The following is a 43,863-nucleotide window of genomic DNA, read 5'->3' on the forward strand; positions in this document are numbered from 1 at the left end:
CCGACCGCTATGAAGCCATTGTGACGACATTTCAAAAAGAGGTTGTTGCTGACGACCAGGTTGTTGTCGCCCTGACTCATGTGGCGACAGGATCTAATACGTGGAACGGTTTTGACGTCAGTGGCAGGGATGTCACCTGGACCAGCCTGACCTATTTCAGGTTCAATACGTCCGGCAAAATTGTTGAGGAAATAGTGGAGCGCAATGAATTAAATATGGCGCGTCGGTTAGAACTCGTTGATTTTTAATCGGTAAGCTATAAGAGAAATACAGGGGCTGTTTTATGTGAAATGGTAAAGCAGCTCTTTTTTTGCTACTGCAGATATGTACATTTTTCTTATTGAATACACACATGCACAAGCATCCGTCCTGGATAACAAAACGATTAATCTGGCCCAAGTCCTGCAGTGCATGTGATTTGCTCCCATAACTCAAGATACCTCGATATAAGGATGCATTCCGAACTTCCGGTTTTCGCTCTCAGCAGACTTTATAACCAGAAGCGGATACATTTACCTGAAGATAGAAACTAACCACTGCGTTCGTCGTTCTGAACTGCCAGGGCTATCGGTGGATATTAAGCGACAAAAAAAGAAAACCCCGACTGCCGGAGGTAATCAGGGTTATTAATGTCATCAGTGCAGAACCCGCTACCAGTAAAATGTGAATGTATTGGTTGAATTTCATATTTTCCGTATGGAAAGTTAGCGTATTTTCTTTTTCTTACTCAGTCGTCGTTAACGACGAAACTGGCTCAGACATCACGCACGCCTTAAATGCAAAAGCCCCTGTTGCGTGAGCAACAGGGGCATTGTTTATTTTGTGTCGATGACGGTATCAGTATCCGGTTTTAACTTTGTACATCAGCAACGTTTTGCTGCCCCGGACAATCTTCACATACAGGGCGTTATCCTTCGCACCACGCACAAAGCTGGCCTTCACATCACCCTGACAGTCACCGCCATCGTAGGGCACATTAATGCCGGTCTCGTGTACCAGGTCGATAACACCAAAATTATTATCAGCACAGGCAGTGCCCGGCCAGTCCTGAATCAGTGCAAATTTATGGTCGTCACTGACGGCGGTCAGCGAGCAGACGGAGCTGTTGATATCGTTTCCCTGACACCAGTACGACTCGCCCGGATTATCTTTATCCATCAGGTGTTCGGGTAACTGTGTTGCGCCAGCAGTGAAAGCGGTAAGAGACAGCACAATGGAGGATACTGCAGTCATCATTCTGAACATGGTTTACTCCCTGAATCATCAGTGGCGTATGGCTGCGCAGATTTGTTCTGCACCAGTCATGGCTTAATTAAAAACGCTTATAGCGGAACAGCTCTTTGCCCTGGTACAGCACCACCAGGTCGTCGTAATCCGGTTTTTTGTGGTTGGGCATAAAGGTGGCAATAGTTCCGGGACGACACAGGTCTTTTACAGAGACGCCGAATTTCTGGTCCGGGGTGATTGTGAAACCTTTTGACGCTTCATCGCGCCGGATGCTTATCCAGCCCCACAACCCACCCTCGCAGTCTTTAAGCGGCGCGGAACGCACGGTTACCATTCCACCGTTGCGGTCAGCAAACATAGCTTCACATTTCCCGGTGACCTGCCGGTGAGCATCACACCAGAAAATATTGCCACTGTTGTTATTCACCGCAGCGGGCAACACCCGGTTATAGGGCGCAGCCTGCACTGTGGCGCAGGTCAACAAACTGCCTGCTATCAGCAGCGTTCTGAACAGTTTTTTCATAATGATTTCCTTAAAAGAGAAGCCACCGGTTGAAGGCTGGTGGGAATACATCAGGCCACCAGCGTCAGGAACAGCATCACCAGCCAGACCCAGAAGTAAGTGGGTTTCTGTCCCAGTGATTTCGCCCGTCGCCAGAGATAGAACGGCACCAGCCACGCCAGCTTGCCGAAGGCTGCGGTATCCACCCCGGCCTTACGCAGGCGTCTTTCATCCAGGTAACCCAGGGCGATATTGAGCAGCAGTGTGATAAACCAGTACTGCCCACCCGATACGGCGTCATAGGCTTCCTCAAATGCCATCCCATTCAGTCCCGCCGTCCACAGCTCAAGCGCATAGCCTATGAACGGGGCAAAGGCCAGTGTCCAGACGACACCGCCCGGAATACGGTGCCCCGGAAGAGCAGGCGGTGTGATGCACTGTGCCAGCGCAGTCACCAGCGGGGTGGCGGATAAGGGTTGCCAGTCGGCCATACCTGGTTGCCACACCAGTGTGAAGGCGGTAAGTTCGCCGCGTTTAATGCGTGCCGCCATTTCTTCTTCGCTGATACCGTCGTGACGGATACCATTTTTCTCGTAATGCCAGTTCATGATTCTCCTTATCTCTGAAAGACCGGTGCAGGCCGGATGTTGATTAAGCAGCACTGTCCGCTGAGCCCCTGCCAGGAGAGGTCAGGAACAGGGCTTCGCGAATGACACTGAAGTGAGGAAGTGCGCGAATAAAAGCAGCCTGACTGGTTAGCTGGCTGATGGTTTTTCTGGGTGTAAAAGTCATATCCAGCACCGTGACGGCGTGAATGTCCGTCAGCGGATGGACCGTGACATGCCCTCGTAACTCACCGGCGAGATACCAGCAGCCAGCCAGGGAAATCAGACGGTATGGAGCCAGGCTCTCACTGCGTTGCCCCTCGCCCAGCAGCGTCACCCGCTGTCGGGAAGTAATGGCACTGACGAGCCGGTAAAACACCAGTGAGCCGGAGGGACTCACCCCGTGTGGCAGTTGCCACACCAGACAGGGTGCATCATCCGACGCCAGCAGGGCACTGACCAGTCTGCGGTCAAAGCCCGGGAAGGCATCAGCGAGCCCGGTGCGGTGAGCAAAGGTCAGCACATCCAGTTCACCCTGCGCACCGTTACCTCCGGTACGCAGGCGACAGAGGCCCTGACGGTACTCCAGGTCCAGATACATCAGCCGCTCACGAAAATCCCGCCGCAGGGTGCGAACCGACACCCCGAACTCGGTGGCAAGCTTCGTCACGCTCAGAGTTTCGCCCGCCACCAGACGACCGATGATGAGTGACAGTCTGACCGCCAGCCGGTCATGGCGACGCTCTGCCTGTGTCATGGAATATTCTCCGTGAAGATTAACTGACTGAAATTAATGTGATTACTTTACAGAGGGGGCCGGACAGGGAATGGACACTGTGGGAACTATTTTTTGCATTTGCCCATGCGAGGACGGGCGCGGTCCACAGCAGTATCAGACTGTTTTATAAACAGCCCCTGATAGAATTAATGGACAGGTGGCGTCCATTGTTAACATGGCGATAACAATGCCGGGGTTGCGGAGAGTACAATTCGCTCTGTTAAAGCTGCTCAAGCAGGGTTTCTGCCATCACCCACAGGGCACGATTAAGCTTCACATCGCCATCGATACCACGTACCGCGCGGGTATGAGTCCGTCCACCTTTTGCACTGCGACCACTTAACCCGCCCTTAATCAGGTTTTCCTGGATACGCTGATAGGTGGTCCACAGGTCATCACTGTAATCCTCGTAACGACGGGGAGTCAGAACCTGCGCCTCGGTTACTGGCTGGTGGTCCTCGCCAAAGCGGTAAGTGATTGCGGCTTTCGCCAATGCCTGACGGGCCGAAGGTGGCAGCATCAGCGACTGCATGGCATCGCGCTTTTCCTCCACCCGGTCAAAAATCCCCAGCACTTCATAGGCTCCTTCAATCACCTGACTCACCACGTCTCCCTTGTGTGGAACGCGCACCTCGCCAAAGGTCTCACCACAAATCAGCCCATTCTGGCAAACCTGGCGAAATAACCCCGGCAGCATCTGGTACGAACTGGAGCCATCGTGAGAATTCAGCAGAATGATTTCTGGCACCTGCTTGCCGGTAATTTGCCCCTCACGGCGCAGACGCAACATATGTTTGGTGTGCTCCCGACGTTCCGGGTCACGAACCCGGGTCTGACAGGCAAAGAACGGCTGAAAGCCTTCGCGCTGCAGACTGTCGAGCAGTGTAATGGTCGGGATATACGTATATCGTTCACTGCGGGATTCGTGTTTGTCTTCACTGAAGACACTGGGTACCGTGCGGAACAACTCCTCCCGGGTTAACGGACGGTCACGACGGATAACATTTGCTGCGCCAAAGCGCGAAGCCAGACGGGTCATAAGAAGACTCCTCAAGATGGAAGAATTAAGACAAAAAAGCCCTGCCACGCAATCGCGGCAGGGCTCAGGTACAAAGCGTTAAGGGGGGATATTCAGAAGAAGAAATTCCAGACGGCACGGGCGACCGATACAACGGTGTCGCGTACAGCCTGAATGATGGTCCGGACCGGGGCTGGTATCAGCGGCATAGAACTAACCGTATCCAGTAACGTACCTACCGTCTCACCAAAATCGTCGCGGGCCTTTTTATTAACGGCATCGGTACGAAACGGCGCACTGAGTTGTACCGCCACGGGGCTACTGGCCTCACGGGGAAGGCTGCGAATCATCCGCTCTGCCATCACTCGCAGTCCCCACTGCAGACGTACTGACACTGCACAGACCGGATTTACAGGCTGAAAGAGTTCATGCAACTGGCAGATTTTACGGCTGATGTTTTGTTTCTGCTCTGTGGACAGTTTTTCGCCACCGTTGCCAGGTTCGACCTTATCTGCCTGGCTGATAACAAACAGCACCTTATGCCGGTATGCCCCGCCAATCACCTGATGATAAAAATGCTCATCCACGGACAGCGCACGGTCATCGGCCTTAATCAGCCACAGCACCAGATCGAGGTGCGTCAGTTGCTGGCGATACATCGCAGCATATTCTGCATCACGACTTTCGCTTTCACCGACACCGGGCAGATCTACTATGGTCATAAATCGTTCGCCAACTTGCAGGCGAAAGCGCAAAGGTTCGCGTGTGCAGGCGCTCACATCGCTGACCGGAGAGATTTTTCCGGCAAACAGCGCATTACAGAGTGATGATTTTCCCGACCCGGTTTTCCCCATAATGCCGATAACGGGCTCGTATTGTGTTAACTGACGAATCTGTTGCATAACTCGCGCGCAGGCCCATTCCGGTAAACCGGTAAGTGAACGATGCAGCGAATGCAAACCATCCTGATTTCTCATGACATCTCCGAGATAAAGAAAACAAAAACAGCGAACTCTTGCTGATTCGCTGTAAATGCGGTGCGTTCAGGAAGATGATATCTATCTGAAATTACTTAGAATACATGCAGATTGGTCAATATTATTCAGTGATTGAGCCGTTTTGAGATTCAATTGAGTTAGCTCAGACCTGATCTCGGCACTTTTATGGTGCAGAGCTTGACCTGAACTGACGGGCTGCTCTGTGTTAAGGGGGAGATTCCTTACGTCTTGTCTTGCCCTCTTGGCAGTCTATTAATACTTTAAATACACTTAGTTTTCGTATCTAAATGCCGACATCGCGTGTAATTCGGGTTAATTTTTTGTCGCTAGCACAGCTATCAGTTTTACCTATAACTTGTTGTAAACTTGAAAGAAAAAATGTAGTTTATGTACATTAAATCTACAAAGACAGGTAAGTTTGTGATCAAGTTCGGGCTGCCTCGTTGAATAAGCGTTAAAGCATACTCACGTATGTGTTTGATTCTGTATCCCAAACCTCAATAAATGAAGAGACCTTTATGGAAGAATTTGATAATAGGTTGGAAAACATAAAGCAGCTTTTAAGTTCTCCAAGTAGACAAAGCTGGCTTTTTGGCGCAGGGATAAGTTTCGGTTCAAAAATACCTTTAATGTATCCATTGACCAGTCGCGTTGAGCGAATTATCGAAGAAAATTCCGGGGGCAAAGAAAAAGAAATCTTAGCTGTTTTAAAAGCAGATCTCTCTGATGACTGCCATGTTGAGCACTACTTGAGTCATTTGGGTGATCTTTTAGCTATTGCTGATCGTTCAAGGAACCAGTCGGCATATATTGGCGCTAATAGTTATACCAGTGAAGAGCTAAGGCGACTGTATCTAGAAATTATCAAGGCTATCGGCGGGATTGTCAGATACGGATACGTTGCTGCTAATGCTAATCGCGCGATAGAGGAGGAGATAGGTAGCGCAGCAAACCCAATTGTTGAAATAGAACCTCATTATAAGTTTATAGAGGCATTATTGATCAGCAAATCAAATCTAGAACAACGTTCAAAAACTACATTTTTTACTACTAATTATGATACTTTGCTTGAAGACGCCTTAGCTCTACACAAGAAAATAGTATGTGATGGCTTTTCAGGTGGAGCTGTAGGTTTTTGGAATGCCGAAAGCGCGTTCTCGAATGCAGCGATAGATTCAAATACATACCATCTATATAAATTACATGGCTCGATAGATTGGCACAGGGATGATGACTTAGGTCTAGTGCGCGCAAGATATGGAACTAAATACTTGTCAAACCCCGCAAATATAATGATTTACCCTCAGGCAACAAAATATGTTGAAACACAGAAAGATCCATTCGCCAATTTATTCCTAGGTTTAAGAAAAACCTTAATGAGTGTGCAGCAAAATACATTAATTACTTGCGGTTATAGTTTTGGCGATGACCATATTAATTCTGAAATAGAAAGTGCATTGCGAAGTGAGTCCAACCAAACAACGGTTATTGCATTTATTCAAGAATCACCAAAAGATGGGGTTGTTATTAATAAGACTTTAGACGCTTGGCTGAGATGTCCGAAAATTAGTTCTAGAGTGTACGTCGCAGGTGAATTGGGTATTTACCATAATTCAACAACTCCCTTAGCTGAATCTGATGCTAGCAAATATTCATGGTGGCGCTTTGATGGCTTAACGCAGTTCATCAGTACAGGGGAAGTTTCATGAGTAATATATTTCAATCACGAAAAGAACTAAAGGTAGGTAAAGTTATTGAGGTGGCTGGAAATAATTTACGCATAGAGATCGATGATAGCGTTAATGAACTCATTCGTGCCGTTGATGGCCAAGTTTATCCTGTAGGACAAATGGGCAGTATCATTAAAGTACATTTTGGGAGAAAGCTGTTATTTGCTTTTGTTCGGTCTCTTAAAATGAGATCTGAGTTGATTACTGAAGACCGTAACCAAATTATTAATGCAGCAGATGATGCTCGTATATTAGAGGCAGATCTCTTTGGTCAGGGTGTCTGGTCTCACAAGAATTCTCGACTTGAATTTTCTCGTGGCGTTGAAACCTACCCTTTGCCATTACAAAGCGCCTATATTTGCCTAAACGATGAGCTAGAGGCTGTTTATAAAGCAGCAGAATCAAATGCTCAAGATGAAACCATTACACCCATGGTTCCAATTGGGAATTATATCGGTGGCAACAATGCAGTATGCAGAGCGAATATTGATAAACTGTTTGGGCATCACTTTGCGATATTAGGTTCTACAGGTTCAGGGAAATCAGGAACAGTGGCATCAATTTTACATTCTGTTCTAGACCATCAGCCTAGTGACACGACGTTAAAACCAAGAATTGTCATGATTGATCCCCACGGTGAATATGCTAGTGCTTTTGGCAATAGGGCAAAAGTATTCCGCGCATACAATGATGCATCTGCAGTAGAGGATGAGGCAGAACTGTTGAAGTTGCCTTATTGGCTTATGTCCAGTGATGAGTTGAGATCCTTAATCATTGGTAAAACAGAACATGAAGCCACCTCTCAAAATAATATTGTTTATGAAGCAATCACCTATTCTAGATTGCTAGAGGCGGGTTACGTGCAGGATGTAGGTGCTGAACCAAACGGCGGAATAGAAGCTGCATTTGTTGATGGTGTAATTGAAGATCAGGTTTTGAATTTTGATAGAGATAAACCCGTCCCGTTCAAATTAGAGCAGTTTGTCAAGCACATAGACAAGGTTCAAGGGCGCAAAGAAGGGAAACAGGAAAAATTAGCTGCATCATCGGGTCGCGATAAAGTCGAAAACATACTTAAAAAACTCAAAGTCCTTCGCTCAAACCCCCAGCTTAGTTTTATGCTAAGAGAATATAGTGAAGCTGATTCTCCTAAGCTAAATGATATATTGAAGCAGTTTGTCGGTGAAGCAAATGGAAAAGATATTCGTATAATAGACATATCAGGCCTGCCAAATGAGGTGGCTGGACCATTAACTGCTTTAATATCCCGCCTTCTTTTTCAATACAAACTCTGGCAGACAAGGGAAGAAAGAGAGAAAGATCCTATATTATTTATCTGCGAAGAAGCGCACCGCTACGTGCCAAACCATGGTGAAGCACAATACAAAGAGGCTCAAGATGCTATACGACGGATTGCAAAAGAAGGGCGTAAATACGGACTAGGGCTGGGGCTTATTTCACAAAGACCATCTGATGTTGAAAGTACGGTTCTCTCCCAGTGTAACTCTTGGATAGTACTTAGATTATCGAATTCTAGTGATCAAGAACATGTCTCAAAGTTCTTGCCGGACAGTTTAAGCGGCTTAACTAAAATGTTATCAGCCCTTACAAGACGAGAGGCAATTTTTGTTGGGGAGGCCGCAGCACTTCCAAGCAGGATTAGAATTCGAGAGTTATCACCTGATAAATTACCAAATTCTAACGATATTAAATTCGCAAGCGGGTGGGCGAATGAGGCGACCCAAGAAGCTGGCTTGATGGAAGTCGTAAATCGATGGTGTGGAAATTCGGGTGAGTAATTCAATATTATCGGCTAGCAAAGCTCTAATAAGGTAATGTTATCGGACTCACTATAGGCGTTAGTGTCCGCTTCACGCCCTGAGACATTCGACAAGCTTGTTATGGCTTCAGTAAGGGCGACTGCCGCGCTTCGAGAGCCAGCAAATACTTTGCTTCATCGTACTGGGTTCTGGTCTTCCAGCAGCGGTAAATGATCCTGATCCATTTGAATGCCAGAGCCCGGATTGCAGATTGGTGAGATTTTCCTTTTTCTCTCAGTCCCTGATAATAAAGTCTGGCCCAGTATGATGAGTTAACCGTTTTGGCAGCCCATTCAACAAAGGTCTGTCTGACGAACTTGGCACACTGCCATCGCCAGTGAACCCAGGATTTCTGGCCACTTCGTTCTGTCACCGGTGCAATACCTGCGTAGTTTTGAATTTCTTCAGCGCTGTTAAACCGGTCACGGTTATCACCAAGTGCAGCAAGCATCCGTGGACCCATACACGGCCCCATGCCCGGAAGTGATTTGAATAGCCCCGCATCTGGCAATGTGTCAAACAGCGTTTCGATTCGTTCGTCATAGGTTTTGATGATTTCACTCACGACTTTAATTTGTGTCGCCAGTGCTGTTGCCATCAACTCATTAGCCTCTATAACACTCGGGTCTATAGTCAATGGGATCGCGTTATCAATACTCGCAACACGTTGCTCAGTAAGGGCCATTGCGCGGCCACCTTTGGCATTCAGAAAGTTGCGGATCGTGTCGCGCCTGGCTCGTTTCAGTTGTTGCAGACTGGGCCACCGGATAATCAGCTCACACAATAGTAAGCTACCCCGATGTGAGAACCACTCCAGGGGCTGAGGATAATACTGTTTAAGCGTGTTGATTATCCGGTTCACAAAACGGCGTTTATCTTCAACCAGTTGACGGCGTTGCTCAACCAGTTGCTGAAGTAAGCGAATATCCGCATTGTCGGGTTCAATGGCTTTTATCTTCTGGGGGTAACGCAGCATTAACTCTAATGCCAGCTCGGCATCCTGCGGGTCATCTTTAGCGCCGCTGGGCGAGAAGGCTTGCCGGTAACGAGCCAGGGACAAAGCGTGGACGGGGAAAACGGTGATAAACGGATATTTCTGAAGAGCATACACCACGGGACCTTTCTTCAGCTCAACGGCGATAGCGATCCTGCCTTTTACCTTCTGGTGTAGCTCGGTAAGCCAGACATCAAGCGCTTCTGCTGTATGTTCAATCACATGGAATACGCGTTCACCGTTTTTAAACTGAACACAGACATCGTGTTTTTTATCTGCCCAGTCCAGACCAACGTGCGCAGCAAATTGATTAGTCGCAGTCATCACCAACTCCTTTTTATCGGGGATTGGTATGCATTCCACGCTCTTCGAAAGAAATATAGTCAGCAGTTTATCTGCATGCCCTGAGTATTCGTTAGCGAACGTGGAGCACCTACTGGCTCGAAAGAAAAGCGGCGATCATCGCATGATTCTCGCTCAATATTCGTAACCAGTAAGCGCATACCCTGAATCACTTCAAAGTGTAATTCTCAGGGTGCGAATGACTATATCTCGCTCATAGCGGTCATTTAGTTCGCTCAGTGCCAGAAGCGGAAATTACTAACATCGGGATGTGTTAATCAACGGTTAGGAGGTCACTACTTGTATAAGTTATTATCTAAAAAATTATCGATTTCAGAAGAACTTGTTGAAATTTAGTCGCATCGCCGTTAAGTTGGCATTCAAATAAAACAAGGAGGAAGACACAGTTGCGTTCGACTTACCTTATTTCATTTCCTACAATACTGAAATCCCGGCTACAATTTTCCTGCAGGACAGAGAATAATGATATCAGAGATAGTTAAAGAATTAAGATTCAATAAGTTGTATATTATTAACATGCTGGGTGCTGATGACTTTAATACAGCCAACAAACTTTATGAAGATATCATGTATTACCAGAAAGCCGGAGTTATCGAATACCAGGAAATCAAAACTAGAACAGAATTGGATGATTTTCTGAAAGATCAAATCAGTCAAACAAGTAATGGACTTAGACCCATCTACCATTTTGAAAGTCATGGTAATGAAACCTTATCTAAGATTGGTGATAATGATCATATCACTTGGGAGGAATTGTCGTTACAGCTTAGCTTAATAAACCGAGATATGGATTATTCACCGGTTGTATTCATGGCGTGTTGCCATGGATTCCATGCTATTTCGGCTATAAACATACATGATGCCACGCCGTTCTATTATCTTTTTGGTCCGTACAGAAAAATCAGTGCAGGTGACCTACTATCATCAGCTATTATTTTCTACAAGAAATTATTTACAGAACCAAACATAGAAGATGCTATCGACGGTCTCCCTTCAGATATACGTGTTTACTGCGCTGAAACTTTTTTTACTCGGTTGCGCATTAGACATCTTGCCAACCAGCACATCGGGAGTAATTTACAAAAACATGCTGCGCGTCTTGCTGCACAACACTGTACAGAGAATATTTTTAATACTAGCAGGATGTCTTACAACGACGCTCTAATTTTCTTTATCATACAGTTAAACGACATGAAGTTATTGGAAGAGTATTACATTAAAAGCGCCCGAATTTTCCTTGGAGCTGAACCTGCTGTATCGTTTAGTGAAATATATAAAATTGCGGAACAACAATACTGTTCAGACCAAAATAGCTAATGCACAGGTACTATTGCGCTGAGAGCTGTCGTATACGGCGTGGTTACTCTCCTTCCGTCACTCAAGGCTCTTTTCTGATGGCATGAAATGGAGAAGGGTTTTAACAGGTTAACTGCTCCCGTTGATTCACACAGAACGCTGTTAGCAATGTCCGCAGATCGCTCACAGCAGACCTCTCGACTCTCCAGTAGACCTCTCCGTGCTGTGAGTTCAACGGGTCGATGCAACGCTGTCCCTAATTAACAGGGGACATTGCCAACTTAAATGCTGCAATCATCAATAAGGAACTTAGCTCTCAGACAATGGCATACCCGTAGCTACTAGCCCAAAAATGTATGTCCTGCTCTCTGAGAGCTGCTACGACCTGCTACATGTAGCATGTTGTAGCAGGGTATCGAGGTACATTATCGAATTTTTTACCGAGAAATGTATTAATTATGTTAATTGCCTGGGTGAGGACAAATACCTCACCCAGAGTGCTATTAGCAGGCTAATCCGCCTAAGCGTGGACACTGGCTTGTGCCAAAGTTGCGGTAACCGCTGTGGACATCCTTAGTCCTGGTTTTCGCCAGATACGCCAGTCGAATCAGGAAATCCCAGTAGATTTGGGTGCGATCCAGTGCATCAAATCTGCTAAATCTGTAAACAGCATTAGGTGGTAATTCAGCTAATGTCGCGTAATCTTCGTGAGCAAGCCCTATAGCACTACACCAGGCTTTTTGTATTCGGGTTGCCATATTTTTAGCATTGAGTTCTTGGTAATTGCCCAGGTACCCATACACATCTTCGTTAAATAACAACATCAGGTGATAATGGGGATGCTCCCCTGTATTGCGTTCTCTGCACCACACATAAGATGGTAATGTTGGAGTACCTGCTCTCCGGGAGCGTTTGTGATCCGCCCGTAACTGACTTTTCAGTGACTCGAAGAAGCGAGTGATTGCCTGCTCATAATCTCGCTGTAAGCACAGAAGTAGATCAGGATGGGACTGAGCAAATCTCAAATCGGTACGAATAGCCAGTACTTGGGAATGCTGCTCCAGCGTGCCGTAAACGATCTTACATTTCAATGCCTTAATCTCAGGTGAGGATGTATCATCTTTTATCCTCCTTCTCTTTCCTGAGATTTTGTTCGTCCCTCAATGATATTTGCCGTTAAGATAGCATTAGCTATTATTTCCCGTTTACGCTTACTCCCTTTCGCATTTGCTCTGAGGCTGGAAATATTAATCAATATCTCTCCAGGGAGTTTCAGATAGGATATGATGTAATCCAGATTGAGTATGCAGTTATATAGCGTAAATTCAGATAAATAGTTAACGAGATTTTTACTCAGTTCACGGACTGTAAGGATCTTTTCTTCTATAATTATCTCTGCTAGTGTTTTACTGCTGATATCCTCTTCAATGAGACTCATCCGTTTGATTATCTTTCCTAAGGCATATTCAACCTCATCCAAAACTCCAGAAATAGATTGTGGATGAACGGCATAAAAATCCAGCTCATTATAAACACTTATTCTGCGAACTATGTCGTTATACTGCTTTATAACATGCATTATTTCAAGGTTGTTTTGGTAATCCGTTAATAGAAATGCTGGAGTGTTCCCTTCAGGATACCCTACAACATAATCGATAAAAACACTTTGATAGGAGTGAATAATATTCACATCTGACAAAATTTCTCCATTTTTTATACCTTTACCTTTTGATTTTATTTTTAGAGCAACTTTAATTATGCCGAAGGCTGCAGGAAGATAGCCAAAAGGTAAGGAATTATATGAAATATCGTTAAGTAAACGGTCTGCTTCTTGTAAATTATTAATGCAAATGCAATGAATTATTTTAGAAAAAATAAAATAAGCACCAAGCATATCTGCATTTGAAGCATTTTTAAGGTTAACCATCAACTCGACTAAGTCCAATTCTGTAAAGACTTCACCATCATGAGAATTAAAAACGATATCCCAAATGACTTGAACATCCAGCCATTCTTCTTTCTCTATGGCTATAGAAACAGGTTTAATTGTACTTTTTTGAAATTCATTTAAAAGATTGCCTAATAGTCTTTCATCGAATTTTTTTGATTTATAAATGTACTGACATAATGCTGTATAATAGTTGTCATTCATACCTTCTCCCAGTCGAAGGTATCGATAAGAACAGGAAAGGTGTTTTACCAGACTAGCTTTCCGTTCAAATGCCAGCAGGGTATCAAGCGATAAGTAGGCCGTTTTAAGCTTCTTCAGCTTGTCTTTACTCTCGTCGAAATCTGCTTCCTTTAAACAACCTTCATAAGTTTTAATACAATCGTTTATTTTTAATATCAACCATGAGTGAATCTGACCATTATTTTTTCTGATGCCTCTGATGCATTCATAAATGGGATAAAGGTTTTCCTTGTGAGTAAATCTAAGTTCACCGATGTATTCCCTTAAATAGTTCTTAACGCCCGCAAAGGTATCTCCTTCACAATCTTCCTGTCCCGGGCAATGTTTACTCAATAAAAAATGATGGATATGGTAGTAGAATCCGTATTCATTATCAGGTGTGAATGTTTTATACACATCAAGTGCTACGAATGAAGGTAGTGCAAACTGGAGATATCGTTCGGTCACTTGCTCTCTGCTCAGCGGGGTGAACACAGGGTAAGACATTATTTGATTATAAAACATTTCGTATTTATAAAAAAAACCTCGCCGTTGCTCTTCACTGAAGACTCTATCTTCGTCAATTATTTCTATTATTTCATTATAGCGCTGATTAAAAAATGCCTGATGCCGCCAAAAACTCCCATAAGCACGTATGTCCCGCTGTTTACTCCCTTCCCTGAATACCCCAAAAACCTGACATAAGTCGTACATCAAATTTGCAAATGCATGTTCCACAGAACTCCCTCCGTTTGGTTTCCATTTTTCTGCGCGGACAGTATCCCAGATGACATGGCAAAGTTCGAGGACTGCCAAAGATATCTGATAGGAAAACTGGAAATGTCAAATATGAGTGAAGCAAAAGGCCAGACATTGCGCATCCTGCGCATGCCAGAAGTGACAATGATGCTCGGGATATCACGCTCGAGTATCTACGAAAAATTGAATCCGAAATCCAAGTACTACGATGCTGATTTTCCTAAGCCGATCCGGCTTGGGGCTGCATCTGTCGGCTGGCGCTCTACTTCTCTAGACGAGTGGATCGCCTCTCGGGTGGTTTAATTTTTTTCTCAACAAGGAGTATGTAATGAAACTTACACATAAAAAAAATGAAAATCCAGATGTGAATCTGGATGTTAATGCGATTTTGATTTTCATCCAGCAAATTTTATTTTTCCTATGCGGAAAAACTAAAGCCTCTGTTGAGCTTGCATTTTCCACCATTCTGGCAAGCATGGCTCTGGCCTGTCAGGATATGTATGATGTTGAAATCGTTGATGGTGTTATCGTACCCGTGTCGCATTTCCATATAAGCCTGGCAAGATCGGGAAGCAAGAAAACCACGGTATACAGACTAGCAATGGCGCAAATTCATCAAATTGAGCATGAACTGGCGGAGGCATTTTCAGCCAGTCTGGATGAGTACAAACGACAATACGTGCTCTGGGATGAAGAATGTAAAAGCCTTAAGAAATCGCTTCAGAAAGCGATACGTCAGAAAGACGGAATAGAAGAAGCCAGACGCGAACTGGAGGAATGTCTTAAAAATGAACCTGTAAAGCCTGTGAGAGTGCATTTGACGGTAACAGATCCTACACCGGAAGCGCTTCTGCAAGAAATGGCTGATTACTCCTGTATGGGTATCACTTCTGATGAGGGAAGTGCTCTGTTTGAAAGCATCATGCGCCGTAAGATAGCAATTGTTAACAGCCTTTGGTGTGGCGATAATTATCGGGTTAGCCGTGTGTCAACGGGCAGCTTCGAGATTAAGGATCCCCGGCTTGGCATGTTATTGATGATTCAGCCGGAACCACATGACAACATTCTGAAATCTCTGGCTAACAAAACAAGGGCAACGGGGGGAGATGCGCGTATTTTAAGAATGGATCTTACATTGCTCACGAGACTGATTGATATTAATGAACTTGTACCTGGCAATCAATCCGACCTTGATAAGTTTTATTCTATTCAGAAAAAACATATAGCTGCCGGGATTGAGCGAAGGAAAAAGAGTGAACCCCGCATCTGCATGGTTTTTGCCCCAGATGCAAAGACGCGGTTACATGATTTTGACAGGCACGTAAATCATCTGATGCAGCCAGAAAAAAAACTGTACCACTATAATGACTGGGGCGCCAGGTTCACTGAGCATACAGCCAGGATTGCTGCTGTGATGCAGTTATTTATTACCCCTGACTCAACAGTTATTACGCTGGAAACACTGGAAGCTGCACTGTTAATATCGGAATGGTACCTTAACCATTTTATTGTAAAAATGGATGCTGTCAGGGGGCCTTCCTATACTGAGATAGTTCTTGAATGGTTCGAAAATAATCTTGTCAAAAACGGATCTTATGATTTCTTAAGGCGTGAAATTATGCAAAAAATTCATCTTCCGCTCAGAAAAAAAGCTAACCTGATGCCTATTCTTGAACAGCTTTCTGACGAAAAAAAAGTTCAGTTATGGGAAGATGACAGCGGGACGCATTACGTCAGATATCTTGCTTCCAAAATGACGCCTTCAGAACTGGATGCAAAACTAAACATCCTGTCAGGAAGACCGGCGTATCACAGTAGTGGGAGCATATTTAGCAGCATCCCCCTGAAAGAATAACTTCAGAGTTATTTTTATTATTTCCCAATGAGTTGTTTTGGTATTAACCCCGGACAGGCTGCGGAATATATTGCTGTGAATAAAATCATTCTAGATTTTGATTGGTCGGTATATGTAATATATATCTGTTAACTATATATCAGTTAAATAACCAGCCCTATATATACCAGTAGCATATATCTGTTAACTATATATCAGTTAAATAACCAGCCCTATATATACCAGTAGCGATAATACATCTCTGCAAAGGGACCAGTACACCTAATTACCTGGGTAGCGTTCCGCTACCCAATATTCAATAAATTCTACCTGAAGAGCCTATTATGAAATCACCTTGTGAGTTATCTGAAAAAGAATTTGAATACCTGCGATTGGCAGCAGAGGATAAATATCAATCCCGGATATCAAACTATATGCTCCGTCGATCGCTTGCGGTGATATATGATTTTCTTAAGAAGAATAACCGCATATTCGCCGTGTTTGTTATCCTGAGATTTGCTCAGTCTCATGCTACCGATGAACCTGATTTACCGCTGTGCTTTCAGAAAGATGACGAGAAGGCTATCACCCGAGCCTTAGACTCCCTGAAAAGCCAGCTACGGGCTGAGCACCTGCGTTCAGGCAGGGCTGGTGAGCCTGCATTACCCGCTTATATCTGGGCCAGAGAACGTGACACCAGTGAACATCCCCACTACCACTTGGTTCTGTTGTTTGACAGAGAAGTCTATGCCTATCTGGGGAACTACACCAAACGTGATACTGATAATATGGCAACCCGTATTCAGAAAGCCTGGTGCAGTGCGATTGGGCTTGATTATCCCGACTACGCCAGTCGGGTTCATTTCCCGAAGAACCACAGTGCCAGGCTCACACGACACGACGCTTTAACGTTAAGTCCTGATTATTATGACTTCCTGCTACGAGTCGCTTACTTGGCGAAGTACAACACCAAAGACTTAAGTGACGGTTACCGGAACTTAGGTACAAGTCAGATAACGTCATAGCTTCTGTAAGGCCAGTAGAACCTCCGCTGCAGATTTGCCGATATAAGCGCAGATCTGCACTCTTACCCTGGTTCTATGTTTACCATCAGCCAACAAGCTGGCGATAATCACATTCCATCTCATCGATGAAATCAGCACCGATTGTCGGAAATCCACAGGTTAAACGTTCCTTTCCTTGGATTCTAAATAAATTATAGAGATAGCAGTCCTTCTGGTGATCGACAAGGACAGGCGAAAAAGGTCTGTTTTTTACGATAGCTTCATTTAGTTTGCTGGGGCTGAGGACATTGTATTGATCTCCGGTGATATCAATAACGATATCATCCAGTTCCAGCCAGTAGTGGGTAATCGCATCATTTTTACCTGTTACCCCTGAGACACCTTTCAATTCCAGCTCAGGCCATAATTGCAGAAAGTGGAAGGAAAGTAGCATCGAAGCAAGCTTGCAGCTCATGACAGGGAAGTTGTCTGGAACAAGGTGAATTTTTGAAGAATCACATTTTTCGAGTAGTTCCCGAAATCTGTATGCTTCTTTGCGTATTACCTGAATGGTTAACAAATTTATCTCCCTGATTATTATATGAGTGGTTGAAAGTCTCTGTATGTGGGAAAACGGCTTTCTCAGGCCTTAGAGACCGCGGACATGACATAATCCTCCCATGCCTGCATCATCGGACGTCGTTCATTCAGTAGGTCAGTACGATGGTAGGCTGCTTCTGATTTATTCCTGATAGTATGAGCCAGTGCTCGTTCGGCTAAATCATGCGGGTAGCGTTGCTCGCTACACCAGTCACGGAAGCTGGAACGAAATCCATGCGCGACAGCAAGCCGTCCCTGAGTATCGCTGATGGCTTTGGTTTTGCGTAAAAATGATGTCAAAACCATATCGGAGAGAACGGTCTGTTTTCTGGGGGAAGGGAATACAAGGATCTCATGCAACCCTCTCATCTGTTCAAGCAACTCAATTGCCTGAGTGGACAGTGGTATTCTGTGTCGAAGACCACCTTTCATTCGATCTGGTGGGATAGTCCAGATTTTGCGTTTAAAATCAACTTCATTCCATTTCATCGCCCTGGCTTCACCTGAGCGACATGCCGTCAGTATGACAAATAATAATAATCCTCGGGTAACGTTGTACCGATCCTCGGTGTAAACACGGCTGGCAATATATAACGGTATGACTTTCCAGGGCATGGCTGGCTGATGTTCGGTGCGTATACTGGCGCTGACCTGCTGAGGAAGAAGATGATCGACAACATCGACGGGATTGGCCGAACAGAATCCATGAGCCCAGGCCCATTGCATAACTTTATGAATACGTTGTTTTACCCGTCCGGATGTTTCGGGGATAGTCATCCACGAAGGGCGCAAAACATCTGCAATGTTGGCAGGAATTATTGCATCAAGGGGAACGGTACCCAGAACTGGAAACACATGTTGTTCGAGCGTGGATATCCATTGCTTAGCATGCTTCTTGTTGCGCCATCCTGGCAGCAACTCGGTATGAACTTTTCTTGCCGCCTCTTCAAAAGTAGGGATCACGATTTTGGTCGTTTCCGCTTTTTTGAGTTCAAGAGGGTCATCCCCGGCAGATAATTGCTCCCGCATGGTTTGCGCGAGTTTACCCGCTTCGGCAATGCTAATTTCGGGGTAAGAGCCAAGACCTGCATTCCGTCGTTTCTGAGTTACGGGGCTGACGTAGCGTAACACCCATTTCCCGCGCCCTTTAGCGGAGGACGGATGCAATGTTAAGCCTGTGACACCACCATGAGGAATCGGCTTGTCTTCGGGTTTGATATGACGGGCTTTGGTATCGGTAAGTAAGGCCATAAGTGGTGTGTTCCTGTAAATCTGGGTATGCCTTCAGTATGCCATCTGGTATGCCATTTATTAAAGCTTTCTTCGGATGGTATTAACATGTATCGGACGTGGAACAGCGTAAATTGCAGTATATAGAGGGGTTGTGTTGATGGAGTCGCACAAGGTCGGATTTATAACAAGCGGACGTCCGTTCCGCCACAATTAGAAAGCCTGAATCAGAAATGATTCAGGCTTTCGTCGTTTTAATCCTTCGAAACGACAACCTGCCCGTTATATCCCAGTACGCCACTCTCTTTCTCAGCACGTGCCAGCCAGCGGTAACAGCCTGCACTCAAGAACGCGCCGATAAACCAGCTAAAGTTAGCCACCTCGTGAAGAGCAGGAATAAAGCTGATGATTAAGCCAATGGCAACTGATGGCAGTAGCGCGAGAATCGCTTTAGGGTTGAAACCACTTTTGTACCAGTAGCGGCCTTTTGGCGTGTCATCAAACAGATCGTCGACATAAATTTTGCTGCGTTTAATGATATAGAAGTCAGTCAACAGGATACCGAACAGTGGCCCAATAAACGCACCCAGCACATCCAGCGTGTAGTGAATAAGCTCTGGTGACTGGAACAAGTTCCACGGTGTCAGCAGTACAGATCCCACGGCTGCAATCATCCCACCGGTACGGAAGCTGATTTTCTGCGGCGAGCAGTTCGAGAAGTCGAAAGCAGGTGAGACAAAGTTTGCCACGATATTAATACCGATAGTGGCGGTGATCATGGTAAGCAAACCAATTGCCATCGCGAGGCTGTTGCCCACATGGCTTACCGTTTCGATAGGGTCAGTGATCATTTTGCCAAACAGGGACTGTGTACCGGAGACAATCACTACGGTCACGATGGAGAACAGCAGGAAGTTAAACGGCAGCCCCCAGCGGTTACCACGACGTATCTCTTTCATACTTTTGCCGTAGCGCGAGAAGTCGCCGAAGTTCAGCAATGGACCGGAGAAGTATGAAACGACCAGCGCCGTTGCGGTAAGCATCTGCCACGCCTGCTCGCCAGAGCTAAGTTGTTTGCTGGCAAGCGTAAACGAAATTCCGTCAAACCCAGTTTGATACAAAATCCAGCCTGCCAGCGCCATCATCACGATGTATACCGCAGGCCCCGCGATATCAATGAATCGTTTGATAGTATTCATGCCGTGCCAGAAAACCATCGCCTGAAGCACCCACATAATACCAAAGCAAACCCAGCCGAGATGCGAAAGACCGAGGAAATGCCCGGTGGTCATTGGCGCAAGTGAGGGCCAGAATTTCAGCATAACGAGCATCAAAGCATTTGCGGCCAGATAAGTCTGGATACCGTACCAGGCGAAAGCGATTAACCCACGTATCACCGCCGGAATGTTGGCACCGAACACGCCAAATGCCTGGCGGCAAATCACTGCGTAAGGCACGCCTGCCATCTGGCTAGGTTTCGCTACCAAGTTCGCGCACAGCTGTACGATACAAATCCCCACCAATAAGCAAAGCAAAACCTGCCAGCTTGCCAGTCCTAGTGTGAAGAAGCTGGCAGCCACCACATAGCCACCCATGCTATGCACATCTGACATCCAGAAAGAAAAAATATTGTACCAGGACCATGTCTGGTTGCGCGTCGGCGCCAGATCATCATTACACAGGCGCGGGCTGTACCCTACGTTTGCGCTATCGGTCATGGCAGTCGTGTTGTGTTCAATGCTTGGCATGATATCTGCTCCCTAATAAAAACAGATGCTGACGGATTGTCTGAAACCTTTGTTGCAGGAACTGGGCCAGGTTTTAATTTTTGGAATGCAGGCTGAATACGGCGGCGTTTGAGAGCCATATCGGCGTATATTAAGGCGCTGCGTGCTGTTTCGCAGCGCGAGAAATGTGCAGAGATAGTGCACGCAATCATTTTTATGCCCGGAAATGGTGCTGACCATTGGGGCGAAAACCAAAAGGAATGAGTATGAAGAAACATTTGATTCAGGTGATCAACCCGAACACGAACGTGGCAATGACGCACACCATTGCGCAAGCGGCACGTAGCGTTGCTGCCCCATCCAGCGAAATCATCGCGGTTTGCCCATCACAGGGCGTGGAGTCTATAGAAGGACATTTTGATGAAGCGGTAGCGGCTATTGGTGTGCTTGAGCAAATCAAACGCGGTAAAGAGCAAGGGGTAAGTGGTCACGTTATCGCCTGTTTTGGCGATCCTGGTTTACTGGCCGCGCGTGAACTCGCCAGTGGCCCGGTTATTGGTATAGCCGAAGCAGCAATGCACGCCGCAACAATGGTTGCGACACGCTTCTCTATCGTCACCACTTTGCCGCGTACCGTGATTATTGCGCGCCATTTATTACGCCAGTATGGCTTCGAGCACCATTGTGCAGCGCTGCATGCGATCGATTTACCGGTACTTGCTCTGGAAGATGGCACGGGTCTTGCTCAGATGAAGGTACGCGAGCGTTGTATACAAGCCATGAAAGAGGATAACAGCGGAGCGATTGTGCTTGGTTGTGGTGGGATGGCTAATCTTGCACGGGAATTGACTGCTGAATTGGGCATTCCCGTCATTGATGGCGTTACAGCAGCAGTGAAAATGGTCGAGTCCCTCATCGCTCTTGGGCTTGGAACCAGCAAGCATGGCGACCTCGCGTATCCGAATAAAAAGCCGTTATCAGGCTGTTTTGACATGCTGAGTTGAAATTCTGGCTCGGCTCATAAGGAACCGAACCATGAATGAAGTACCGAAAACTAAAAATTATCACTTCACTGAAAATTACCCGCGTGACATGAAAGGTTATGCGGGTAAGCCGCCACATGCTCAATGGCCAAATAACGCCCGGGTAGCTGTGCAGTTTGTACTCAATTTTGAAGAGGGTGGTGAAAACCACGTTCTGCATGGCGACAGCGGTTCGGAACAGTTCCTTTCCGATATCATCGGTGCCGCCAGTTTTCCTGACCGCCATATGTCGATGGATTCCCTCTATGAATATGGTTCTCGAGCCGGGTTCTGGCGCATCCATAACGAGTTCCAAAAACGCGGCCTGACGATGACAGTCTTTGGCGTAGCAATGGCACTGGCGCGTAACCCTGAAATTGTTGAAGCAATAAAAGCCGCTGATTACGACGTGGTAAGCCACGGTTGGCGCTGGATCCACTACCAAAATCTGGACGAAGCCACTGAGCGTCAGCATATGCATCAGGCTATCGAAATCCTTGAAGATTTATTCGGCAACAAACCGCTCGGTTGGTATACCGGCCGCGACAGCCCGAATACACGTCGGCTGGTGGCAGAAAATGGCAGCTTCCTGTACGACAGCGATTATTACGGCGACGATCTGCCATTCTGGAGCAAAGTCAGTTGTAGTGATGGTTCGACTAAACCCCACCTGGTTGTGCCTTATACGCTTGATGCCAACGATATGCGCTTTGCAACCGCGCAGGGTTTTAACACCGCCGAGCAGTTTTATACCTATCTGAAAGACAGTTTTGATGTGTTGTACGAAGAAGGGGAAACGGCACCAAAAATGATGTCTATCGGCATGCACTGCCGTTTACTGGGGCGGCCAGGTCGTTTCAGAGCATTACAGCGTTTTCTGGATTATGTGCAACAGCATGATGATGTGTGGATATGCCGTCGGCAGGAGATTGCCGAGCATTGGGTGAAGACGCATCCATATTACGAATAAATGATGTGGCGGCGGGTGACATTTTGTTCCCCCGCCAACTGTCTTTAACTCATCACGCTGACATGCGCGGCGACAATTCGCCAGCCATACGGAAATTTGACCCATGTTTGCATTTGACGGCCAATTTTGTCACTTCCTTCACGGGTGAATTCCGTGCTGGCTACAGCCATATCATCGCCGTACGTGGTGATGGTGGTATTTTGCAAAAGCCGGTCTAGCCCTTGAGACGAACGAGCATTTCTGAAAGCTCTTATCTCATCGATACCGTATAGATTTTCACTCGCACCAAAGCGAACGGTACGGGGATCTGCCCAAAATAGTTCATCTAAAACCGCAACATCGTTGCTGATCAACGCCTGTTCGTAGCGGTAAAAAGCGGCACTCACCTCATTGACGATTGCCGGGCGATCAATATTGTCACGCATCATAGTATTTACCTTACCTGGTGGTTTTCCCTACCAGCATACCCTGTATTTCAAGCTGATGGGCAGCTCTCAGGCAGATATCTTCCCGCCATGGCGGTGCAATGAGCTGCACACCGATGGGATGCCCACTTGCAGTCATTAAAGGCACCGTGACTACTGGCAAACCAAGGAATGAAATAGGTTGTGTCAACATACCCATGCTGGCTTTCACGGGAAGCTCAGTCCCGTTAATTTGCATGGTTTGCTGGCCAATCAATGTGGCACTGCAGGGCGTTGCTGGTGCGATAAGCAGATCATACTTTTCGAAGAGTGGCAGGGTGTTATCACGGAACCACGTTCGGAAGCGCTGCGCCTGAGTGTACCAGGCTGATGGTGTCATGGCGCCCGCTAACAAGCGTTCGCGGGAGTTAAGCTCAAAGCGTTCTGCCTGTTCGCGCAAGGCCGGCAAATAATGGTTTCCCCCTTCCGCTGCAGAGAGTAAAAATGCGGCCGATCGGGCGAGTTCTGCTTCAGGCAATGTAATGCATTCGTCGGTTCCAAGTATTTTAGCCACACTTGCCACCGCCGCTTTTGCTTCATCATCGCACCAGGTCTCAAAGAAACCGCCTAATACGGCGCTACGCAAGCTAGCGGGCTTTTCCAGTTTATCGGCTACCGGTTCAACGTGACGGGCTGACTGGAAATGGTCTGTAGCATCGCTTCCCTGGAGGGCGTCATAAACTCGGGCTAAATCATCCACGTTACGAGCCAATGGGCCGATATGGTCGAGGCTGGCGACAAAAGGCTGGCTGCCGCTACGTGAAAGACGGCCAAAAGTAGGTTTCAGGCCAAACACGCCGCACAGCGAAGCCGGAACCCGAATCGAACCATTAGTATCTGTACCGAGGCTAAAGTTCACCATTCCAGCGGCAACGGCTGCTGCTGAACCACCGGATGAACCGCCGGCAATTCGGGCCAAATCATGCGGGTTTCGGGTAGCTCCGTAGTGGCTATTTTCGGTGGTGAAACCGTATGCGTAGGCATCCATATTTAGCGCACCTGTGAGCATAGCCCCAGCGGCACTCAGTTGCTTGATGGCAAACGCATCTTCAAGTGCTGGTGGTTGCGTACTAAAAAGCTCCGCACCAGCAAGCGTTGTCACTCCTTTAATATCAAAGAGATTTTTTACCGCAAAGGGCACGCCCGCTAATGGTGGCAGTGTTTCGCCACACGAACGAATTCGGTCAATGGCCTGTGCCTCTTGCAGTAAACGTTGGGAGGTGACGTGGGTAAAAGCATTAATTTCAGGGTCAACTTGCTCTATTTGTGCAAGCGTCAGATGAGCCAGTTCGCAGGCAGAAAATTCACCGCCAGCCAGTCCTTGCTGAATATCGCGAATGGAAAGTAGGTTCATAGCTTATAAACCCCGGCAACTTCCTGACGTTGCGGCAATGGAAAATCCATCAAAGATTCAGCCAGTGCGGCCATGCGTGTGAGATGTACTTCGAGCTCTTTACGGCGAGCATCATCCAGCGGAACATTGAGAAGTTGCTCCATTAACTGGATATAAGCGGGCCATTCGATAGTTTTTAATTTCATCTTTTCCTCCTTAAAAGCCAGCTGCGCTGCCGTTGCTGCGTGGATCATAAGCTCCTTCAAGCATGCCGTTGGTATGGCGCACAATGGCTCCGGCATGACCTACAGCTTCGCTGAAATCAGGTAATGCTTCGACTTCATGACCCAATTCGCTTAGTGCTGCGAAGGTTTCAGGGCTAAATCTGGCTTCTAATTTCAGGCTGTCTGAGGCTTGCCCCCAGGTTCTACCCAGTAACCAACGTGGAGCAGTAACGGCTTCTTGCAGTGGCATCCCCTGGATCACATGGCGGGTAAAAATAGCCGCCTGAGTTTGCGGTTGCCCATCGCCGCCCATCGAGCCGTAAACCATCGTTCTGCCATCGGCAAGCCGTGCGGCTGCCGGATTCAGGGTATGGAACGGTTGTTTTCCGGGGGCAAGGCTTAATAAATCTTCGGGTTTGAGACTGAACGCTGCTCCACGGTTTTGCCACAGAACACCGCTTTTTGGCAGTACCACACCGCTGCCAAACTCGTGGTAAATACTTTGAATAAACGACACAGCCAATCCGCTGCTATCAATCACGCCCATCCAGACTGTATCGCCAGGGCCTTTACCTGTTCCCCAGTCAGCGGCCTTTGTGTCGTCAATTTCTGCGGCCAGTGCGGTGAGCGGCTCTGGCTCCAGCAGGCTTTGAATTGAAGTGGTGATATGGCGTGGATCGGTGATGTATTTGTCGCGTAGCGTAAAAGCTTTTTTGGTGGCCTCAACGATACGATGAACAGTTTGGGTTTCGTTTGCCTGCGCCATTTCTAAATGATCGGTGATCCCAAGGATCGCCAGCGACACCAGACCCTGCGTGGGGGGCGTCATATTGTAAATGTCACCATGCTGGTGGTGCAGATGCAGCGGAATACGGCGTTTGGCCCGGTGAGCTGCAAGATCTTGTAAGTTTAAAGGCATGCCTAACTCAGCAAGTTCGTTGGCAATTAAGATGGCTAACGGACCGCGATAGAAACTATCAAGCCCTTCAACGGTCAGGCGTGTCAGCGTTTCGGCTAATCGCGGTTGGGTGAAACGACTACCTGCATGGGGAATTTCACCACGATCTAAAAACGTCTCAGCGAAACCGGAGATATTAACCAGCTCGTCGTATTTGCTATGGGTCGCAAGCGCCTGCGATTGGGTCACCGGAATACCATCAGCCGCATAGCGAATTGCATCCGCCAATAAACGCGAGAGCGGCAGTTGCCCGCCGCCAAGCTGCCTGGAGATTTTTAGTGCTTCGTCCCAGCCGCTAAGCGTTCCTGGCACGGTTAGCGCAGCTTTCGGGCCACGATGAGGGATAGATGCTTCGCCTGCGTAAAATTCCAAAGATGCGTGTGAACCCGCGGCACCGCTGGCATCAATCGCAATCGGCTCACCTTCTGGTGGCACTATCAACCAAAAACCATCGCCGCCAATGCCATTCATGTGAGGATAAACAACGGCAATAGTTGCCGCTGCTGCCACCATTGCTTCGATAGCATCTCCACCGTGGCGTAATACGGATAATGCGGTCTCACTGGCTAAGTGGTGCGGTGTAACGGCCATACCGGAAGGTGCCATATTGCTTTGCATCATCGTTTTATCTCTCAGAACGGAAGCTGGATAATATATTTAAGCAAGAGATGTTCCAGGTTGACGAGGTTTGTTTCACTGTGTCAGGCTCGAATGAAACAATAGTTACAGAGGTCATCATGAAACAATTAGACGAGCGCTTAAGAGCAACATACGAGCAGCTTTCCCCGCAAGAACAGCGTGTTGCTGCCTTTATTGTCGACCATTTTGATGATCTGATTAGCTACAACAGCGCTGAGTTGGCCCGTCTTTCAGGCGTATCTAAAGCTACTGTGAGTCGCCTCTTTAAGCGCCTGGGTTATGACCGATACAAGGATATGCGTGAAGAACTGCGAACCTTGCGTCAGAGCGGAATGCCCCTGACGGAAAACCGCGATGCGGTACAAGGTAACACGTTACTTGCACGGCATTACAAACAGGAAATGGCCAACCTGACACACTGGGTTAGCTTGTTGGATACTCAACAGTTTCTCGATGTCGTCACGGCACTTACTTCAGCAAAACGTATTTTTATTATTGGTTTACGAAATTCATGGCCTGTGGCAACGCACCTACGCCAGCAGTTATTACAAGTTCGTAGTGATGTCTGGTTATTGCCGCAACCAGGACAGACGCTGGCAGAAGAAGTGGTGGATATCAACGAACATGACTGTGTCATCGCTATCGCATTCCGTAGACGACCCCGCATCATCAAGCCACTGCTGGCTAATTTGCACAAGCGGCAGGTGCCGCTGCTGGTAATGAGCGAAGCACAGGGCTCTGGTTTGACCCCATACTGCCGTTGGCACTTTGCCGCACCGCTGGATAGCGTTTCAGCTTTCGATAGCTATAGCAGCGCAATGAGTCTGGTGAACCTGTTAGCAAACGCAGTGTTACACGAAGCGTTAACCACTGGTCGTCAGCGCATTCATCATATTGCCGAACTCTATACGGAGCTTGATGAGTTAGAACAACGCTAGTGCACCATAATGGTGCTCCTGCACAGATTCCGGGAATCATTGTGGTTCATTAAGCACTTCAGGTAACTCTCATTTTTAAAGCTAAGTGTCGGCATTTCTCTCTTTGCCACTAATGAAAATGAATGGCACATTAGTTGCAGAATATTTTAACAAAGAATCTTTTGTTTCATTTTGAACTAAAGGAAAGGCCATGTCAGATATTCAGCACTTCGCGCAAATCAATCCGCCACACCGTTTGTTGATGGGGCCGGGTCCAATCAATGCCGATCCACGTGTCTTGCGGGCAATGGCGAGCCAGTTAATTGGGCAGTATGACCCGGTCATGACTGGTTATATGAATGAAGTGATGGTGCTGTATCGCGAGCTTTTCCGTACGCAAAACCGTTGGACAATGCTGGTGGATGGGACTTCCCGTTCTGGTATCGAAGCGATTTTGCTGTCAGCGATTCGTCCGGGTGACAAGGTTCTGGTGCCGGTCTTTGGGCGTTTCGGCCATCTGTTATGTGAAATAGCACGTCGATGCCGTGCTGAAGTTCACACCATTGAGGCCCCCTGGGGCGAAGTGTTTACCCCGGATCAAATTGAAGACGCCATTAAAACGGTTAAACCACGTTTGCTGCTTACCGTACAAGGTGACACCTCTACCACCATGCTACAACCGCTGGCGGAGTTGGGTGAAATCTGCCGCCGCCATGGTGTGCTGTTCTATACCGATGCCACCGCATCTTTTGGCGGCAACGAGCTTGAAACGGATGCCTGGGGATTAGACGCAGTCTCCGCAGGCCTACAAAAATGCCTCGGTGGTCCGTCTGGCAGTTCGCCGATAACGCTCAGCGCACAGATGGAAGAGGTGATCCGCCGCCGTAAATGTGTTGAAGAAGGGATCCGTACGGCTGCTCACCAGGACGGTGATGATGAAATGATCTATTCGAATTATTTCGATCTTGGCATGGTGATGGATTACTGGGGACCGGAACGTCTGAACCACCATACCGAAGCCACCAGCATGTTGTTTGCCGCGCGTGAATGCGCGCGCATTATTCTCGAAGAAGGGCTGGATGCGGGGATCGCTCGTCACGAACTGCACGGGCGTGCGCTGGTAGCGGGAATTCAGGGAATGGGCCTGGAAACCTTTGGCGACCTGCAACACAAAATGAATAACGTGCTGGGGGTGGTGATCCCGTCAGCTGTTCACGGCGAAGAGGTGCGCAAAATGCTGCTGGAAGATTTCCATATCGAAATTGGCACATCGTTTGGCCCGTTGCAGGGCAAAATCTGGCGCATCGGCACTATGGGTTATAACGCGCGTAAAGATTGTGTGCTGCAAACGCTCACCGCGCTGGAAGCGGTGCTTAATCGTCTTGGCTTTAAAACGACGCAAGGCGCGGCGATGCAGGCCGCGTGGGATACCTATTCTCAGGAAAGCCGCTGATGGTCAAACATGTCATGAATGTAACGCAGGCCGGTGCTGCCGCACGCCGCGTGATGCAGCGTGCGGATGAACTGGCGCAAATCAGCGAAACGCCGGGCCAACTGACGCGCGTCTATCTTTCCCCTGAACATCTGCGTGCCAACTATCTGGTTGCCGGTTGGATGGAACAAATCGGCATGACCACCTGGCAGGATGCGGTAGGCAATATTTGTGGGCGTTACGAAGGTGCAAAAGAAGGCGCACAGTCCATTTTGCTGGGCTCGCATCTGGACACGGTACGCAATGCCGGGCGCTACGATGGCATGCTCGGCGTGTTAGCCGCGCTGGAAGTCGTCTCTTTCTTGCATCAACACGAAATTCAATTAGAGCAAGCGATTGAAATTGTGGGTTTTGGTGATGAAGAAGGCACGCGTTTTGGCATCACATTATTGGGTAGCCGTGGCGTGACCGGAACGTGGCCGGATAACTGGCTGGCGTGTGAAGACGCGGCGGGGGTTAGTGTTGCGCAAGCGTTGGTCAATGCCGGTTTTGACCCTTCACGAATTAGTAGTGCTGCCCGTAGTCCGGAAGAGTTTAGTGCGTACCTTGAATTGCACATTGAACAAGGACCCGTGCTTGAACAGAAGAATCTGGCGCTTGGCGTGGTGACCGCCATCAATGGAGCTCGCCGTTTGAAATGCAGCTTTATCGGTGAAGCTGGGCATGCGGGGACGGTGCCGATGACAATTCGTAAAGATGCCCTCGCCGCTGCTGCTGCCTGGATGATTGCTGTCGAGAACGCGACGCTTGAGTTTGCGCCAGATATCGTTGCCACCGTCGGTTCGCTGCAATGCTTACCAGGGGCTGCGAATGTGATTCCCGGTGAGGTTCAGCTTACGCTGGATATCCGTAGCCCACGGGATGCAGATCTTGAAACACTGCTGGAAAAACTGTTGTGTGAGGCGCATGAAATAGCCTCTGCGCGGGGGATAACATTCAGTTCAGAAATCTACTACTCAATTCCTGCCACGCCGTGTGATACCTATTTACAACAACAGCTAAGCTCATCTGTAGCAGCGGTGCAGGGAAGTAGTTTATCGCTGCCAAGCGGGGCGGGGCATGATGCGATTGCGATTGCTCAAAAGTGGCCGGTAGGTATGTTGTTTGTGCGTTGTGACCGTGGAATTAGTCACCATCCGGCAGAGTCTGTGTTGGAAGCGGATGTGATGCAGGCAGTGCAGGCTTATACACAAACGATCATGGCATTGGCTGCGAAAAATACTCTGATTGAGTTTAACGATGGGTCTGATAATGAAGCTCTAAACCTGATAGCAGCATGTGTTGCAATTCCTGCCTGGACAGAAAATCTGGTAGCAGCGCGCCCATATTTAAATGTCGACGTGTTACAGCATTATGCTTCGCAACTGACTCTCGATTGGGGAGGTGAGGAGTTGAATCAGGCGCTGGCGGCACATCCACGTATCGGTGAAAAGGCACGGGGGAATAGCAAAGAAGCCGTATTCTCTAAAGGTGAGCAGTCTGCTGTAGATACGCAAAATAGCGCGTTAACTTTAGCACTGGCAAAGGGAAATGCTGAATATGAAGAGCGGTTCGGCCGTGTATTTCTTATTCGTGCGAAGGGGCGTAGCGGTGAAGATATTCTTGCTGAACTTTATCGCCGCCTGAACAATTCTCCAGCCCAGGAAGAAGCTGAAGCATTGGAGCAATTACGCCAAATCACATTGCTACGTCTGGAAGGAGTGTTTTCCCAATGAGCCAACTGAGCACGCATATTCTTGATACGGCGTTGGGGAAACCAGCGGTAGAGGTAGCGATCCGGCTTGAACGGCAGATCGGCGAAAGCTGGGAAGCTATCGCGCAAGGCGTGACGGATGCTGACGGGCGGCTGAAAGATTTCGGTGAGGCGCTGTTAGCGGCGGGGCGTTACCGCCTGACGGCGGAAATCGGCCAGTATTTTGCTGAAACGCACAGGGAAACGCTGTATCCGAGCGCGCAAATTGACTTTGTTATTACGCAAAACGGCGGGCATTATCACCTGCCGTTTTTAATTTCCCCATGGTCTTGGTCGACTTACCGAGGAAGTTAGTTGAAATTACAGACTAAAGGGATCGGCATCCTGCCATGCCGGGAATTTCTCACGGTATTCCTGCAAAGCAATTAACGACAAATCCGCGTCGAGGCGCATCGCCTGATGGGCTTCGCCATTTGCCAGAATTTCACCCTGTGGGTTAATAATCTTGCTATCACCCCGGTAATGATGGCCATTTCCATCAGTACCAACACGGTTACAGCCCGCCACATATGCCTGGTTTTCAATGGCTCGAGCGACAAGCAGGCTTTGCCAGTGCAAGGAACGCGGGGCAGGCCAGTTAGCAACGTATAACGCCAGGTCATAGTCATTACGATTGCGTGAAAAAACCGGGAAGCGTAAGTCGTAACAAACCTGCGGCAGAATGCGCCACCCACGCCATTCGACGATGACCCGCTCGTTACCGGCCTGATAATGGTGGTGCTCATCGGCCATGCGGAACAGATGGCGTTTATCGTAGAAATGGACTTTACCGTCAGGCTGTACCAGCAAGAATCGGTTTACCGACCCGCGATCGGTTTGCAGTGCGGCACTGCCGGCAATCATTGCCTGAGTTTGCTGGGCTTTGAACTGCATCCAGTCAATCACTTCTTCTTCGGCAAGCGACTGTTTAGCTGCTTCCATCGCGAAACCCGTGGTGAACATTTCCGGCAGGACAATCAGATCGCGGCCATGAATACCATCCAACTGTACATCGAAGTGGCGCAAGTTTGCTGCGCCGTCCATCCAGACCAGCGGTTGTTGCAGAACGGTAATTTTCAAACCAGACACAATCGGAAGCCTCATGATAAGCAGTGTTTCATTCACTTTAGCATGAGTTAAGAATAAAAAACCCGCCGAAGCGGGTTTAGTGTAGAGAGGTAGAGGGCTTATGCCGCTTCAATTTTGCGATGCTTTTCCGGCACCTTTACCGGCATAGTTGCCAGCTCCTCCGGCTCAAACTCATCGACGTTGATGCTGCGCAGGCGGCTTGCTTCAGCTTTGGTGAGGATCGCCGCTTCGTCTGCGTTGATCTTCCCTTCAGCCAGCCACTGTTTAGCTTGCTCATCAAGGCGGGTAAATGCCAGATTACGCCCGGTTTCTTTACAGATGCGCAGGTGGATTGGCTCAGCGGCCATGACGTCCATCAGTGCTTCTTCCAGCAGACCAGCAGGGTTGAACTCGCTTGGTGTCAGATACTGGCCCCGACCAATGCGTGAGCGGGTAGCGGATGGAATCTGCATGATCTTCGCCAGTTTATGATCCAGCTTGTCAGATGGGGCATCGTAACGACGGCCCAGCGGGAAGATAACGACACGCAACATGCCTGCCACAAACGCATTCGGGAAGTTACGCAGCAAATCGTCAATCGCTTGTTCTGCCTGATACAACGCATCCTGAACACCCCAGTGAACCAGTGGCAGGTCAGCTTCGTTACGGCCTTCGTCGTCATAGCGTTTCAGCACCGATGAAGCGAGGTACAGCTGGCTCAGAATATCGCCCAGACGAGCTGAGATACGTTCACGACGCTTGAGGCTGCCCCCCAGAACCGCCATGGATACGTCTGACAGCAATGCCAGGTTGGCGCTCAGTCGGTTCATATACTGGTAGTAGCGTTTGGTGGAATCTTTGGTCGGTGTGGCGCTGGTCAGGCCATTGGTTAAACCGAGCCACAGGCTGCGCATTTTATTGCTACCCACGTGGCCGATATGCTTAAACAGCAGCTTATCGAAGGCATTTACATCGTTGTTTTGCGCCGCAGTCATCTCATCGAGCACATACGGATGGCAACGAATAGCACCCTGGCCGAAGATAATCATGCTGCGTGTCAGAATGTTCGCGCCTTCTACAGTAATTGCGATAGGCGCACCCTGATAAGCACGTGCCACAAAGTTAGAATTGCCCAGCATAATGCCTTTGCCGCCGACAATATCCATTGCATCCAGAATGGCGCGCTGGCCGCGGTGGGTACAGTGGTATTTAACGATAGCTGACAGAACGGCAGGTTTTTCACCGAGCATAATGCCGTAGGTCACCAGAGATGCGGCGGCATCCATCACATAAGCATTACCGGCAATACGCGCCAGCGGCTCTTCAATCCCTTCCATTTTACCGATGGAAATTCTGAACTGACGACGGATATGGGCATAAGCACCTGTCGCCATCGCCACAGATTTCAGGCCACCGGTTGAGTTGGATGGCAGGGTGATTCCACGGCCCACAGACAGACATTCCACCAGCATACGCCAGCCCTGGCCGGCCATTTTCGGGCCACCGATGATGTAGTCAATCGGGACGAAAATATCTTTACCGCGAGTTGGCCCATTCTGGAATGGCACGTTAAGTGGGAAGTGGCGTTTGCCAATTTCCACACCTGGCGTGTGAGTTGGGATCAGTGCGCAGGTAATACCGAGATCTTCTTCCTCACCCAGCAAATGGTCCGGGTCAGACAGTTTGAATGCCAGGCCCAGAACGGTGGCAATGGGAGCGAGCGTAATGTAGCGCTTGTTCCAGGTCAGACGCATGCCGAGAACTTGCTGGCCTTGCCATTCGCCCATACAGACAACGCCGGTATCAGGAATTGCACCGGCATCGGAACCCGCTTCCGGGCTTGTCAGCGCAAAGCATGGGATCTCTTGTCCGCGTGCCAGGCGCGGCAGGTAATGATCTTTCTGCTCTTCTGTACCGTAATGTTGCAGCAATTCGCCTGGGCCTAATGAGTTAGGCACGCCAACGGTAATCGCCAGAATTCCGGAAACCCCAGACAGTTTTTGTAGTACGCGAGATTGCGCGTAAGCCGAAAACTCCAGGCCGCCGTACTCTTTCTTAATGATCATCGCAAAGAAGCGGTGTTCTTTTAAATAAGCCCACAATTCTGGCGGCAAATCTGCCATTTCGTGCGTGATCTGGAAGTCATTCGCCAGACGGCAGGCTTCTTCAACCGGGCCGTCGATAAAGGCTTGTTCTTCTTCTGTCAGTTTAGGCTGCGGATAGTTGTGCAGCTTTTCCCAATCTGGTTTACCACGGAACAAATCGCCTTCCCACCAGGTTGTACCGGCATCGATAGCTTCTTTCTCAGTACGCGACATCGGCGGCATTACTTTGCGGAAGCTGCGGAACACGGGTGCGGAAATCAGAGATTTACGCATTGGTGTAAAGACGAATGGCACCAGAATTATCGCCAGTGGAACCAGTACCCAGATAGACCAGATACCAGCAAAACCAAGCGCGGCTGTCCACGCCAGTAGAATTGCGCTACTGAGCAGCAAATTGACCTGGTGATAGAAAAGCACACCGAGGAGAACGATGGTTGCGACAATACTCAAAATCAACATAAAGGAAACTCCCTTGCTTGTAGGAGGTCTGACCACTTGGATGTATTGGTTTTAGTTCATGTGGTTTTTTTTAGCAATATATTCACAAAATAATTACAACTCAGCTCACATTGTTACCGCACGGAACAGCAAAAGCAGGAGGATATGGCGCTTCTCGCGCTATCCGGTAAACTGCTGGGGTTAATCAATCGAAAAATACTGAAGGACATCCTCATGTACCAGGATCTTATTCGTAATGAATTGAATGAAGCGGCTGAAACGCTGGCTAACTTCCTGAAAGATGACGCTAACATTCATGCTATTCAGCGCGCGGCAGTATTGCTGGCTGATAGCTTTAAAGCAGGTGGCAAAGTGCTGTCATGCGGCAATGGTGGCTCACATTGTGATGCTATGCACTTTGCTGAAGAGTTGACAGGTCGCTACCGTGAAAACCGTCCGGGCTACCCGGCAATCGCGATTTCTGATGTCAGCCACATCTCTTGTGTGGGGAACGATTTTGGCTATGACCACATCTTCTCTCGTTATGTTGAAGCTGTTGGCCGTGAAGGCGATGTGCTGCTGGGGATCTCCACTTCAGGTAATTCCGGCAATGTAATTAAAGCCATTGAATCTGCTCGTGCGAAAGGCATGAAAGTCATTACCCTGACCGGTAAAGACGGCGGCAAAATGGATGGAACTGCGGATGTCGAAATTCGTGTTCCACACTTTGGCTACGCTGACCGTATTCAGGAAATTCACATCAAAGTGATTCATATCCTGATTCAGTTGATCGAAAAAGAGATGGTTAAGGCTTAACGTTAATCCTCTTTGTTTTTTGTAGGGCGGATAAGCCTGCACCATCCGCCGCCGCCATAACGCAGGTGGTAGATGGCACTTCGTTTATCCACCCTACAAAACAGTGAGGAGGAGAATAGCAGTGGGAGAAGACTATGTGCGAACTGCTCGGGATGAGCGCCAATGTACCTACGGATATTTGCTTTAGCTTTACCGGTTTGGTGCAGCGTGGCGGTGGAACGGGGCCGCATAAAGACGGCTGGGGCATTACTTTCTATGAAGGTAAGGGATGTCGCACATTTAAAGATCCGCAACCGAGTTTTAATTCACCTATCGCAAAGCTTGTGCAGGATTACCCTATCAAATCTTGTTCAGTGGTCGCGCACATTCGCCAGGCGAACCGCGGAAAAGTGGCGCTTGAAAATACCCACCCTTTTACGCGCGAGTTATGGGGCCGCAACTGGACCTACGCTCACAATGGGCAGCTCAAAGGTCATCGCTCACTTGATACCGGCCCATTTCGCCCGATTGGCGAAACTGATAGCGAGCAGGCGTTTTGCTGGCTTCTCCATAAGTTGACGCAACGTTATCCACGCACGCCTGGCAATATGCAGGCGGTGTTCCGCTACATCACTATTCTTGCCGCACAGTTACGAGAGAAAGGTGTGTTCAATATGTTGTTGTCGGATGGGCGATACGTGATGGCGTTTTGCTCCACCAATTTATACTGGATAACCCGACGGGCACCGTTTGGTGTGGCAAAACTGTTGGATCAGGATGTGGAGATCGATTTTCAGGAAGAGACCACACTCAACGATGTGGTCACTGTCATCGCGACTCAACCTCTTACAGGTAACGAAACCTGGCACAAGATTGCACCAGGTGAGTCGGAACTATTTTGTCTCGGGGAGCGCGTAGTTTGATGCCAGCTGCGGTTGTGTTGTATGCGCAATCGGCTTACTGATCACATAATTGCCGCTAACAACGGAAACGCCTGGCGGCTGATGATTCGCCATAAAGTAGTCATAACCTGGCTTCAGCTGTTTCCAGAAGTCGATGTAGTAAGAATACTTGTGACGTTGCATGTTGGCATCTGTCATGCGGAACGGATAGATGCTGACCTGTACGCTTGGTTGACCAAAGACTAAAGCACCGGTAACAAACTGGAAAATCTCATCAATGTTAGTGTCGGTCATCGCATAGCAGCCAATGGACACGCAAGCACCGTGAATCATCAGATATTGACCTTGATAACCATGCGAGCGATCAAACTCGTTCGGGAAGCCAATATTAATGGCTTTATAGAAGCGGCTATCAGGTTTTAGCTGGCTACGGGTCACGTTATAAAAACCTTCAGGACTTTTAAAATCACCCTGACGTTGTTTAGGACCTAGCCCACCGGAATAATTACAGATGCTATAGCTGTCGAGCAGTTGATACTGTTCGCCCATCTTCACATATAACTCTAACGTGCGCTCTTCCTTAAATATCTGAATATAAACAGGAGAGCCCATAAGTTGTTGCTTGAATTCTTTACTGACAGGCGTGTTAGACGTATTGCCGCTTAATAAGCTGGCAAACGACATGCACGGTATCAGAAGCATCGCAATAATGAGTGCGATCTTGCGCATACTGCTTTATTCCTTGAAAAACTTATACCAAATGCCAGGACGGCAAAAAGAGACCCAAAATCAGAATACTCTGTATCAGGAGCGCTCACATTAGCATCGTTCTAAATTTTCGCAAGCCTGAAACAGAGCGATCCTACACATAAATAGCCGTTATGAAATACATTCACAAACATGAAGAGCTGCTTTTTGCGTAACAGCTCGCATTGCTGCACATCTCTATGCTGATTTCTGCCCCTTCAGAGGGCTAATGATGCTAAAATCCTTCGCGAATGTTGACCTGCGGATATGAAAGGAAACTATCCATAAGTCACTTGTTCCGGTTACCCGGGCGACTTATACCTCCCTCTCGTAATAGCGAATGGATGCGTTTCCTGTTTGTACCGCTTTATGTGTCGCATCGGTTGAATAGCATTTCGACCCATCCGTTGTCGGCTACACTTTTTTGTCGCGATGTTTAAGCCAATTTTAAACGTGATAACCTTATGATAAAAATCAAAAAAGGTCTGGATTTGCCTATTGCCGGTTTACCGGAACAGCAAATCCATGACGGCCCTGCGATACCTTTCGTGGCCCTGCTCGGTGAAGAGTATGTCGGCATGCGCCCTTCTATGCTTGTGCAGGAAGGTGACAAGGTATTGAAAGGCCAGCCTCTCTTCGAAGATAAAAAGAACCCTGGTGTGCTCTTTACTGCTCCTGCGAGTGGAACGGTAACGACGATAAATCGTGGTGAACGTCGTGTACTACAATCTCTGGTTATTGAGGTTCAGGGTGATGACCAGGTCGTTTTTGAACGCTTTGCACCTGAAAGTCTTGGCAAACTGCCGCGCGAAACTGTTCAGGCACAGCTGCTATCTTCTGGCCTGTGGACTGCACTTCGTACGCGACCATTCAGTAAAGCACCACAACCTGCGAGCGTTCCCGCGGCCATTTTTGTGACCGCCATTGATACCAATCCGCTGGCGGCCGATCCGCAACCCATTATTCGTGCGCATCGCGAAATGTTTGATGCGGGCTTAACACTGTTGTCACGGCTGACTGATGGAAAAGTCCATGTCTGTCAGGCTGGTGGCGGTAAATTGGGCGGCCATGCTTGCGGACAAGTGACGTTTAATGAATTTTCCGGTCCTCACCCTGCTGGGTTAGTGGGCACACACATTCATTTCCTGGAGCCTGTTAGCCTGCAAAAAACGGTATGGCATCTTAACTACCAGGATGTGATTGCCATCGGCAAATTATTTATTGAAGGCGAATTGTGGACCGAACGCGTTATTGCGTTAGCCGGCCCACAGGTTAAAAAACCACGTCTGATTCGCACCCGTCTGGGGGCATCTCTGGAAGTGCTCACTGCTGGTGAGCTGGAAGAAGGCGAAAACCGCATCGTCTCCGGTTCTGTATTAAGTGGAACCATGGCCGCTGGCCCTCGTGCCTGGCTTGGTCGTTTCCACCTGCAAGTCACGGTTCTGAAAGAAGGGCGTGAAAAAGAACTGTTTGGTTGGGTAATGCCTGGTGCCGATAAATATTCGATTACACGCACCACGGTTGGCCACTTCCTGAAGCGCAAACTATTTAACTTCTCTACCGATACCAATGGTGGCGAACGCGCAATGGTGCCAATTGGTAACTATGAGCGTGTCATGCCGCTGGATATTCTGGCCACGATGTTATTGCGCGACTTACTGGCAGGAGATACCGACAGCGCTCAATTGCTGGGGTGTCTGGAGCTGGATGAAGAAGATTTGGCGCTTTGTACCTACGTTTGCCCGGGGAAATATGAATATGGCCCGGTGCTACGTGAGGTATTAACCCGCATCGAGCAGGAAGGATAAGTCATGGGCCTGAAGCATTTATTTGAAAAACTAGAGCCGCACTTCACGCAAGGCGGAAAGCTAGAAAAGTACTACCCGCTCTTTGAAGCGACGGCGACACTGTTTTATACGCCAGGCATCGTTACGCCCGGAGCCTCCCATGTTCGTGATGCTATCGATCTGAAACGCATGATGATCCTGGTGTGGTTCGCTGTATTCCCGGCAATGTTCTGGGGCATGTACAACGTTGGGCTGCAAACTATTCCTGCCTTGAACAAGATGTACGGCGCAGAACAACTCCAGCAGGTGATTTCATCTGACTGGCATTATGTTGTCGCGCAGTGGCTGGGCGTAAACTTTACGCCTGATGCTGGCTGGCTCAGCATGATGACGCTTGGGGCCGTTTTCTTCCTGCCAATCTACATCACCGTGTTTTTGGTCGGTGGCTTCTGGGAAGTTCTGTTCTCTATCATCCGCAAACATGAAATTAACGAAGGCTTCTTTGTTACTTCAATTCTTTTTGCGCTGGTGGTGCCACCAACTATGCCTTTGTGGCAAGCAGCACTCGGTATCAGTTTCGGTGTGGTTATCGCTAAAGAAATTTTCGGTGGAACAGGCCGTAACTTCCTGAACCCTGCACTGGCTGGCCGTGCATTCCTGTTCTTCGCTTATCCAGCGCAAATCTCGGGCGACCTGGTGTGGACCGCGGCTGATGGTTTCTCTGGGGCAACTCCGCTTTCGCAATGGTCCCATGGCGGCGGTGAAGCATTAGTCAATGTTGTCACAGGCCAACCTGTTACATGGATGGATGCTTTCCTCGGCAACATTCCCGGTTCGATTGGTGAAGTTTCAACGCTGATGATCCTGATTGGTGGTGCGATTATTCTGTTTGGTCGGGTCGCATCCTGGCGCATCGTGGCGGGCGTTATGCTCGGCATGATTGCCACAGCAACGCTGTTTAACTTCATCGGTTCTGAAACCAACCCGCTATTTGCCATGCCGTGGTACTGGCATCTGGTGCTGGGTGGTTTTGCTTTCGGCATGATGTTTATGGCGACCGATCCGGTTTCGGCCTCGTTTACTAACAAAGGTAAATGGTGGTATGGGGCACTCATCGGCGTGATGTGTGTATTAATTCGAGTTGTAAACCCGGCCTATCCAGAAGGGATGATGCTGGCGATTCTGTTCGCCAACCTCTTTGCACCGTTGTTCGATTACCTGGTGGTGCAAGCCAATATCAAGCGGAGGAAGTCGCGTGGCTGAAGTAAAAAGTAACGATAGCATTGGCAGAACACTGCTGGTGGTGCTGGTGCTTTGCCTGGTTTGCTCCGTCGTAGTGGCTGGTTCTGCTGTGGGGCTTAAAGCTCGTCAGCAGGAGCAAAAAGCGCTCGATAAGCAACGTAACATTCTTGATGTTGCGGGCTTAGCAACACCAAAAATGACAGGTGAAGATGTTAAAGCCGTATTTGAATCACGCATTACACCGCGTTTGTTGGATTTGAAAAGTGGCGAGTTACTGGATAAAGACTCGTCTAAATTCGACCAGGCTGCAGCATTGCGTGATCCAAATCAGAGCAAAGCACTCACCTCTGACGAAGATCGTGCCGGGATAAAAAATCGCAGCAATATTGTTGAGATTTACCTGGTGCGGGATGAGCAAAACAAAATTCAGGAAGTAGTTTTGCCTGTGTATGGCAAAGGTCTGTGGTCGATGATGTACGCCTTCGTTTCTCTGCAAACCGATGGCCGCACGGTAAAAGGCATCACTTACTATGATCAGGGTGAAACCCCGGGTCTGGGTGGTGAGGTTGAAAACCCGAACTGGCGTGCCCAGTGGATTGGCAAAAAACTACTTGATGACAATGGCAAGCCTGCTATTCGTGTTGTGAAAGGCGGTGCGCGTCAGGGAGATGAGTACGGGGTAGATGGTTTATCCGGTGCCACGCTCACAGCAAACGGTGTACAACACACTTTTGATTTCTGGATGGGTGAACTCGGTTTTGGCCCCTTCCTGAAACAAGTACGTGAAGGAGCGCTCAACAATGGCTGATATTTCAGACATGAAAGAGGTCAAACGGGTACTGGTTAGTCCTCTTGTGGATAACAACCCGATTGCCTTGCAAATACTCGGTGTCTGTTCGGCGCTGGCTGTAACGACGAAGCTGGAAACGGCGTTCGTAATGACCATCGCGGTAACTGTGGTGACAGCGTTCTCCAGCATGTTTATCTCGATGATCCGTAACCTGATTCCAAACAGTGTGCGAATCATCGTGCAGATGGCGATCATTGCTTCGTTAGTTATCGTCGTGGATCAGATCCTACGTGCTTATGCTTACGAAATTTCCAAGCAATTATCTGTATTCGTCGGTCTGATCATCACCAACTGTATTGTGATGGGGCGTGCCGAAGCCTACGCCATGAAGTCGCCACCGCTGGCAAGCTTCATGGATGGTATCGGTAACGGCCTGGGATATGGTGTGATTCTGCTGTTAGTTGGCTTCCTGCGTGAGCTTATCGGCAGCGGTAAATTATTTGGTATCACGGTGCTTGAAACGGTGCAGAACGGTGGCTGGTATCAGCCAAACGGGATGTTCCTGCTGGCGCCGAGTGCGTTCTTTATTATCGGCCTGTTGATTTGGGCACTGCGTACGCTGAAGCCTGCGCAGCAGGAAAAGGACTAACTGACTATGGAACATATGATTAGTCTGTTTGTGCGTGCGGTGTTTATTGAGAATATGGCGCTCGCGTTCTTCCTTGGCATGTGTACCTTCCTGGCGGTTTCCAAGAAGGTTTCTACTGCATTTGGTTTAGGTGTCGCGGTTACCGTTGTTTTAGGGATTGCCGTTCCGGCGAATAACCTGGTTTATAACCTTGTGCTTCGCGACGGTGCATTGGTTGAAGGTGTTGACCTCAGCTTCCTGAATTTCATCACCTTCATTGGTGTGATTGCAGCGCTGGTGCAAATCCTTGAAATGATCCTCGATCGTTTCTTCCCGGCTCTCTATAACGCGCTGGGTATCTTCCTGCCGCTTATCACCGTTAACTGCGCCATTTTCGGTGGCGTGTCGTTTATGGTGCAGCGTGATTACAGCTTCGGCGAATCCATCGTTTATGGTGTGGGTTCCGGTGTAGGCTGGATGCTGGCTATCGTCGCGATGGCTGGTATTCGCGAGAAGATGAAATATGCCAATGTGCCCGCAGGATTGCGTGGCTTAGGAATCACCTTTATCACCACTGGATTAATGGCACTAGGTTTCATGTCATTCTCCGGTGTGCAGCTATAAGGGCGGGAAGGTATGGAAATTATTCTTGGCGTGGTGATGTTCACGCTTATTGTTTTGGCTCTGGCGCTGATGATTCTGTTTGCCAAGTCAAAGCTTGTTAACTCCGGCGATGTGCTGATTGAGATTAACAACGAAGCAGACAAACAGTTTCATGCTCCGGCGGGTGACAAACTGCTCAACACACTGTCAAACCAAGGGATATTCATCTCCTCGGCTTGTGGTGGTGGTGGTTCTTGCGGGCAATGCCGTGTCACAGTTAAAGAAGGCGGTGGTGATATTCTGCCTACCGAACTTTCGCATATCACCAAACGTGAAGCGAAAGAGGGCTGCCGTCTTGCCTGCCAGGTTGCCGTTAAGCAGGACATGAAAATTGAGCTGCCAGAGGAAATCTTTGGCGTTAAAAAATGGGAATGCGAAGTTATCTCCAACGATAACAAAGCGACGTTCATCAAAGAACTCAAGCTGCGTATTCCTGATGGTGACGTAGTGCCGTTTCGTGCGGGGGGGTACATCCAGATTGAAAGCCCACCTCACGAAGTTAACTACCAGGACTTCGATGTTCCGCAGGAATACCGTGGCGACTGGGATAAATTTAACCTGTTCCGTTTCAAGTCTGTGGTGAAAGAACCCTGTGTTCGTGCCTATTCCATGGCGAACTACCCGGATGAGAAAGGCATTATCATGCTGAACGTGCGTATCGCTACGCCGCCACCAAATGTGCCAGATGCACCTCCAGGTATTATGTCCTCTTATATCTGGTCGCTGAAAGCGGGCGATAAAGTGACAATTTCTGGGCCGTTCGGTGAATTCTTTGCCAAAGATACGAATGCAGAAATGGTGTTTATCGGCGGTGGTGCCGGTATGGCGCCAATGCGTTCACACATCTTTGACCAGCTCAAACGCCTTCATAGCACGCGCAAAATCAGCTTCTGGTACGGCGCACGTTCGTTACGTGAAATGTTCTACGAAGAAGAGTTTGAAAAACTGGCGCAGGAAAATCCGAACTTCACGTTCAATGTGGCGCTTTCTGATCCACAGCCAGAAGATAACTGGACGGGTTACACCGGCTTTATCCACAACGTATTATTAGAAAACTATCTTCGCAGCCACCCGGCACCAGAAGACTGTGAATTCTATATGTGTGGGCCGCCGATGATGAACGCCGCAGTGATTAAAATGCTTAAAGACCTGGGTGTTGAGGATGAAAATATCATGCTCGATGACTTTGGCGGCTGACGGGAGCCATTATGCTGACGGTATTTTTAGCCACCTTCGTTATATTTTTGCTGGTGATATTTGGTATGTCACTAGGGGTTATTGTGAAGCGCAAAGCGCTTCAGGGTAGTTGTGGTGGTATTGCAGCACTAGGCATGGAGAAGGTCTGCAACTGTCCTGAACCTTGCGATGCGCGTAAAAAGCGTATGGCGAAAGCCGAACGGCTGGCAAAAATCCAGCAAAACCGCATCATATAAGCTCCTTAAAACCTCCCGTTTTGTGAACTGACCCCATAAAGTTGGACGGTTTATATCAGGCGGCTATCTGGGCCTGGGTTCGGTACTCTACCGGACTCAGGCCTTTTAGTTTCTGTTTTATTCTTTCATGGTTGTAATAGTAGATATATTCGTCAATAGCATCCCGTAACTCCCTGATGCTTTTATACTCCTCCAGATACAGGCATTCCGTTTTCAGCGTGCCGAAGAAGCTTTCTATCACCGCATTGTCATAGCAGTTTCCCTTGCGTGACATACTCTGTTTCAGCCCTGCTTCCCTGAGTCGCTTCTGATAGTGCGCCATCTGATACTGCCAACCCTGGTCTGAATGTACCAGCGGATATTCACCTTCACTCAGAACCGACAGCGCCTTACTCAGCATATCGTCCACCATCGACAGAACGGGTCGATGCTCCATCTGATACGCCACGATTTCACCGTTATACAGGTCAAGGACCGGGGATAAATACAGCTTTTCCCCGGCAATTTTAAATTCTGTCACGTCTGTTACCCACTTCTGGTTGGGTTTGTCTGCACTGAACTGGCGGTTCAGCACATTACCCGCAGCTTTGCCATATCGCCCTTTGTAAGAGTTGTATTTCTTCCTTCTGATACAGGCGGTTAAGTCTAACTGCTGCATCAGTCTCTGAACCGTTTTATGATTCAGTGAACTCCCTTGCCGACGACCGGCCAGCGTGATACGCCGGTATCCATATCGCCCTTTATGCTTATGGAACAGCGCTAAAATCTGATGCTTATCATCAGCATCTTTGTCCGGCTTTTTCCCGAAAGCCAGCTGCCAGTAAAACGTACGTCTGGCCAGCTCTGCCGCTTTTAACAG

The 43,863-nt window shown here is 48.3% G+C and carries 42 protein-coding genes and 1 pseudogene (1 of these 43 only partly in view); 23 read left to right on the forward strand and 20 right to left on the reverse strand.

Annotation, left to right across the window (positions count from 1 at the left end; genetic code table 11):
- Window positions 1–248: the 3' portion of an ester cyclase gene (locus tag IX31_RS20900; protein ID WP_198528586.1), read on the forward strand. 169 nt of this gene lie to the left of the window's left edge; 248 of the gene's 417 nt are visible here — the last part of the coding sequence; its start codon lies off the left edge, out of view; its stop codon occupies window positions 246–248.
- Window positions 249–837: 589 nt separating this feature from the next.
- Here IX31_RS20900 and IX31_RS20905 read toward each other — a convergent pair.
- The 6 genes from IX31_RS20905 to IX31_RS20930 form a co-directional block, all read right to left on the reverse strand.
- On the reverse strand, window positions 838–1,245 hold the full coding sequence (locus tag IX31_RS20905) for a hypothetical protein (protein WP_034461557.1): 408 nt from the start codon (window positions 1,243–1,245) through the stop codon (window positions 838–840).
- A 67-nt stretch (window positions 1,246–1,312) separates the two neighbouring features.
- Window positions 1,313–1,750, reverse strand: coding sequence for a hypothetical protein (locus IX31_RS20910; RefSeq protein WP_034461613.1), 438 nt, complete (start codon window positions 1,748–1,750; stop codon window positions 1,313–1,315).
- A 50-nt stretch (window positions 1,751–1,800) separates the two neighbouring features.
- On the reverse strand, window positions 1,801–2,337 hold the full coding sequence (locus IX31_RS20915) for a DUF4339 domain-containing protein (RefSeq protein ID WP_034461558.1): 537 nt from the start codon (window positions 2,335–2,337) through the stop codon (window positions 1,801–1,803).
- A gap of 43 nt (window positions 2,338–2,380) precedes the next feature.
- The gene (locus tag IX31_RS20920; RefSeq protein WP_034461559.1) at window positions 2,381–3,091 is read right to left on the reverse strand and encodes a DeoR family transcriptional regulator; all 711 of its coding nucleotides are present in this window, start codon (window positions 3,089–3,091) and stop codon (window positions 2,381–2,383) included.
- A 241-nt stretch (window positions 3,092–3,332) separates the two neighbouring features.
- A complete protein-coding gene (locus IX31_RS20925; protein WP_034461560.1) occupies window positions 3,333–4,151 on the reverse strand; it encodes a DUF932 domain-containing protein in 819 nt (272 codons plus the stop codon).
- 92 nt (window positions 4,152–4,243) lie between these two features.
- Window positions 4,244–5,107 carry a GTPase family protein gene (locus IX31_RS20930; protein WP_034461561.1) on the reverse strand — a complete coding sequence of 288 codons (864 nt, stop codon included), beginning with the start codon at window positions 5,105–5,107 and terminating at the stop codon, window positions 4,244–4,246.
- A 539-nt stretch (window positions 5,108–5,646) separates the two neighbouring features.
- On the opposite strand from IX31_RS20930, the gene IX31_RS20935 reads away from it, so the two are divergent.
- Together IX31_RS20935 and IX31_RS20940 are read left to right on the forward strand one after the other, a co-directional pair.
- Entirely contained in the window at window positions 5,647–6,837 is a 1,191-nt protein-coding gene (locus tag IX31_RS20935; protein ID WP_034461562.1) for an SIR2 family NAD-dependent protein deacylase, read from the forward strand.
- Window positions 6,834–8,657: an ATP-binding protein gene (locus tag IX31_RS20940; RefSeq protein ID WP_034461563.1), complete on the forward strand. Its 1,824-nt coding sequence runs from the start codon at window positions 6,834–6,836 to the stop codon at window positions 8,655–8,657. The genes IX31_RS20935 and IX31_RS20940 overlap by 4 nt, the downstream gene beginning before the upstream one ends.
- A 100-nt stretch (window positions 8,658–8,757) precedes the next feature.
- On the opposite strand, the gene IX31_RS20945 is transcribed toward IX31_RS20940, so the two are convergent.
- Window positions 8,758–9,996 carry an IS110 family RNA-guided transposase gene (locus IX31_RS20945; RefSeq protein ID WP_034461564.1) on the reverse strand — a complete coding sequence of 413 codons (1,239 nt, stop codon included), beginning with the start codon at window positions 9,994–9,996 and terminating at the stop codon, window positions 8,758–8,760.
- Between the two features lie 501 nt (window positions 9,997–10,497).
- Here IX31_RS20945 and IX31_RS20950 point away from each other — a divergent pair.
- Entirely contained in the window at window positions 10,498–11,352 is an 855-nt protein-coding gene (locus IX31_RS20950) for a hypothetical protein (protein WP_034461565.1), read from the forward strand.
- Between the two features lie 482 nt (window positions 11,353–11,834).
- Here the strand turns inward: IX31_RS20950 and IX31_RS20955 are convergent, their stop codons facing one another.
- Entirely contained in the window at window positions 11,835–12,422 is a 588-nt protein-coding gene (locus IX31_RS20955) for an inovirus Gp2 family protein (protein WP_241767211.1), read from the reverse strand.
- Window positions 12,423–12,454: 32 nt separating this feature from the next.
- Window positions 12,455–14,239 (reverse strand): hypothetical protein, encoded by a 1,785-nt coding sequence (locus IX31_RS20960; RefSeq protein ID WP_034461567.1) that lies wholly within the window; start codon window positions 14,237–14,239, stop codon window positions 12,455–12,457.
- A gap of 111 nt (window positions 14,240–14,350) precedes the next feature.
- Here IX31_RS20960 and IX31_RS20965 point away from each other — a divergent pair, with 111 nt between their 5' ends.
- The 3 genes from IX31_RS20965 to IX31_RS20975 all read left to right on the forward strand — a co-directional run bounded on the left by IX31_RS20965 (window position 14,351) and on the right by IX31_RS20975 (window position 17,119).
- Window positions 14,351–14,563 carry an AlpA family phage regulatory protein gene (locus tag IX31_RS20965; RefSeq protein WP_241767212.1) on the forward strand — a complete coding sequence of 71 codons (213 nt, stop codon included), beginning with the start codon at window positions 14,351–14,353 and terminating at the stop codon, window positions 14,561–14,563.
- 25 nt (window positions 14,564–14,588) lie between these two features.
- Window positions 14,589–16,115, forward strand: coding sequence for a YfjI family protein (locus IX31_RS20970; RefSeq protein ID WP_034461569.1), 1,527 nt, complete (start codon window positions 14,589–14,591; stop codon window positions 16,113–16,115).
- Between the two features lie 323 nt (window positions 16,116–16,438).
- Window positions 16,439–17,119 carry an inovirus Gp2 family protein gene (locus IX31_RS20975; protein WP_034461571.1) on the forward strand — a complete coding sequence of 227 codons (681 nt, stop codon included), beginning with the start codon at window positions 16,439–16,441 and terminating at the stop codon, window positions 17,117–17,119.
- Window positions 17,120–17,204: 85 nt separating this feature from the next.
- Here IX31_RS20975 and IX31_RS20980 read toward each other — a convergent pair whose 3' ends face one another.
- The 3 genes from IX31_RS20980 to IX31_RS20990 all read right to left on the reverse strand — a co-directional run bounded on the left by IX31_RS20980 (window position 17,205) and on the right by IX31_RS20990 (window position 20,676).
- Window positions 17,205–17,678: a hypothetical protein gene (locus IX31_RS20980; protein ID WP_034461573.1), complete on the reverse strand. Its 474-nt coding sequence runs from the start codon at window positions 17,676–17,678 to the stop codon at window positions 17,205–17,207.
- Between the two features lie 62 nt (window positions 17,679–17,740).
- Entirely contained in the window at window positions 17,741–18,949 is a 1,209-nt protein-coding gene (locus IX31_RS20985) for a tyrosine-type recombinase/integrase (RefSeq protein ID WP_034461575.1), read from the reverse strand.
- Window positions 18,950–19,182: 233 nt separating this feature from the next.
- Entirely contained in the window at window positions 19,183–20,676 is a 1,494-nt protein-coding gene (locus tag IX31_RS20990; RefSeq protein ID WP_034461577.1) for an NCS1 family nucleobase:cation symporter-1, read from the reverse strand.
- Between the two features lie 245 nt (window positions 20,677–20,921).
- Here IX31_RS20990 and hpxA point away from each other — a divergent pair, with 245 nt between their 5' ends.
- Together hpxA and puuE are read left to right on the forward strand one after the other, a co-directional pair.
- Complete coding sequence (gene hpxA / locus IX31_RS20995) at window positions 20,922–21,659, forward strand: allantoin racemase (RefSeq protein ID WP_081908693.1); 738 nt, start codon at window positions 20,922–20,924, stop codon at window positions 21,657–21,659.
- A 31-nt stretch (window positions 21,660–21,690) separates the two neighbouring features.
- Entirely contained in the window at window positions 21,691–22,647 is a 957-nt protein-coding gene (gene puuE / locus IX31_RS21000; RefSeq protein WP_034461579.1) for an allantoinase PuuE, read from the forward strand.
- Window positions 22,648–22,691: 44 nt separating this feature from the next.
- On the opposite strand, the gene hpxZ is transcribed toward puuE, so the two are convergent.
- From hpxZ to IX31_RS21020, 4 genes are read right to left on the reverse strand one after another with little or no spacing between them, the layout of a single operon-like run.
- Window positions 22,692–23,075: an oxalurate catabolism protein HpxZ gene (gene hpxZ / locus IX31_RS21005; protein WP_034461580.1), complete on the reverse strand. Its 384-nt coding sequence runs from the start codon at window positions 23,073–23,075 to the stop codon at window positions 22,692–22,694.
- 10 nt (window positions 23,076–23,085) lie between these two features.
- The gene (locus tag IX31_RS21010; RefSeq protein ID WP_034461581.1) at window positions 23,086–24,465 is read right to left on the reverse strand and encodes an AtzE family amidohydrolase; all 1,380 of its coding nucleotides are present in this window, start codon (window positions 24,463–24,465) and stop codon (window positions 23,086–23,088) included.
- Window positions 24,462–24,650, reverse strand: a complete 189-nt coding sequence (gene hpxX / locus IX31_RS21015) for an oxalurate catabolism protein HpxX (RefSeq protein WP_034461582.1) — start codon at window positions 24,648–24,650, stop codon at window positions 24,462–24,464. Before hpxX ends, IX31_RS21010 begins: the two co-directional genes overlap by 4 nt.
- Window positions 24,651–24,660: 10 nt before the next feature.
- A complete protein-coding gene (locus IX31_RS21020) occupies window positions 24,661–26,247 on the reverse strand; it encodes a gamma-glutamyltransferase family protein (RefSeq protein WP_034461583.1) in 1,587 nt (528 codons plus the stop codon).
- A gap of 116 nt (window positions 26,248–26,363) precedes the next feature.
- Between IX31_RS21020 and IX31_RS21025 the strand changes: the two genes are divergently transcribed.
- The 5 genes and pseudogenes from IX31_RS21025 to uraH all read left to right on the forward strand — a co-directional run bounded on the left by IX31_RS21025 (window position 26,364) and on the right by uraH (window position 30,721).
- Entirely contained in the window at window positions 26,364–27,203 is an 840-nt protein-coding gene (locus tag IX31_RS21025) for a MurR/RpiR family transcriptional regulator (RefSeq protein ID WP_034461584.1), read from the forward strand.
- 190 nt (window positions 27,204–27,393) lie between these two features.
- Window positions 27,394–28,635: a pyridoxal-phosphate-dependent aminotransferase family protein gene (locus IX31_RS21030; protein WP_034461585.1), complete on the forward strand. Its 1,242-nt coding sequence runs from the start codon at window positions 27,394–27,396 to the stop codon at window positions 28,633–28,635.
- Window positions 28,635–29,891, forward strand: a pseudogene (hpxK, locus tag IX31_RS21035) (allantoate amidohydrolase); the annotation flags it as partial. The gene IX31_RS21030 and the pseudogene hpxK, both read left to right, overlap by 1 nt.
- A complete protein-coding gene (uraD, locus tag IX31_RS23685) occupies window positions 29,874–30,389 on the forward strand; it encodes a 2-oxo-4-hydroxy-4-carboxy-5-ureidoimidazoline decarboxylase (protein ID WP_241767214.1) in 516 nt (171 codons plus the stop codon). The pseudogene hpxK and the gene uraD, both read left to right, overlap by 18 nt.
- A complete protein-coding gene (gene uraH / locus IX31_RS21040) occupies window positions 30,386–30,721 on the forward strand; it encodes a hydroxyisourate hydrolase (protein WP_034461586.1) in 336 nt (111 codons plus the stop codon). The genes uraD and uraH overlap by 4 nt, the downstream gene beginning before the upstream one ends.
- Before the next feature lie 6 nt (window positions 30,722–30,727).
- On the opposite strand, the gene IX31_RS21045 is transcribed toward uraH, so the two are convergent.
- Window positions 30,728–31,495 (reverse strand): amidohydrolase, encoded by a 768-nt coding sequence (locus tag IX31_RS21045; RefSeq protein ID WP_034461587.1) that lies wholly within the window; start codon window positions 31,493–31,495, stop codon window positions 30,728–30,730.
- Window positions 31,496–31,593: 98 nt separating this feature from the next.
- Complete coding sequence (gene fadE, locus IX31_RS21050; RefSeq protein WP_034461588.1) at window positions 31,594–34,038, reverse strand: acyl-CoA dehydrogenase FadE; 2,445 nt, start codon at window positions 34,036–34,038, stop codon at window positions 31,594–31,596.
- Window positions 34,039–34,251: 213 nt separating this feature from the next.
- Here fadE and lpcA point away from each other — a divergent pair, with 213 nt between their 5' ends.
- Together lpcA and IX31_RS21060 are read left to right on the forward strand one after the other, a co-directional pair.
- Window positions 34,252–34,833 carry a D-sedoheptulose 7-phosphate isomerase gene (gene lpcA / locus IX31_RS21055; protein ID WP_034461619.1) on the forward strand — a complete coding sequence of 194 codons (582 nt, stop codon included), beginning with the start codon at window positions 34,252–34,254 and terminating at the stop codon, window positions 34,831–34,833.
- A 134-nt stretch (window positions 34,834–34,967) separates the two neighbouring features.
- Entirely contained in the window at window positions 34,968–35,735 is a 768-nt protein-coding gene (locus IX31_RS21060; protein WP_034461591.1) for a class II glutamine amidotransferase, read from the forward strand.
- On the opposite strand, the gene dpaA is transcribed toward IX31_RS21060, so the two are convergent.
- The gene (gene dpaA, locus IX31_RS21065; RefSeq protein WP_034461593.1) at window positions 35,706–36,443 is read right to left on the reverse strand and encodes a peptidoglycan meso-diaminopimelic acid protein amidase; all 738 of its coding nucleotides are present in this window, start codon (window positions 36,441–36,443) and stop codon (window positions 35,706–35,708) included. The genes IX31_RS21060 and dpaA overlap by 30 nt on opposite strands.
- Before the next feature lie 482 nt (window positions 36,444–36,925).
- On the opposite strand from dpaA, the gene IX31_RS21070 reads away from it, so the two are divergent.
- The 7 genes from IX31_RS21070 to nqrM are packed head-to-tail and all read left to right on the forward strand — an operon-like array spanning window position 36,926 to window position 43,004.
- Window positions 36,926–38,269, forward strand: a complete 1,344-nt coding sequence (locus IX31_RS21070) for a Na(+)-translocating NADH-quinone reductase subunit A (protein WP_034461594.1) — start codon at window positions 36,926–36,928, stop codon at window positions 38,267–38,269.
- A gap of 3 nt (window positions 38,270–38,272) precedes the next feature.
- Window positions 38,273–39,511: an NADH:ubiquinone reductase (Na(+)-transporting) subunit B gene (locus IX31_RS21075; RefSeq protein ID WP_034461596.1), complete on the forward strand. Its 1,239-nt coding sequence runs from the start codon at window positions 38,273–38,275 to the stop codon at window positions 39,509–39,511.
- The gene (locus IX31_RS21080; RefSeq protein WP_034461598.1) at window positions 39,504–40,298 is read left to right on the forward strand and encodes a Na(+)-translocating NADH-quinone reductase subunit C; all 795 of its coding nucleotides are present in this window, start codon (window positions 39,504–39,506) and stop codon (window positions 40,296–40,298) included. The genes IX31_RS21075 and IX31_RS21080 overlap by 8 nt, the downstream gene beginning before the upstream one ends.
- Window positions 40,291–40,929: an NADH:ubiquinone reductase (Na(+)-transporting) subunit D gene (locus tag IX31_RS21085; RefSeq protein WP_081908371.1), complete on the forward strand. Its 639-nt coding sequence runs from the start codon at window positions 40,291–40,293 to the stop codon at window positions 40,927–40,929. Before IX31_RS21080 ends, IX31_RS21085 begins: the two co-directional genes overlap by 8 nt.
- Before the next feature lie 6 nt (window positions 40,930–40,935).
- Window positions 40,936–41,532 (forward strand): NADH:ubiquinone reductase (Na(+)-transporting) subunit E, encoded by a 597-nt coding sequence (gene nqrE / locus IX31_RS21090; protein ID WP_034461600.1) that lies wholly within the window; start codon window positions 40,936–40,938, stop codon window positions 41,530–41,532.
- A 12-nt stretch (window positions 41,533–41,544) separates the two neighbouring features.
- Window positions 41,545–42,768 (forward strand): NADH:ubiquinone reductase (Na(+)-transporting) subunit F, encoded by a 1,224-nt coding sequence (nqrF, locus tag IX31_RS21095; protein ID WP_034461601.1) that lies wholly within the window; start codon window positions 41,545–41,547, stop codon window positions 42,766–42,768.
- Between the two features lie 11 nt (window positions 42,769–42,779).
- Complete coding sequence (nqrM, locus tag IX31_RS21100) at window positions 42,780–43,004, forward strand: (Na+)-NQR maturation NqrM (protein WP_034461602.1); 225 nt, start codon at window positions 42,780–42,782, stop codon at window positions 43,002–43,004.
- A 55-nt stretch (window positions 43,005–43,059) separates the two neighbouring features.
- Here nqrM and IX31_RS21105 read toward each other — a convergent pair.
- The coding region (locus tag IX31_RS21105) for an IS3 family transposase (protein WP_122974074.1) at window positions 43,060–43,863 on the reverse strand (804 nt) is incomplete at its 5' end.

This window comes from Buttiauxella noackiae, from assembly GCF_000737905.1.
Lineage (GTDB): Bacteria > Pseudomonadota > Gammaproteobacteria > Enterobacterales > Enterobacteriaceae > Buttiauxella > Buttiauxella noackiae.

What these genes read in the sequence shown, in the direction of transcription:
- nqrE (WP_034461600.1), top strand. Translation starts at nt 40,936, where the DNA reads ATGGAACATATGATTAGTCTGTTTGTGCGTGCGGTGTTTATTGAGAAT.
- IX31_RS21030 (WP_034461585.1), top strand. Translation starts at nt 27,394, where the DNA reads ATGTCAGATATTCAGCACTTCGCGCAAATCAATCCGCCACACCGTTTG.
- IX31_RS20930 (WP_034461561.1), bottom strand. Translation starts at nt 5,107, where the DNA reads ATGAGAAATCAGGATGGTTTGCATTCGCTGCATCGTTCACTTACCGGT.
- IX31_RS20925 (WP_034461560.1), bottom strand. Translation starts at nt 4,151, where the DNA reads ATGACCCGTCTGGCTTCGCGCTTTGGCGCAGCAAATGTTATCCGTCGT.
- hpxZ (WP_034461580.1), bottom strand. Translation starts at nt 23,075, where the DNA reads ATGATGCGTGACAATATTGATCGCCCGGCAATCGTCAATGAGGTGAGT.
- nqrF (WP_034461601.1), top strand. Translation starts at nt 41,545, where the DNA reads ATGGAAATTATTCTTGGCGTGGTGATGTTCACGCTTATTGTTTTGGCT.
- IX31_RS20915 (WP_034461558.1), bottom strand. Translation starts at nt 2,337, where the DNA reads ATGAACTGGCATTACGAGAAAAATGGTATCCGTCACGACGGTATCAGC.
- IX31_RS20905 (WP_034461557.1), bottom strand. Translation starts at nt 1,245, where the DNA reads ATGTTCAGAATGATGACTGCAGTATCCTCCATTGTGCTGTCTCTTACC.
- IX31_RS20975 (WP_034461571.1), top strand. Translation starts at nt 16,439, where the DNA reads ATGAAATCACCTTGTGAGTTATCTGAAAAAGAATTTGAATACCTGCGA.
- IX31_RS20940 (WP_034461563.1), top strand. Translation starts at nt 6,834, where the DNA reads ATGAGTAATATATTTCAATCACGAAAAGAACTAAAGGTAGGTAAAGTT.
- IX31_RS20950 (WP_034461565.1), top strand. Translation starts at nt 10,498, where the DNA reads ATGATATCAGAGATAGTTAAAGAATTAAGATTCAATAAGTTGTATATT.
- IX31_RS20965 (WP_241767212.1), top strand. Translation starts at nt 14,351, where the DNA reads ATGAGTGAAGCAAAAGGCCAGACATTGCGCATCCTGCGCATGCCAGAA.
- IX31_RS21010 (WP_034461581.1), bottom strand. Translation starts at nt 24,465, where the DNA reads ATGAACCTACTTTCCATTCGCGATATTCAGCAAGGACTGGCTGGCGGT.
- IX31_RS21060 (WP_034461591.1), top strand. Translation starts at nt 34,968, where the DNA reads ATGTGCGAACTGCTCGGGATGAGCGCCAATGTACCTACGGATATTTGC.
- lpcA (WP_034461619.1), top strand. Translation starts at nt 34,252, where the DNA reads ATGTACCAGGATCTTATTCGTAATGAATTGAATGAAGCGGCTGAAACG.
- puuE (WP_034461579.1), top strand. Translation starts at nt 21,691, where the DNA reads ATGAATGAAGTACCGAAAACTAAAAATTATCACTTCACTGAAAATTAC.
- IX31_RS21020 (WP_034461583.1), bottom strand. Translation starts at nt 26,247, where the DNA reads ATGATGCAAAGCAATATGGCACCTTCCGGTATGGCCGTTACACCGCAC.
- IX31_RS21025 (WP_034461584.1), top strand. Translation starts at nt 26,364, where the DNA reads ATGAAACAATTAGACGAGCGCTTAAGAGCAACATACGAGCAGCTTTCC.
- IX31_RS20945 (WP_034461564.1), bottom strand. Translation starts at nt 9,996, where the DNA reads ATGACTGCGACTAATCAATTTGCTGCGCACGTTGGTCTGGACTGGGCA.
- IX31_RS20970 (WP_034461569.1), top strand. Translation starts at nt 14,589, where the DNA reads ATGAAACTTACACATAAAAAAAATGAAAATCCAGATGTGAATCTGGAT.
- IX31_RS21070 (WP_034461594.1), top strand. Translation starts at nt 36,926, where the DNA reads ATGATAAAAATCAAAAAAGGTCTGGATTTGCCTATTGCCGGTTTACCG.
- uraD (WP_241767214.1), top strand. Translation starts at nt 29,874, where the DNA reads ATGGCATTGGCTGCGAAAAATACTCTGATTGAGTTTAACGATGGGTCT.
- IX31_RS20985 (WP_034461575.1), bottom strand. Translation starts at nt 18,949, where the DNA reads ATGGCCTTACTTACCGATACCAAAGCCCGTCATATCAAACCCGAAGAC.
- IX31_RS21075 (WP_034461596.1), top strand. Translation starts at nt 38,273, where the DNA reads ATGGGCCTGAAGCATTTATTTGAAAAACTAGAGCCGCACTTCACGCAA.
- uraH (WP_034461586.1), top strand. Translation starts at nt 30,386, where the DNA reads ATGAGCCAACTGAGCACGCATATTCTTGATACGGCGTTGGGGAAACCA.
- IX31_RS20920 (WP_034461559.1), bottom strand. Translation starts at nt 3,091, where the DNA reads ATGACACAGGCAGAGCGTCGCCATGACCGGCTGGCGGTCAGACTGTCA.
- IX31_RS20935 (WP_034461562.1), top strand. Translation starts at nt 5,647, where the DNA reads ATGGAAGAATTTGATAATAGGTTGGAAAACATAAAGCAGCTTTTAAGT.
- hpxX (WP_034461582.1), bottom strand. Translation starts at nt 24,650, where the DNA reads ATGAAATTAAAAACTATCGAATGGCCCGCTTATATCCAGTTAATGGAG.
- IX31_RS20910 (WP_034461613.1), bottom strand. Translation starts at nt 1,750, where the DNA reads ATGAAAAAACTGTTCAGAACGCTGCTGATAGCAGGCAGTTTGTTGACC.
- IX31_RS21085 (WP_081908371.1), top strand. Translation starts at nt 40,291, where the DNA reads ATGGCTGATATTTCAGACATGAAAGAGGTCAAACGGGTACTGGTTAGT.
- nqrM (WP_034461602.1), top strand. Translation starts at nt 42,780, where the DNA reads ATGCTGACGGTATTTTTAGCCACCTTCGTTATATTTTTGCTGGTGATA.
- IX31_RS20990 (WP_034461577.1), bottom strand. Translation starts at nt 20,676, where the DNA reads ATGCCAAGCATTGAACACAACACGACTGCCATGACCGATAGCGCAAAC.
- dpaA (WP_034461593.1), bottom strand. Translation starts at nt 36,443, where the DNA reads ATGCGCAAGATCGCACTCATTATTGCGATGCTTCTGATACCGTGCATG.
- hpxA (WP_081908693.1), top strand. Translation starts at nt 20,922, where the DNA reads ATGAAGAAACATTTGATTCAGGTGATCAACCCGAACACGAACGTGGCA.
- fadE (WP_034461588.1), bottom strand. Translation starts at nt 34,038, where the DNA reads ATGTTGATTTTGAGTATTGTCGCAACCATCGTTCTCCTCGGTGTGCTT.